A 57,671-nucleotide genomic window follows, 5' to 3' on the forward strand; every position below is an offset into this window, starting at 1 on the left:
CCGGCCTCCCGCCCGCGACCTACTTCTCCGGGGGCAAGATCCAGTGGATCCTGGAGAACGTCGACGGGGTCCGCGAGGCCGCCGAGAACGGTGACGCGATCTTCGGCAACACCGACTCCTGGCTGGTCTGGAACCTCACCGGCGGGCCCCGGGGCGGTGTGCACGTCACCGACGTGACCAACGCCAGCCGCACGATGCTGATGAACCTGGAGACGCTCGACTGGGACGACGAGCTGCTGGAGATCTTCTCCGTGCCCCGCTCGATGCTGCCCGAGATCAAACCCTCCTCCTGCTCGGAGGGCTACGGCAGCACCACCGCCGAGGGGCCGCTGGGCGGGGAGGTGCGGCTCACCGGGATCCTCGGGGACCAGCAGGCCGCCATGGTCGGCCAGGTGTGCTTCGAGGCCGGGGAGGCCAAGAACACCTACGGCACGGGCAACTTCATGCTGCTGAACACCGGGACCGAGCTGGTGCGCTCCGAGGCCGGGCTGCTCACGACGGTCTGCTACCGGTTCGACGACCAGCCGCCCGTGTACGCGTTGGAGGGTTCCATCGCCGTGACCGGTTCGGCGGTGCAGTGGTTGCGCGACCAGCTCGGCATCATCTCCGGTGCCTCGCAGTCGGAGTCGTTGGCCGCCTCGGTGGAGGACTCGGGCGGTTGCTACTTCGTGCCCGCGTTCTCCGGGTTGTTCGCGCCCTACTGGCGTTCCGACGCCCGCGGCGCGATCGTCGGGCTGTCGCGCTACAACACCAACGCGCACATCGCCCGGGCCACGCTGGAGGCGATCTGCTACCAGAGCCGCGACGTGGCCGAGGCCATGTCGAAGGACTCCGGGGTCGCCGTCGACGTGCTGAAGGTGGACGGGGGCATCACGGCGAACAAGCTGTGCATGCAGCTGCAGGCCGACATCCTGGGGGTCCCGGTCTCCAAGCCCGTCGTCGCCGAGACGACGGCGCTCGGTGCCGCCTACGCGGCGGGTCTGGCGGTCGGGTTCTGGTCCGGCACCGACGAGCTGCGCGAGAACTGGAACGAGGGCGACCGGTGGGAGCCGACCTGGAGCCAGGAGCAGCGTGAGGACGGGTACACCGGATGGAAGAAAGCCGTCGAACGGACGTTGAACTGGGTGGACGTCGACTGACCGGCCCGGCGGGATCGACGACAAGGTTTTCGAGGAGAGGGAGCTGACTGGTGGAGACCAAGGCGCTGTCGGCGCAGGCGCGTTCGGACGCCCTGCGGGAGATGGCCGAGAAGGAACTGGACGTCCTGGTGATCGGTGGTGGGGTGGTCGGCACGGGAGCCGCCCTCGACGCGGTGACCCGGGGACTGCGGACGGGGTTGGTGGAGGCCCGTGACTGGGCCAGCGGCACCTCCAGCCGGTCCTCCAAGCTCGTGCACGGTGGGCTGCGCTACCTGGAGATGCTGGACTTCGCGCTCGTCCACGAGGCGCTGCGCGAGCGGGGGTTGCTGCGCAACCGGTTGGCGCCGCACCTGGTGCGTCCGGTGCCGTTCCTCTACCCCCTGACCAAGCGGTTCGCCGAGCGTCCCTACGTCGGGTCGGGCATCGCGCTCTACGACGCGATGGCGATCTCCGGGGGCAACAACACCGGTTTCCCGCTGCACCGCCACCTCACCCGGCGGGGCGTCGCCAAGGAGGCCCCCGGCATCCGCAAGGACGCCATGGTCGGGGCCATCCAGTACTACGACGGCCAGGTCGACGACGCCCGGCACACGATGATGATCGCCCGCACGGCGGCCGCCTACGGGGCGTTGGCGGCCAACCGGACCCGGGTCCAGCGCTTCGTCCGCGAGGGCGAGCGGGTCGTGGGCGCGGTGCTGAAGGACCTGGAGAGCGGGGCGGAGATGACCGTCAAGGCCAAGCAGGTCATCAACGCGACGGGGGTGTGGACCGACGAGACCCAGGAGCTGGTCGCCGCCCGCGGGCAGTTCAAGGTGCGCGCCTCCAAGGGCATCCACCTCGTCGTGCCGCGCGACCGCATCCAGTCCAAGACCGGGATGATCCTGCGGACCGAGAAGTCGGTCCTGTTCATCATCCCGTGGGGTCGGCACTGGATCGTCGGGACGACCGACACCGACTGGACGCTGGACAAGGCCCACCCGGCCGCGACCAGTACCGACATCGACTACGTGCTGGACCACGCCAACACCGTGCTGCGGTCCCCGCTGACCCGCGCCGACGTCGAGGGCGTCTACGCCGGGTTGCGCCCGCTGCTGTCGGGGGAGAGCGAGTCGACCTCCAAGCTGTCGCGCGAGCACGTCGTCGGGCACCCGGTCCCCGGGCTGGTCGTGGTGGCCGGCGGCAAGTACACGACCTACCGCGTCATGGCCAAGGACGCCGTGGACGTGGCGGTCGACGGGCTGGACGGGAAGATCCCGGAGTCGGTCACCGAGAACGTCCCGCTGGTCGGGGCCGAGGGGTACCAGGCCATGTGGAACCAGCGGCACATGATCGCCGCGCGCGCCGGCATCCACGTCGACCACGTGGAGCACCTGCTCAACCGCTACGGCTCGCTCACCACCGAGCTGGTCGCGCTGATCGAGAAGGACCCGGAGCTCGGCAAGGTGCTGCCGAAGGCCGACGACTACCTGGCCGCCGAGGTGGTCTACGCCGCCACCCACGAGGGGGCCCGCCACCTCGACGACGTCCTCGCCCGCCGGACCCGGATCTCGATCGAGACCTACGACCGCGGAACCGAGAGCGCGGAACTGGTGGCGGACCTCATGGGCGACGCCCTCGGCTGGGACGCCGAGCGGCGGGCGTCGGAGGTCGAGCACTACCGCGGTCGGGTGGAGGCCGAGCGGGCCTCGCAGGAGCAGCCCGACGACGAGAGCGCCGACCGGATCCGGCTGGGCGCGCCCGACATCGTCCCGGCCTGACCCGGACGCGGTCCCAGCACCACCGGCACCACCGCACCACCGGGGCCGGGCCCCGACCCCCTCACCGGGGTCGGGGCCCGGCCCTCTCCCGTCACGGCACAGTCGCGACGGGTCGTTGAGCGTGGTAAGACCTGCGCCGTGACGGTCACCGCCGACCCGCGCCCCCACGTGGGCCCCGGCTACCTCGTGCGCACGGGCGTCCGGCGGGTGCGCGAGCGTCGTCTGGCCGGTGTCGAGGCGGGGCACCTGCCGCCGGCCACCACCGTCCGACGACTCACCGAGCACCCGCGGGTGCGGGCCGTGACGCTGCGCCCGTCCGCCCGGCACGAGCTCCCCGTCCCGCCCGGTCTGCGTCGCAGCGACCACCGGGCCTGGTCGTGGGGCGGGGGGGACGTCCCGGCGGAGGTCGCCCTCGACGTCGCGGGGGCCGAGGTCGCGGGGGAGGACGGGTGGGTGCTGGTCGACGGCGAGCTCGTCGACGACCTGTGGGTCGACGCCTGGTACCCGACGCGTCGTCTCGCCGGCCGCGAACCCGGGGTGGGGGCGGGGGCGGCCCGGACCGACCTGCCCGGGGTGGCCCGGCTGCCGGGGACGACGGTCAACCTGCTCACGCCGTGGGCGTGGAACTACTACCACTTCAGCGTCCAGGGGGCCCCGCGGCTGGGGCTGCTGGAGCAGGCCGGCTGGCTCGAGGACGCGCTCGCCGCCGACACCTGGCTGGTGCCCGACCCGCGCCACGCCTGGGTCGGGCAGTGGCTGGACCGCATGGGCGTCCCCGTCGACCGCCGCCGCACGCTGCGGCGCGGTGAGCGGGTCGCCGCCGAACGCCTCCTGGTCACCTCGGTGCCCTCCGCGAACCGGTGGGTCCCGCCCTGGGTGGTCGAGTGGATGCGCCGGACCGTCGACCCGGGCACGGCGCCGGCATCCACCGCAGGCCCGGGTCGGCGGGTGTTCCTGGACCGTGAACCGCAGGACAAGCGCCGCATCGTCAACCGCGACGAGGTGCTCGCCGTCCTGGCCGAGTTCGACGTGGAGGTCCTGCGGACGGGCCGTCTCCCGTTGCGCGACGAGGCCGCCGAGGTCGCGGCGGCCGACGTGGTGGTCGCCGTCATCGGGGCCGCCTCGGCCAACCTGGCGTTCTGCCGACCCGGGACCCGCGTCGTCGAGATCCTGCCCGCCGCCCTCGTCTCGGCGGCCACCGCGAAACTCTGCCGCAGCGCGGGTCTGGACTACGCCCTGGTCCGGGGCCGGGAACCGTCCCTGCCCTGGCCGCTGCGGTTCCCCGACTCCGACGCCGACGTGGTCGTCGACGCGGAACTGCTGCGCCGACGCCTGCGGGAGGCGACCGCGGCTCACCCCCCGCTCTCGCGCAGCCGGGCGTAGAACGGGCGCAACGCGTCGGCCAGACCGTCCCCGCCGGGCCCGAGCAGCGTCTCGTCGAGGTCGTCGGCGACGGTCCGGCCCGGGGCCCGGCGGGCGAAGGTCAGCTCGGGGACCGGCCCGCCGAGGCGGTGGAAGCGTTCGGGGGCCGGGTCCGGGCCGGGTTCGGCGGTGCTCTGCCCCGAGGCCGCGGACTCGATGCGCCGCAACAGGTCCGCGACCGGGATCCCGCGCAGCAGGAACAGCAGGGTCGGGTCCTCGTCCAGACGTTCGGCGAGCACGTACACCGTGGCGGCGGCGTGCTTGCACGGGTCGCCCGCGTCGGGACAGCTGCAGTCGTAGGCCAGGTGCCCGGCCGCGGGCAGCAGCTCGACCCCGGTCTCGGCCAGCAGGTCCGGCATCGCCCGGGGCACGTCCCCGGCGAACAACGGGGCCAGCAGCAGCGGGTTCTCGACCGTCACCGCCACCACCGCCTCGACCTCGGCGGGTGTCCAGCGCCGGACGAGGATCTCCACCAGGTAGGGCCGCGGACGCGACCCCTGCACGCGCGCCGTCACCGCCCCGGCCCGGGGGCGCAGTTCGGCGACCTGACCGCTGCGGGCGTAGGTGCGGCCCCGCGACAACCGGCCCGCGTCGCGACCGCTCTGCAGCTCGTCGATGAAACTGCTCGACCACCAGGTCTGCGCGATCCGCCCGCGCCGCGAGGCGAGGGGCGTCCCCGACCCGGGTCGGCGCCGCCCGAACCGTTCGAAACCCTCCTCCGGGGCCGCCACGGTCAGTCCCCGACCGCGTCGGCGCCGAGGACGACGAGCTCGCGCAGCGCGTCGTCGTCGAGATCGCCGATCCAGCTCTCCCCGGCGCCGACGACCGCGCCGGCGAGGTCCTGCTTGCGGGTGATCATCGCGTCGATCCGTTCCTCCACCGTTCCGGCGCAGACGAACTTGCGCACCTGCACGCGCCGCTTCTGCCCGATCCGGAAGGCCCGGTCGGTCGCCTGGTCCTCGACGGCCGGGTTCCACCACCGGTCCACGTGCACGACGTGGTTGGCCGCGGTGAGGTTCAACCCGGTGCCCCCCGCCTTCAGCGACAGGACCATGACCGGGGGACCGGCCGGGTCGGCGAACTCCTCGACCATCCGGTCGCGCCCGGAGCGGGAGACCCCGCCGTGCAGGAACGCCACCTCCCGCCCGGCCCGCTCGGCCAGGTGCGGGGCCAGCCGGGACCCGAACTCGGCGAACTGGGTGAAGCAGAGCACCTTCTCGCCCTCGTCCAGCGCGGCGCCCACCACGTCGTCGAGCAGTTCGAGCTTGCCCGACCGGTGCCGACCGCGGTGCAGCAGTGCCGAACCGTCGGCCAGGTAGTGCGCCGGGTGGTTGCAGATCTGCTTCAGCCGGGTCAGCGTCGCCAGCACCAGACCCTGCCGGGACACCCCCTCCACCTCGGGTTCGGCCAGGCGCTTCAGCAACTGCTCGACCACCGCCTGGTAGAGCGCCGCCTGCTCCGGGGTCAGGTTCGCCCGCACGGTCATCTCGATCTTCTCGGGCAGGTCCCCGGCGACGGTCGGGTCGGTCTTGACCCGGCGCAGCAGGAACGGCCGGGTGAGCGTGGCCAGGCGTCGGGCCGGTTCGGCCTGGCCGAGCTTCTCGATGGGGACGGCGAAGGTGTCGCGGAACGCGGCCACCGACCCGAGGATGCCCGGGTTGGCCGTGTCCAGCACCGCCCGCAGGTCCTCCAACCGGTTCTCCACCGGCGTCCCCGTGAGGGCCACCCGGTGCCCCGCGCGCAGCGCCCGGACCGAGCGCGCGGCACGGGTCGCGGTGTTCTTGACGTGCTGGGCCTCGTCCAGGGCCACGCGCCGCCACGCGGTCCGGGCCAGGTCCTCGACGTCGCGCACGAGCAGGCCGTAGGTGCACAGCACCAGGTCGTGCCCGGCCGCGGCCCGGTCGAACTCCTCACCGCGCGCCCGCTGCGGGCCGTGGTGCAGCAGCACCCTCAGCTCCGGGGTGAACCGGGCCGCCTCGGCCCGCCAGTTGCCGATCACGCTCATCGGGCAGATCAGCAGGGTGGGACCGCGCCCGGGGGAGGTCTCGGCCTCGTGCTGCAGCAGCGTCAGCAGCTGCAGCGTCTTGCCCAGCCCCATGTCGTCGGCGAGCACCGCCCCCAACCCGGCCGCGGTCATCGCCGCGAGCCAGCTCACCCCCCGGGCCTGGTAGGGCCGCAGCGTCGCCCGCACGCCGCGGGGCGCGGGCAGCGGGGCCAACCGGTGCTCGGCCGTCCCCGAGAGCAGGTCGCCGAGCACACCCGCCGCCCGCAGGTCGACCACGGGGGCGGGCAGGGCGCGCGAGGACAGCGACGCCAGCACGTCGGCCAGGCTGGCCTGACCGGACCCCTTGCGGCGCAGGAACTCGGCGCAGCGTTGCAGCACCTCGGGATCGACCTGCACCCATTCGCCGCGGAACTGCACGAGCTCCGAGCGCGACTCGACCAGCAGGCTCAGTTCCGCCGGGGTGAGTTCCTCGCCGCCGAGCGCGACCTGCCAGCGGAAGGCGGTGAGGTCGTCGCGGCGCAGCTGCGGGTCGGTCACCGCTCCCGGTTGCCCGGCGGAGACCGCGAGCGACAGCGTCAGGGCCCGCTTCGTCCACCGCCGCGGCAGCTGCACCACCACCCCGGCCGCGGTGAGCCGGGGCGCCCCCGTCTCGACCAGGTCCAGCAGCTGCTCCGTCGTCAGGTCCACGTCGGTCCGGTCGTTGCCGGTGAGCAACCCGCGCAGCGGCGGCCACGCGGTCCCGGCCCGGGTGACGGCGGCCAGGAACACCAGCAACGGGTCCTCGCCCCCACCCGGGCCGCCCGCCGACCCGCCCGCCGCCTCGGCCCGGGCCTGCGCGGTGGTGAGCAGGACGCTCGGGTCGTCCACCGGCCGCAACCGGGCCTGCAGCCGCCAGGTCCGGCCCTCCTCGGGTTCGGCGCCGCCGACCGGCTCGACGACGCGCAGGACCAGGTCGAACCCCGTCGTCTCCCCGCTGCGCTGCCAGTCGCGGACCCGTCGGGCCAGGCCCGTCAGACCCCCGGCCTCGACCTCCCCGTCGTGGACGAGCGCGTCCACCCAGGCGGTGACCGCGGTCGCCGTCGGCCCGGGAGCCGGACGCACCCCGGCGCCGACGCGCAGCATCCGCAGGTCGCACAGCGTCGCGACCGCCGCGTCGAGCACGTCCGCGGCCGCGCCCCGGTCTGGGTCCACGACCCGCAGCACCGGCGGGCAGACCTCGGCCATGGCCGTGCGCCAGCGCTGGAAGCGCTTGTCCGGCAGCGGGATCCACCGCGCTCGGAACCGGCCCGAGCCCACCGGGTCCTCGTGCAGGTCCGGGACCACCGACCCCGCGGCCACGGCTCCGGCGACCGTGACGGCCAGGTGGGCCAGCCAGCGCAGCCCGTCGCCCGCGGCCGCCGCCGGCAACCGGCCGACCTCCTCCAGCACGTCCAGGACGACGGGCCCCAGGACCTCGCTCGTCTCCAGCTCGTGCTCACGCAGCCCGGTGTCGGTCCGCGCCCGCGACGTCGAGGCGGTCGCGCGACCCGCCGCGGTCGTCGGCAGCACGAGCCCGATCCGCCGCCGCCGGGCCGCCCCCAGGGCGTGCAGCAGCGTCGGGGTCGGCGGGCCGCCCAGGGCGGCGAGGGCCGCGAGATCCGGCTCGCGAGCCGGCCCCGGTGCCCGGCGGGGGACCTCGACCCAGAGCAGCAGCGAGTCCTGGGGGCTCCAGGCCCCGTGGACCCGTGGTGTCGGCACGGGGCCGACCCTACGATCCGGTCCCGACACGGGGGGCGTACATGATGATCGCGACCCCGACCAGGCAGACCAGCGCGCCCGCGACGTCGTAGCGGTCCGGGCGGAACCCGTCCAGGGCCATGCCCCACAGCAGCGACCCGGCCACGAACACGCCCCCGTAGGCGGCGAGGATCCGCCCGAAGTGCGCGTCCGGCTGCAGGGTGGCGGCGAACCCGTAGGCGCCCAGCGCCAGCACCCCGGCCCCGATCCAGATCCAGCCGCGGTGCTCGCGGACGCCCTGCCAGACGAGCCAGGCCCCGCCGATCTCGAGGAGCGCGGCCAGCACGAACAGGAGGACGGAACGCAGCGGCACCGCCCGACCGTAACGCGGGGGACGGGGCGGGGTGGTCCACCGGTGTCAAGGAACCGTCAGGATCGCGGGCCCGCGCGTCAGGGAACCGTCAGCGTCGGCCACGGTCCCCGTCCGGGGTGCTGACCTGGTCCGGTCCGTCCTCCCTCTCGACCCTGGAGCTCCCCGTGCTGGACGTCGGGCTGATCGCCCTGACCCTCGTCCTCGCGCTCGTCGCGATCCTGCTCGTCGCCGCGTTGGACGCGCGATGAGCGCCCTGTCCGTCCTCGCCCTGGCGCTCGCGGTCGGCCTCGGCATCTACCTCGTGATCGCCCTGCTGCACCCGGAGAAGTTCTGATGGGCGAGACCGCCGCCGGACTGGCGCAGATCGGACTGCTGGTGGCCCTGCTGGCCGCGGCGCACGTCCCGCTGGGGGACCTGCTGGCCCGCACGGCCACCTCCGGGCACCACCTCCGGGTCGAACGGGGCACGTACCGCCTGCTGCGCATCGACCCCGATGCCGATACCCGCTGGAGCCGGTACGCGGCCGCGGTCCTGGCGTTCTCGCTCGTGTCCGTGCTGGGGCTCTACGCGCTGCTGCGCCTGCAGGGGGTGCTCCCCGGTTCGCTCGGCCGACCGGGCATGGACCCGCTGCTGGCCTGGAACACCGCCGTGTCCTTCGTGACCAACACGAACTGGCAGTCCTACTCCGGTGAGGCGGTGCTCGGGAACCTCGCCCAGATGGCCGGTCTCGCGGTGCAGAACTTCCTCTCCGCCGCCGTCGGGCTGGCCGTCGCGTTCGCCCTGGTGCGCGGCTTGGCCGCGCGCGGCACCGGCGGGGTCGGGAACTTCTTCGTCGACCTGGTCCGCATCCTGCTCCGGATCCTGCTCCCGCTGGCGGCCGTGGCCACGGTCGTCCTCATCGGTCTCGGCGTGGTGCAGGACCTGCGCGGCGGCGGGCTCGGCGGACCGGTCGCCACCCAGGAGGCGATCAAGCTGCTGGGCACCAACGGGGGCGGTTTCTTCAACGCCAACTCCGCCCACCCGCTGGAGAACCCCTCGCCGCTGTCCAACCTGGTCGAGATCTTCCTGCTGCTGGTGATCCCGTTCAGCCTGCCGCGCGCCTACGGCGTGATCGTGGGCTCCGTGCGCCAGGGACTCGCGGTCGTCGGGGTCATGGCCGTGCTGTGGGGCGTGTCCGTGGCGCTCACCACCTGGGCGCAGGTCGCCCGCGGCACCCTGGAGGGGCAGGAGGTGCGGTTCGGGACCTGGGGTTCGGCGCTGTTCGCGGCCAGCACCACGGCCACCTCCACGGGTGCGGTGAACTCCATGCACGACAGCTTCTCCGCCGCCGGCGGGGGAGTGGTGCTGCTGAACATGCTGCTCGGTGAGGTCTCCCCGGGCGGTGTCGGGTCGGGTCTGTACGGGATGCTGGTCCTGGCGATCCTCACGGTGTTCCTGGCCGGCCTCATGGTCGGGCGGACCCCGGAGTTCCTGGGGAAGAAGATCGGCCGGCGTGAGATGACCCTGGTCTCGCTCTACCTGCTCGTCACCCCCTTCGTGGTCCTGGTCGGCACCGCCCTCGCGCTCTCCTCCGACGCCACCCGCGCGGCCCTGCTGAACAGCGGCCCGCACGGCCTCACCGAGATGCTCTACGCCTTCGCCTCGGCGGGGAACAACAACGGCAGCGCGTTCGCCGGCCTCGGCGCGAACACCCCGTTCTTCAACCTGGCCCTCGGGCTGGCCATGGCGGTCGGGCGGTTCGTGCCGCTCGTGCTCGTGCTGGCCCTGGCCGGCGCCTTCGCGGGGAGTTCCCCGACCGCGCCGACCCCCGGGACCCTCTCGACCCGGTCGGTCACCTTCTCCGGCCTGCACCTCGTGGTCGTCGTCGTGACGACGGCCCTCACCTTCCTCCCGGCCCTCTCCCTGGGCCCCGTCGCGGAGTCGCTCCTGTGAATTCCTCCACCCTCACCCCGACCGCACCCGACGTGCCCGGACCGGGTCCGGGACCCGCCACCCCCGCGCGCGGGCCGCGGACCCCGGCCGGAGCGTTCAGCCCGCGCCAACTGGTGGCGTCGTTGCCGGACGCGGTGCGCAAGTTCGACCCGCGTCACCTCGTGCGCACACCGGTCCTGCTCGTCGTCGCGGTCGGGGCGCTGCTCTGCACCGGGCTCGCGCTGCGGACCCCGACCGTGTTCGCCTGGACGATCGTCGCCTGGCTCTGGATCACCGTGCTGTTCGGGAACCTGGCCGAGGCCGTCGCCGAGGGGCGGGGTCGGGCCCAGGCGGCCTCGCTGCGTGCGGTGAACCAGGAGACCGTGGCCCGCCGGATCGGGCCGGACGGTCGTGAGGAGCAGGTGCCGTCCTCCGGTCTACGGCCGGGTGACCTCGTCGCGGTCGCCGCCGGTCAGGTCGTCCCCGGCGACGGCGACGTCGTCGAGGGCGCGGCCAGCGTGGACGAGTCGGCCATCACCGGGGAGTCCGCCCCCGTCATCCGCGAGTCCGGCGGGGACCGCAGCGCGGTGACCGGGGGGACGACGGTCCTCTCCGACGAGATCCGGGTGCGCATCACCGCGCGCCCCGGGGAGAGTTTCCTGGACCGGATGATCGCCCTCGTCGAGGGGTCGGCCCGGCAGCGCACGCCGAACGAGATCGCCCTGAACATCCTGCTCGCCTCGCTCACCCTGGTCTTCCTGCTGGCCGTGGTGACGCTGCAGCCGTTGGCGATCTACTCCGGACGCCCCCAGGACGTCCTCGTGCTCGTCGCCCTGCTGGTCTGCCTCATCCCGACCACGATCGGGGCCCTGCTCTCGGCCATCGGCATCGCCGGGATGGACCGGCTGATCCAGCGCAACGTCCTGGCCCGGTCGGGTCGGGCGGTCGAGGCGGCCGGCGACGTCGGGACCCTGCTGCTGGACAAGACCGGGACCATCACGCTGGGGAACCGGCAGGCCCACGAACTGCTCGGCGTCGCCGGGGTCACCGCCGCGGAACTGGCCACGGCCGCCCGGGCCGCCAGCCTGGCCGACGAGACGCCCGAGGGACGTTCCGTGGTGACCCTCGTGGAGTCCCACGGCGGGACCGACCGGGCCCCGGCCGAGGGGGACCGGGCCGAGTACGTCGCGTTCACCGCGCAGACCCGGATGAGCGGTGTCGACCTCGTCGGCCCCGGTGGGCGTCGGGAGATCCGCAAGGGCGCCGCGGCGACCGTCACCGCCTGGATCCGGACGAACGGGGGCGAGGTCCCGGCCGAGCTCACCGCGCTGGTCGACACCGTCTCCACCGCGGGCGGCACCCCGCTGGTCGTGGCCGAACGGGTCGCCCCCGTGGGCGAGGGGGCGGGGACCGTCCGCGCCCTCGGCGTGATCCACCTGAAGGACGTCGTGAAACCCGGGATGCGGGAGCGGTTCGACCGGTTGCGCGCCATGGGGATCCGGACCGTCATGGTCACCGGGGACAACCCGCGCACCGCACGGGCCATCGCCGCCGAGGCCGGGGTCGACGACGTGCTGGCCGAGGCCACCCCCGAGGACAAGCTGGACCTGATCCGCCAGGAGCAGGCCGGCGGACGGCTGGTGGCGATGATGGGCGACGGCACGAACGACGCGCCCGCCCTCGCCCAGGCCGACGTCGGGGTGGCCATGAACACCGGGACCACCGCGGCCAAGGAGGCCGGGAACATGGTCGACCTCGACTCCGACCCGACGAAACTCATCGAGATCGTCGAGATCGGCAAGCAGCTCCTCATCACCCGGGGCGCGCTCACCACGTTCTCGATCGCCAACGACGTCGCCAAGTACTTCGCCATCCTGCCGGCGATGTTCGTCACGACGTTCCCGCAGCTGCAGGCCCTGAACGTCATGCGCCTCTCGACCCCGGAATCGGCCATCGTGTCCGCGGTGGTGTTCAACGCCCTGGTCATCGTGGCGCTCATCCCGCTGGCCCTGCGAGGGGTGCGCTACCGCCCCACGGGCGCGGCCTCGCTGCTCCGGCGCAACCTCGTCGTCTACGGCATCGGGGGCGTCCTGGTCCCCTTCGCCGGGATCAAACTCCTCGACCTCGTCCTCACCCACGTCCCCGGGATCGGCTGACATGTCCCTGCTCCTGCGTTCCACCACCCTGCTGCTGCGACCGGTGCGGGCCGCGGTCCTGCTGCTGCTCGCGGCGACCCTCGTCCTCGGGGTGCTGTTCCCGCTGGCCGGGGTCGCGCTGGCCCGGGTCCTGCCGTCGGCGTCGGTGCCGGTCGCGACCGCCTCGACGCTCGACGCCTCGGGCTTCGTCGGCCGCCCCTCCGCGGGGTCGAACGACCCCCTCGCCTCGGGGGGCAGCAACCTCGGCCCGAACGACGAGGGCCTGCTGGCCGAGCAGGCCACCCGCCGGGCCGAGGTGGCGGCCCGGGAGGGGGTCCCCGCCGCCGACGTGCCCGACGACGCGGTCACCGCCTCCGGCAGCGGACTGGACCCGGACATCTCCCCGGCCTACGCCGAGCTGCAGGTGCCCCGGGTCGCGCGGGAGACCGGCCTCGGCGAGGCCGAGGTCCGGGAGCTGGTGGCCCGCAGCACGAGCGGGCGCACCCTCGGCGTCCTGGGGGCCCCGCGCGTCGACGTGGTCACGCTGAACCGGGCGCTCGCCCGGGCCCTGGGCGACGCCCCCGCGGTCGGCTGAGGGACGATCGCTGTCGTGGTGGAGTCCAGGGCGCAGGGGCGGCTCCGGGTCTTCCTCGGGGCCGCGCCCGGGGTCGGCAAGACGGTGGCGATGCTCGACGAGGCCCGTCGGCGGGCCCGACGCGGCACCGACGTCGTCGTCGCCGTGGTCGAGACCCACGGCCGGGTGCGGACCGCCGAGGCCCTGGAGGGTCTGGAGCTCGTCGCGACCCGGGCGGTGGAGCACCGGGGGATGACGGTCGCCGAGCTCGACCTCGACGCGGTCCTGGCCCGCGCGCCCGAGGTCGCGGTGGTCGACGAGCTCGCCCACACCAACGCACCGGGGTCGAGGAACGCCAAGCGGTGGCAGGACGTCGCCGAACTCCTGGCGGCCGGCATCGACGTCGTCTCGACCGTGAACATCCAGCACCTGGAATCGCTCAACGACGTGGTCGCCGACATCACCGGGGTCGAGCAGCGGGAGACCCTGCCCGACGGGGTCCTCCGCGCGGCCGACCAGGTCCAGCTGGTCGACATGACCCCGGAGGCGTTGCAGCGCCGGCTCTCCCACGGCAACGTCTACGCGGCCGAGAAGATCGACGCGGCCCTGTCGAACTACTTCCGGCTCGGCAACCTCACCGCGTTGCGCGAACTGGCCCTGCTGTGGCTGGCCGACCGGGTCGACGAGGGGTTGGCCCGCTACCGCCGGACCCAGGGGATCGAGAAACCCTGGCCGGCCCGCGAACGGGTCGTCGTCGCGCTGACCGGGGGGCCGGAGTCGGCGACCCTCGTCCGCCGGGCGGCCCGCATCGCCGGTCGCGGGGCCGGGGGAGAGCTGCACGCGGTCCACGTCGTGGCCGGCGACGGGGTGCTCGGGGGTTCGCCGAGCCGGTTGGCCGAGCAGCGCGCGTTGGTCGAGTCCCTGGGCGGGACCTACCACCAGACCACCGACGAGGGCGAGGGGGTGGCCGCCACGGTGCTGGAGGTGGCTGCCGGGTTGAACGCGAGCCAGGTCGTCGTCGGGGCCAGCCGGCACGGCCGGTTGCGCGCCCTGCTGCGGCAGGGGGTGGGCGAGGAGGTCGTGCGGAACTCGGGTTCCCTGGACGTCCTGGTCGTGCCGCACGAGCACACCGCGGGCAACCGCGGGCTGCCCCCGCGGGCCCGGGCCGCGCTGTCGGTGGGACGGCGGTTCTGGGGCTGGGTCCTCGCGCTGGCCGGACCCGCCCTGCTGACCCCCCTGCTGCTCGCCCTCGGTCCCCAGGACCTCTCGACCGACCTGATGGCCTTCCTCGTCCTCGTGGTCGCCGCCGCCCTGGTGGGGGGCTGGTGGCCGGCCGTCGCCGCGGCCCTGGCCGGCAGCCTGGCCGTGAACTTCTTCTTCACCCCGCCGCTCGGGCAGTTCGCCGTGGCCCGGCCCACCAACGCGGTCGCCCTCGCGGTGTTCCTGCTCGTCGCGGTCGCGATCTCGGCGACCGTGGACGCCGCCGCGCGACGGAGTCGGGAGGCCGCCCGTCGCCGGGCCGAGACGGAGGCGCTGGCCGTGCTGACCCGCACCGTCCTCACCGCCGAACGACCGCTGGAGGAGGCCCTGGCCCACACCCGGACCACGTTCGGGGCCGACTCGGCCACCCTGCTCGAACGGGACGCCACCGGCGGGTGGGTCGAGGTGGCGCGCGTCGGGGAACCGCCCTGCCCGGTGCCGGCCGCGGCCGACGCGGGGGCCGCCGAGGTCGACGACACCTGCCTGGCCCTGCGCGGGCGGTTGCTGTCGGGGGCCGACCGCCGGGTGCTGGAGTCGTTCGCGGCGCAGGTCGCGGCGCTGCGGCAGCGGCAGCGGTTGGCCCGCCAGGCCCGGCACGCGCGGCGGCTGGAGGAGGGTGACGCCGTCCGGGGGGCGTTGCTGACCGCGGTGTCGCACGACCTGCGGACCCCGTTGGCGACGTTGCAGACGGCCTGGGAGAGCCTGCAGGCCGAGGAGGATGGGCACCTGGCGCTGCCCCCGGCCGACCGCGCGGAACTGCTCCGGGAGGTCGGGAACTCCTCGCACCGGTTGCAGCGGTTGATCGACGACCTGCTCGACGTCTCGCGGATCCGGTCCGGTGTCGTGCAACCCCGGTTGGTCGACGTCGGTCTGGAGGAGGTCGTGCTGCCGGTGCTCGCCGAGCTCGACGACGTCGGGTCGCAGCGGGTATTGGTGGACGTCGCCGAGGACCTGCCGACCGTCCGGACCGACCCGGGTCTGCTGCGTCGGGTCGTCGCCAACCTGGTGCAGAACGCGCTGCGGCACAGCGGCTCCGGGACGGTGGAGGTGGTGGCGTCGGTGTCGGTGGAGGCGGGCCGCGCCGGGATGCGGCTGCTCGTCGCCGACCACGGGCGCGGGGTGCCGGACGCCGCCAAGGAACTCGTGTTCACCCCGTTCCAGCGGTTGGACGACCGGGGGACGACCGGGCTGGGCCTCGGGCTCGCCGTGGCGCGCGGGCTGACCGAGGCGATCGGCGGGCAGCTCGGCGCGGAGGACACCCCGGGCGGTGGCCTCACCATGGTCCTGGACCTGCCGCTCTCCGCGGCGGGGTCGGCGGATCCGACGGTGGACGGGGGTGACGGGTGAGCCGGGTGCTGGTGGTCGACGACGAACCCGGCCTGCGGCGCGCCCTGGCGATCAACCTCGGGGCCCGCGGGTGGCAGGTCGAGGTGGCCGCCGACGGGGCGAGCGCGCTCGACCTCGCGGCCTCGGCCCATCCCGACGTCGTGCTGCTCGACCTCGGCCTGCCCGACCTGGACGGACTCGACGTCATCGCCGGGATCCGCGGGTGGAGCCCGGTCCCGATCATCGTGCTCAGCGCCCGGACCTCCTCGGCCGACACCGTCGACGCCCTCGACGCCGGCGCCGACGACTACGTGACGAAACCCTTCGCGATGGACGTCCTGCTCGCCCGGCTGCGCGCCGCCCTGCGCCGCGCCCCCGCTGCGGGCTCCGAGGACGTCGTGGTCGCCGGTGAGCTCACCATCGACCTGCCCCGGGCGGTGGTCGAACGGGCCGGGGTCCCCGTCCGGTTGACCCCGACCGAGTGGTCCCTGCTGCACGTGCTGGTCCGCGACCGCGGCCGCCTGGTCGGGCGTCGACAACTGCTGCAGGAGGTCTGGGGCCCGGAATACGAGCGGGAGACGAACTACCTCCGGGTCTACGTGGCCCAGTTGCGCCGCAAGCTCGAGGCCGACCCCGGGCGCCCGCGGCACCTGCTGACCGAACCCGGGATGGGGTACCGGTTCGAGGCCTGACCCGCCGATGCCTGGTACGGTCAGCGTGGTCGGAACCGTTGCGGCAGAGCGAGTATTGAGACAGTAACCCTTGATCGCGACGACGATGTCGAGGAGAATTCGCACATGGGTGCGGAGGTTGTCGAGTCGGTGGACATGGGGGAGCGGCTGGCCCCTCGCGACGCCTTGACCGAGTTGTTGCAGGCCTCTGAACGGCTCCGTTCCACCGGCCACGCGATGGCGATCGACGCCGTGGTCGCCCTGCTGGGTCACGTCCGGCTGGAGCACCCCGACGTGACCCGGGCCCGCAACCTGGGCTGCACCCGCGACGGGGAGAAACTCACCCCCGAACTCCTCGGCCACCTCGTCGCCGAGGTGGCCGCGATGATCCTGGCTGAGGCGCGGCACCTCTCCCACCTGCAGGCGATCGGTCAGGTCGGGGATGCCCTCGACGCCCTGGCCGACCCGGTCCTGCACGACGCGTACCGGGCCGGTGCCGTCACCGCCACCCACCGCGCGGTGATCCGACGGGCGCAGGACCGCCTCGCCGCCCGCGAAGCCACCCTCGTCCCGGTCCAGGGTTCCGACGGGGTGCGGGTCGGGGCGTTCGGGGAACCCGTCCTCGACGGTGGCGCGCTCGCCGCAGCGCGGGCCGAACTCACCCGCAGCGCGCTCGGATTCATCGCGCAGGTCCAGCCGACCCCGCAACAACTGACCCGGCACTGCACGAAGGTCATCCGCCGACTCACCCCCGACCACGTCCCCGCCACCGTCCGGGTCGCCGAGGCGACCCGTCACGTCTCGGTGGACCTCTGCGACACCGGTGAGGACTCCGGCCTGACCGCGCACCTCACCGCCCTGGTCGGCAAGGACATCGCCCTCCGCTTCGACCGGTGGCTCACCAGCGCCGCCGACGCGGCCGCTGACCACGCCAAGATCACCGGGGCGGCCGATCACCGGACCCATCAGCAGCGCCGCGCCGACGTGTTCACCGACGTCCTGACCACCGCGATGCGCGAGGGCGTCCCCGCCCTGTCCGACCCGACCGAGCTTGCTGAGGCGGGTGAGGTGAACCCGGTGAAGCACGTCCGGACCCACCGCCCCGCGTCCAGCACCACCGTGCACGTGACCATCGCCGCGCGGACCCTGCTCGGTTTGGACGACGAACCCGGTGAGGTCGCCGGGATCGGACCGGTCCCCGCCGCCCTCGCCCGAGCGCTCGCCGCCGACGGGGACTGGCGGAGAGTTCTCACCGACCCGGTCACCCATGAGGTTCTGGACGTCTCACCCCGGGTCTACCGCCCCGGTGCCGCTCTCCGCCGTTTCGTGCAGGCCCGGGACAGGACCTGCACCACCCCGGGCTGTCTGGTCCCGGCGATCGACTGCGACCTCGATCACCGGATCCCGTTCGAGGAAGGCGGGCGGACGGTCCGGGCGAACCTGCACGCCTCCTGCCGCCGACACCACCGGCAGAAGACGCTGTACGTGTTCGAGACCCGCGCCGCTCGCCGCCGGCGGGCGGTGACGGTCGCCGCGTCGACCTGGCCGGGAGACGAGCCCCCGTTCTAGGTTTTCGCGGAGTTGCTTGGCGCTCCCTCGCAGAACTCCTGCGGTGCCCCTCGCCGCCGACCCAAACACGCCGTGACCGATCCGAGCGGACCCGCGAGCTCGGGATCAAAAGTGGAGTTCGTCAGATCTTGTGACGACGCTGAGTGGTGGGCCATAGTCTCTCCGTAGTCAAGATCGTGGTGCCGGGGGTCTTGTCCTCGGCCGCGACAGTGCGACACGGCAAGGGGCGTGGCAATGAGCCAGCAGCGGGGTACCGGTTTGGCGGGGCGGAAGCGGTTGCTGCGGCTGACGTCGTGGGGTGTCCTGCTGGGGTTCGTCGTCGGTGGTGTGGAGATCCTCGACCCGACGTCGTTGACGACGTGGTCGGCGCAGGCAGCTGCACTTCGTGCGGCGCAGCCCAGTGAGACCCCGGTGGAGGTCCGCGAGGACGCGATGGATGCGTTGGCTGGTCAAGCCGCCGACGCTGCTGCCGAGGCGGGTCGTGTCGCGGCGGAGGAGGAGCGCCGACGCGCCGCTGCGGGACCGTTGCCCGCTGTCGGTGTGCCCGAAAAGGATCTACCGCCGGCTCCCACGGTCGAGGAAGCGGCTGAGCGGGCGCGTTTCGCGGCGATCGCCGCAGCTCAGGGTGAAGCGGTCCGCTCCGGGGAGCCGGTGGTCGTGGACTCGCTGACCACGGCGACGTCGATCACTCTGGCTCAGCCGGACGGGGAGTTGCAGACCACGACTGCGGGCTCGGCGGTGCGGTACCGCATCGACGGCAAGACCGGTGCCGACCCGAGTGGTGAGGCGACGTGGGCCGACATCGATCTGTCGCTGACCGGTGAGGCTGGTGGGCGGACGACCGCGGAGGCGGCCGGTCCGTGGTCGGCGCGGTTGGCGGGGGAGTCCGGTGCGGCGATGGTGGCCGTCGGTCCTGCGGGGCAGACCATCACCTGGTCTCCGCAGGCCGCTGCCGCTCCGGTCGGGCGAGGTGGTCCCGGGGGGCCGCTTCCGGCGGTGCGCCCGACGGCCCCTTCGGCGGGGGTGACCCCGGTCCAGGTCGGTGTCGACCTCGAGGTCGCCCCCGCCGATGCTGCCCCCGCACCGGGGGAGGGACCGGAGGCGCCGGGGCCGATCGCGGGTGCGGCTCCTGCGGCGGCCCAGCTGCAGTCGCTGCGGGCTGGGCCCACCCTCGCCGCCGCCACCGCCGCGACCTCGGAGGGTGATGGTGGGGTGGGTTCTGAGGCTGCTTTCCCGGGTGTGCTGAAGGGGGAGCGGGACTACTCGGTGGCGGTCACGGCTACCGGGGCTGAGGAGTCGGTGGTCATCGACTCACGTGAGCGGGTGTCGGCTGCTGGTGGTGCGGCCGCGGCGGCGGTGTACCGGAACAGCTTCAGCCTCCCTGCGGGTATCACCGTCCGTCAGGCTGCGGCCCGTGACGGTGTCGCGGCTGAGGTGCTGGGGGTGGAGTTCGTCGACTCCACCGGCACCGTGATCGCCACCTACGGTGGCGGGAAGGCGTACGACTCCTCCAGCAACGAGGTGGGGGAGCCCGCCACGGCACCGGTCGCGACCAGGCTGCTCGCGGTCGCGCCCGCTACCGGGGCCGGCCGGGGAACCGCCACGGTCGAGGTGTCGGTGGACCCGACGTGGGTGGGGGACAACGCCCGCGTCTTCCCGGTCACCATCGACCCCCACATCGCCACCGGCAGCGGCTTCTCCGGGACCACCGCGTCGGGCTCCACCGGCAGCGCCGACGCCTACGTCGACGAGGCCTTCCCCACGACCGCTGAAGGTGTGCAGGACGCCAACCGCCTGCTCATGGGGGTGCGTCCCATCAACGGTGCGAACAAGAACTCCGCGACCCTGCTGTACTTCAACCTCGGTGACCTCGTCGGGTCGGAGAACACGATCACCGCGGCGAGCCTGTCGCTGTGGAACAACTACTCCTACTCGTGCACCGCCTACGGGGTTCGTGTCGATGCGGCGCTCACTCCGTGGAACGCCTCGACCGTCACCTGGAACACCGGTCCGCAGGGTGCCGGGACCCCGGTGATCCGGTCCTTCGCCCGCGGGTACAGCTCCTCCTGCGCTGCGGGCTCGGAGTCCTTCGACGTCCGCAACATCGTCCAGCAGTGGTCGAACGGGACCGCTGGCTACTACTCCGGGCGCGCGAACAACGGCTTCGTCCTCACCGCCGATGGCACGGGCCACCACCGGCTACAAGCGGTTCAACTCCGGTGAGAACTCCAGCGGCAAGCCCGCTCTGACCGTGTCCTGGGAGCAGTGCACGAACTACCCGGCCACCGGTGGCGGTACCAAGAAGGTGTGCGGTCTGATCCGGGACAAGTTCGCCGACAAGGGGACCGTGTCCGGGTACGGCACCCCCTCCACCGACGAGCTCAGCACCTCCGACGGCGGCAAGTACAACCACTTCTCCTTGAGCGGTGACGTCCGTTCCATCTACTTCTCCGGCCCGACCGGGGCGCACTCCATCCAAGGCCTCATCCGGCAGAAGTGGGCCGACTCCGGTTGGGAGGCCGGCCCCATGGGCTACCCCGCCACCGACGAGCTCACCGCCGGTTCCGGAGCCGGGCGCTACAACCACTTCCTCAAGTCCGGGGGAGCCAGCTACACCGTCGCCTGGTCGCCCTCCACCGGGGTGCGTGAGGTCCACGGGCTGATCCGTGACCGCTGGATCGCCAACGGCTCCTTCGCGGTGGCCGGCTTCCCGACCACCGATGAGAGCGACGCCCTCACCGCTGGGGGAGCGGTGGCGGGCAAGAAGAACGACTTCGCCCCCGTGGGCTCCGACGGCGCCGGCTGGGGTAACACCTCGATCTACTGGAAGTCCGGGGCAGCGCAGGCCTACTCCGTCCACGGCAACATCCTGCGCGTCTACAAGGACATGGGTGAGACCGCGTCCTGGCTGGGTTTCCCCACCTCCGATGAGACGGTGGCGACCGTCATGCCCGGCGGGGGAGCAGCCCCGGCCGGCGCGAAGCAGTCCACCTTCGAGAACGGCGTCATCTACGGCGATCGCCGCAACGGTTACACCGCCATGCTCAAGCCCGGCGCCGCGGCCATGCTCGCCCCCCGCATCAACCAGCAGACGGCGCGGTGGCTGCCGCTGCAGGTGTCGGTGACGGCCGGGTCGAATCCCAACTGGGTCCAACGCTTCGACACCGCGCCGGTGGTGCAGTACCGCCGCGGCGCGAAGGCCAAGACCGGCACCAGCGGTGCTCAGCTGGGCTCCCAGTGGCAGAACATCCCCGCCGGTGACCTGCGCTGGCAGAACGCGGCCCCGGGTACCTCGGTCAGCACGTTGACGACCCAGCTGGACCCGACAGGGGCGCGGGTCTTGTCGAACGTCTCGGCCTCGAACACCCCGGTTGGGGGTTCCAGAATCTACTGGGATGCAGCCAAGACGCTGAAGGGTGTCGCCGGGATCATCGAGGTCCGCTTCGTGTTCACCGACTCCCAGACCTCTCAGTCGGTGGGGATCGCCCCCGTCGGGGGCGTGGCCTACGATCCGGACGCCGGTCAGTCGGGCACCACCGCGATGGGCCCCGGTGAGGTCAACCTCCTCACCGGCGCCTACGATCTTTCGTCCACGGATGCATCAGCTTTCGGCATCTCCATCACCCGTTCCACCTCATCTCGGCGCACCCTGGCCGGCAAGGAGAGTCCTGCCGGGCAGGCGTTCGGCCCGCAATGGGTCCTCGGCGGCGTCGACGAGGATCTGGAGGTCGGCTGGCGCAGCGTCCGACAGACCTCGGACTACTCCCTCGATGTCGTGGATGTCTCGGGTGCGGTGACCTCATTCGCCATCGACGAGGAGGGCAGCACCTGGTACCCGGCCAGTGGCGAGGAGGACCTCACCCTGACCCCGAGTGGCGGAACCTGGAGCACCACGACCCCGTTCGGGGCTGCGACCTGGACGCTCACCGATGACGACGGGATCGTCACGACATTCGGAAATCGGACCGAGGCGACCCCGTCAACCGGGGTGGTTACCAGCTCCGGCAAACAGGCTGGATGGGTCGTGACCTCGGTGCTGCCGGCCACAACCGGCGCGAACGAAGCTTTGCAGCGCAACGCCACCCGCTACGCCTACACCCCCTACCCCAGTGCGTCCGCGCCGACCGCGATGCGCCTTTCCAAGATCGGTGCCGCCAACCCCTCGCTCAGCGCCAGCGACCAGGCAGCGTGCCTCACTGCGTCCACTCCTGGTGTCGGTTGTCGTGTCCTGCAGCTGAGCTGGACGGTGCCCGCCGGGATGAGCAGCACGGCCGAGAACACCCGGCTCACCTCGATTGATCTCACCGCGACCGACCCGGCGACCGGGACGGTCTCGACGACCCGCCTCGCCGACTACACCTACAACGCCTCCACCGGGTACCTGACCTCGGTCACCGACCCCCGTTCCAACCTGAGCACCCAGTACTCCTACCGGCCGGACTACACCGCCAACACCGGCGCGCCCGCCGGTTCTGCTGACGCGACCGTCTCGATCGCGGGACCGGTGGCCACCGTGCGTCCGCCAGGGCAGCAGGAATGGAGCTTCACCTACGGCGAGGTCAGCTCGACCTACGACACCGGCCTGCTGTACTCCATGGGGCGTCTGCTGCAGGTCTCCCGCGCCACCTTGGCCGCGGGCACCGTCAGCAACGTCGACGGGAGTTCCACCTGGAACGTCGTGTACAACGTGCCCCTGGATGTCAACGCGTTCGGGCCCTACCCGATGGGCCCGGAGTCGGCCGCCACCTGGGGACAGGACTCCCCGCCCCTGGATGCCACGGCCGTCTTCGGTCCGACCGCCGGTACCGACGCCCGAAAGACCGACGCCGATGCCGGTAATGACGTCGCTGACGGCTCCGCCCGAAACTGGAGTACCGCGGCGGTGTCCTACATGGACGTCAACGGCCGCACCGTGAACACCGCCGCTCCCTCCAGCGCCGCGGGCAGGTGGGTGGCGAGCGGCACCTGGGACGACACGAAGACGACTGCGCAGAACATCGCGGTCATCAGTGCCGGCGGCACCGCGGCCGACGCGAACCGCAACGGTGCCGGAAGTCAAGGCCCCACCGGCAGCAGCGGCAGCAACGTCCCCGCTTCGACGATCGCGGTGCCGGTCAAGGGGGCCCGCATCACCGCCTCCCTGATCGATGACGCCGGCAACCCGACCATGCAGATCACCGCCGCCAACCGTACCCTCGCCCTCGGCCAGGACGACCCCGGCGTCGTCGCTACCCAAGGCCCCAGCGCCGCAGCGCAGCTGGCGGCGTTGTCCACCACCTCGGGTGAGAACACCCCGGCCGGGAACACCACCACCCCCGACCTGACGACCTTGCTGACCTGGCAGCGGGCGCAGTTGCTGTCCACGCAGACGCGCTACGAACCGGCGCAGTCCACCTTCACGACCGGACCGCAGGTCGATGCCCCGCTCGAGCTGGAAGTGGCCGCGACGGAGCCGCTGCGGCTGACCGTCACCAGGGGACGCCCCGACGGTTCGGTCCTGCCCGTCCCAGCCCGATCGGTCACCCTGACCAGCTATGACAAGGACCGGCCCACCGACGGCTCGGCGACGGCCTCCAACCTCGCCACCTACGTCAGGACCGGCTTCGTAGCCGGCACCGGGGAACTGCTGAGTTCCACCACACCCACCCGCTACAAGGACGACGCCGGCGTATGGCAGCTGAGGCAGGACCCAGCCGCCTACTACGGCTCCACCGGCGTCACGGTCGCGTCCCTGACCCCACGGCGGCGATGATCGCCCACGACCTGCGCTACACCGCCACCGAGTACGCGTGGTCCGGTCCCGCGGCCGGAAAACCGACGTACGTCCGGACCTGGGCGGCGGAGGCGGGGGAGACCATCACCCGCACCTGGTACGACGTCCTAGGCCGGACGATCGCGACCTCCATGCCCCGCCAACCCGGCACGACCTCGACGCCCGGCTCCACCCCGGACGGCTCCGCCTCCACCACGATCACCCGCTACTACGGGCCCACCGGCGCCACCTACGGCACCGACAACTGCACGAGCGACCCCACTGGAACCGGAACGAACCTGACCGCGGTCGGCGGCATGGTCTGCTACTCCGGCCCCGCCGTGGCCACCGCCGGCCTCCCGACCGCAGCGACCACCTACAACCGCAGCGGGCTACCCAGGATCGTCACCGAATCAGCGGGTGCCTACGCCACCCCCAAGCTTCGCACCACGACCACGGCATACGACACGGCCGACCGCCCCACCTCGGTCACCGTGCAGACCACCGCCAACGCCGGCGTCAGCGCGGGCACGGAGTCCAAGACCCTCACCTACGGCGACGCCATGGGCAACGCCACGAGCGTCAACGACGGCACCAGATCGGTCACCTCCGAATACGACACCCTGGGGCGCCTCCTCACCTTCACCGACGCCACTGGCTTGAAGACCGCCACCCGCTACGACTCCTCCTCCCGGGTCGCCTCCACCGTCCTCACCGACACCGTCACCTCCACCGGAGCACTCGGCTACAACGCCAAGACCAGCGCCAAGACCTGGACCACCACCAACACCTACGACCCGGCCACCGGTGACCTCACCGCTACGACCGACGCCGCCCCCTCCGGCCAAGCCGCCATCGGCACCGCCACCATGACCCTCGACACCGACGGCCGGACCGTGCAGACGGCCTACCCGGCCAGCTTCGGCACCCTCAAGACCCGAACGGTCTACGACACCACCGGGGCCGCCGTCCGCAGAGTCACCACAGCCGGCACCACCACCGTCCTGGACGACGCCAACGCCCACACCTCCACCGACTTCGGCGGCGGGGAGAACGCCTACGGCCAACAGGTCGAATCCCACCAGGTCCTCACCGCCATCCCCCTCACCGCCGGCGGGGAACCCGCCGGCACCGGCACGGCCGCTGTCACCACTCAGACCCGAGACCGTCGCTACGGCTACGACGGACTCGGCCGCCTCACCAGCGCCGCCGACGTCCGCACCGTCCCCGGGGCGAGCACGGCCTCCTGCGCCGTGCGCGCCTGGACCTACGACAACGACTCCAACCAACTCGGGAAAGCCACCTCCGCCCCCACAACGAGCAGCTGCGCCGGAACCGGCTACACCGTGCCAGCGGTCACCACGACGCACACCTTCAACGCCCTCGACCAGATCACCGACAGCGGCTACACCTACGACGGCCTCGGACGAACCCTCACCGTTCCCGTCGCCGACCTCCCCGCCACCACCGCCGCAGGCGCCACCGGAACCGGACTCACCGTCGGCTACGCCCCTGGAGACATGGTCGCCAACCAGGCCCTCACCGTGACCGGCGGCACCGAGACACAGACCTTCACGTTGGACCCGACCGGCGACCGACTCCTCACCTCCACAACCAACCTCCCCGCCGTCGGTGGACAGGCCCAGGTCAACAACTCCACCATCGTCAACCGCTACAACGACACCGACGACAACCCCGCCCTGCTGAACGAAGCAGACGGAACCGTCACCAGATACATCACCGGTCCCGACGCCAACCTCACCGCAGCCGCCACATTGAAGAACGACGGCACCAGCGGCCTCACCTGGCAGATCGGCAACCTCCACGGCGACGTCACGGCCGTTCTCGCCGACGCCTCAACTGTCACCGCCGTGGCCGGCGCAGCAACCGACGAGTACGGAGTGTTGCTCGATTCGGCTACCGGGAGGAACAACACCGCGGCCAGTCGTTACGACTACCTCGGGGCGAAACAACGCTCCACGAACGCACGAGCCGGCCTCACCTTGATGGGCGCCCGGTTGTACAATCCCGTTCTTGGGCGCTTCATGTCTGTCGATCCTGTCCCTGGTGGGAGCGCCAACTCTTACAGTTACCCCGTCGATCCCGTAAATGTATACGATCTCGACGGCCGAAAATGGTGCTCTTCCAAGATCTGCAAATGGGCGGGAAGTCACAAGCTGGACATCGCACTGTTCGCCGTGGGTTTCATTCCGGGTGTCGGAGCTCTAGCTTGGGGGGTCAGGGCCTACCGACTTATCCGGCTCTTCCAGGCGGGGAGAAAGACGGTCAAGGCCACGAGAGCTACTGCCTGGCTGGCGGGTCGAATGTGGGCTGGTCGCGGTGCAGCCTTTGACCTCAAAGGCACGAAAAGCGGCGTCAAATGGCTGAGAAGCGCCATCCGAGACTCCCCGAAGGAGCGATCGTATCGCTATCCTGCTAGAAAGGGCCGCTACGGCTGGTCCTCGAACCTGGACTCCTCGATAAAGGCACGTCATGATTACCGATCGATGCACATCGAGCACCGGCCGCCCTCGCGATGGATGCCTTGGAGATAAAGATGAACGATGGGGAACATGTCGGAGTCTTGATACACCCGGAAACGAAGGAGGAGGCGGGTGTCTTGAGTGTACAAGTGGGCACTGGCCGGGAACGGCCAATGTTTTCACTGCGACGCGGCCAGCTCGCTCGCGGGGGCGTTTGGAACTTATACGGCCCCGTCGATGACGGTCCCCCTCTGGGAGGTATCCTAGACGAGAAGAGTCTCGATGAGTTGTCTTCGGGTCGGTTCCTGCTGCGAGAAGTTTTTTACTCGGTAACTTGGCTTACCGGGGAGGCGCTCAAGAAGACCATTGAAAGGTACAAGCTGTAGCCGGTTAGATGACTCTTCGATTATGGGAGTGGTCCAGTGAGCCCGGAAGGAACTCAGGACCCGATGCGCGCTACGGCTACCTTGGCGCGAAACAACGGTCCACCGAGGCTCGTGCAGGCCTGACCCTCATGGGTGCTCGACTGTACAACCCCATGACAGCGCGTTTCCTGACCACCGACCCCGCAAAGGGGGGGAACGCCAATGCATACGTCTATCCTAAGACCCAATCAACCAGGTAGACTTGGACGGCAAGTATGCCGTTCTTTTCGCTCCGGCTCTAGCGCTAGGCGGCGCCAACTTCTGGAACCCAGTTGGTTGGGCGGTCCTTGGGCCTGTCGTCATTGGCGGGACAGCCTACCTCGGGTACCAGGTTTACCAACGGCGCAAGAAGAAGGCAACAGATAACCCAAAGCGCGATCCCACCCGAAAAATCGAGACGAAGGTCTATCACGACTCACCGCAGGCGGCCCGCGCCGCTGCTCGGGCCGAAGCTCAGGGCGGCGGTCCAAAGTGTCGTCTTCGGAAGTCGTGCAAGCAGCCGGGTCACGTAGTCCACGTAGACAAGGGTGGTACTCGCAAGTATCCAAGGAAGACAACGGTTGATGACGTCCCCGGGAGTGGTGTAACTCTGCACGCGCGAAGCGCTGCGGATTCGGACTATGCCGTGAGCGCGGTGGTCGTGTCGAGTGCGGCGCTGGGGTCGGTGTCCGCGCGCAGCGCGGGCGCCGGCAGGACGGTCGGCTCCGGCGGGGTCAACAGCGCCATCGAGGACTCCGACAGGTAGCGCCGCTGCCCGGACTGCCACTCATCGTGGGCCTCGATCAAGACGCAACCCGCCAGGCGCAGCAGGGCTTGGGCGTTGGGGAAGATGCCGACGACGTCGGTGCGGCGCTTCACTTCCCGGTTGAGGCGTTCCAGCGGATTCGTCGACCAGATCTTCTTCCAGTGCGACACGGGGAAGACCGCGAACGCGGTGACGTCGGGGCCGGCCTCACCGAGCATCGCCGCGACGGCCGGGAACGTGGCCCGCAAGCTGTCGGCGACGACCCGGACCTGCTCGCCGACAGCATCGGCGCAGGGCTGGACGAAGATGGTGCGGATCATCGCCGCGACCGCGTCGGACTGCCCCTTGGCGACCGTGGACAGCACGTTGCGCATGAAGTGCACCCGGCACCGCTGCCAGGACGCGCCGGCCATCGTCTGCTCGATCGCGGAGACCAGTCCGCGGTGCTGATCGGAGATGACCAGCTGCACCCCGTGCAGACCCCGGTCGCGCAACGAGCCCAGGAAGGTCTTCCAGAAGTCCAGCGTCTCAGCATCCCCCACTCTGACGTCAACATTGCAGCCCAGCACTTCCCGATGACCATCGGCGGTCACGCCAGTGGCGATCACGACGGCCTGGGACACGACCCGGCCGCGGATGCGGGCCTTGCAGTACGTCGCGTCCAAGAACACGTACGGCGTGGCCTGCGCGTCCAGGGGGCGGGTGCGGAACGCTTCGACCTCGCCGTCCAGGTCGGCGCAGATCCGCGAGACCTCGGACTTGGAGATGCCAGAGTCCACGCCCAGGGCCTCGACGAGGTCGTCGACCTTGCGGGTGGAGACGCCGTGGACGTAGGCCTCCATCACCACCGCGTGCAGGGCCCGGTCGATGCGGCGGCGCGGGTGCAGCAAGGTCGGGAAGAAGGACCCGGTGCGGGTCTTGGGGATCTTCACGTTCAGGTCGCCGGCGGTGGTGGCCACCAGCCGGTCGCGGGTGCCGTTGCGGTGGGTCGTGCGGGCGGCAGTGCGCTCGTGCAGGCCGGCGCCGATGTGAGCTTCGGCCTCAGCGTCGATGAGGGCTTGCAGGGCTCCTTGCAGGATCCGGCGCATCAGCTGGCCGTCATCGGCGGTGGTCAGTGCATCGGACAGGTCGGACAGGGCAGACTGGTCCATGAGGGCCATCGCGTTGATCCTTCTTCTACGAGTTCCTTGGCGGGTACTCGCAGAGCTTCACGCGGTGGCCCTCACTCGCGTCCTGGACACGCCGTGTCCGGTCAGCCAGGGCCGGCCGAGTTACACCACTCCAGGGGACTCACCCCAACGGTTCATATCTATCGGGGAGGTCGGTAATTTTGGATGGAGCTGGATGGATCTGGGTAGAATTCATGAAAGTTGCAGCCGCACCCGGGGGGTCAGCCCTTTTTGCGGTTCGCGGAGAACCGTCATCTGCAGATCTGAAGAAGGCATTAAAGGGTACGATCCCTCTCTTGGAGCAAGATCTCGCGGACCGTGACCTTCACGAGACGCTCCGCTTGGACGAGCTTCGCGAGAAGCGATCTCTCTTTCATAAGTCGGGCTCGCCCATTGATCCCTCCAGCGGCGCCGCTGGCAGCATGAATGTTCTGAAAAGTGACACTGGAAGAGCATTGCTTGTCACCTGGATAGACGATCCTATGTGATCTGGAGCAAATCTCGAAAGTCGTAATGGAGGAAGACGAATGATTTTGCTTGGGCCTCTACAGGGGTTCGTGAGCAATTCTCAGTAGCGGCGTGATCGTCACGTTCCGTCACGTCGTCCGGTCGTGCTCGAGGTGGTGCAGGACCAGTACCGCCGCGATGATCGCGCCTATCCGCCAAGGGCAGAGCGTGACCTTCTGCAGACCGGGGGCAGACCCAAGCACCTGGCCGTGGTGGAGGGCGGGTACTTCGGGGAGGTCTTCGGCCGGCCTTTCCCCGAAGCGATGCCGTGGATGGCCGACGAGGCCGAGGACAACGCCGACATGTGGGCCACCGAGGAGGAGTCCCGCGACGAGGTGGTCGACCTGTACCGCCGCGTCTGCTCGCACAGCGACGCCACGATCGAGGCGCTGTCGCTGTCCGACCGGGGAGAGGTGCCGTGGTGGCGCCCGGAGACGCGATCGGTGACCCTGCACCGGATCCTCGTGCACGTGTCGACGGAGACCCACCGGCACGCCGGTCACGCGGATGTGCTCCGGGAACTGCTCGACGGGCAGGCGGGGCTACGACTGACCGCGCCGAACCTCCCCCCGGGGGACGAGGGATGGTGGTCGACCTACCGGGCGAAACTGCAGGGTGTCGCCGACGGGTTCCGTGACGTCGGGCGCGTCACCGGCTGACCGGTCGCGGTCGGGTCTGCACGGCCAGGACGGCGACGTCGTCGTCACCGGTCGGGCCGAGGTCGGCGATGATGCGGTCCAGTGCAGCGTCGACCGGCTGACTGCCGTCGCGTCGCAGCGCCTGCAGCAGCTCCTGCGTCTGCTCGTGCAGGCTTCCGTCGCGGCGTTCGACGAGGCCGTCGGTGTAGAGGAGCAGCATCGAGCCGTCCGGGAAGTCGACCAGCTCGTCGTGCCGGTCGAGCAGGTCCGGGCCCAACCCCAGGCCGAGGGGCAGGTCGCCCGGCGTCTCCAGCACGACGGCGGAACCGTCGGGTCGCAGCAGCGCCGGTGGGGGGTGGCCGGCCCGGGAGACCCACAACTGCCGGGCCCCGTCCACCTCGTGCACGCGGGCCACGACCGCGGTGGCCATGATGTCGAGGTTCAACCGCTGCAAGGCCCACTCGGCCCGGCTCAGCAGGTGGGAGGGGAGCTGACCGCCCTCGACGGCGTAGGCGCGGAGCAACCCACGCAACTGACCCATCGCGGCGGCCGCGCGCAGGTCGTGGCCCACCACGTCGCCGATGATGACGGTGGTGTTCCCGTCCCGGTCGACGATGGCGTCGTACCAGTCCCCGCCGACGCGGTCGCCGACGCCGGCCGGGACGTAGCGGGCGGCGAGGTCGAGGTCCTCGGGTTCGGCGAGTTCGGTGAGGAGGGCGGACTGCAGGATCTCCGCTGCCTCCCGCCGGTCCTCCAGCAGGGCTCGCTGCCGCGTGCGGTGCCGCGCGACCAGCGTGGCGAGGACCCCGGCCGAGGCGACGACCACGATGCGCACCCAGGCGAAGAGGGTCGCCACCTCGTCCACGCGCACCAGGACCGCGGTGGTCAGCAGGGCGATAGTGGCGACGAGCAGGGTCGGTCGCCACCCCGCACCGGCACCGGTCAGTGCCGGGGCCAGGGCCAGAGCTCCCGCGATGTTGGTGGCCGCCGGTGCCCCGTCGTCGACCAGGGTGCCGCCCACGTTGACGGCGGCGAGGACGCCCACCACCCCGAGTCCGAGCCCCGACCACCGGGGGGACCACCACCGATCCTCCCGGGGCGTCGCGACCGCCTGCATGCGCACACCCTGCCCGACGCCGCACGCTTTGTCGCCCGTTTCCCCGGCCCGGCGGTCGCGCTCCGACGCCCAAAAGGTTTGTGCTCCGACCATTGACAGCGCGGACCCGGGCTCAGCAGTATTCGGCGCATGATCGCGGCGGACGCGGGCGGGACGAGCACCGAGGGTGACCTCGGTGAACTCGTCCTGCACCCGGTCCGGGGCCAGCACGCCTTCGAGGCCTGCGTCGAGCAGCTGGGTACGGCGATCCGGCTCGGCGTCTACCCCCGCGGTTCGGTGCTGCCTCCGGAACGCGAACTCGCCACCCGGATGGGCGTGGCCCGCACCACGTTGCGCGAGGCGATCGCCGCGCTGCGCACCGCGGGCATGGTCGAGACGCGTCGGGGGCGGGGCGGGGGCACCGTCGTCACCTCCCGGCCCGCGCTGCCGGCCCGCACCACCGCGCGTCAGCTCGCCGCCCGGCGCCAGGCCTGGGCCGACACCCTGGAGTTCCGTCGCATCGTCGAACCCGGTGCGGCACAGCTCGCGGCGACCCGTTCGCTGGGACCGGTCCAGCGCGAGCGGTTCGCGCAGGCGTGGAGCGCGGTGGAGCAGGCGGGCACCGCGGCGACCCACCGCCAGGCCGACTCCCGCTTCCACCTGACCCTCGCCGCGCTCACCGGTTCCGCCCGGACGATCGAGGCGGTGACCTCGGTGCAGGCCGACCTGCACGAGATGCTCGGAGGCATCCCCGTCCTGGACCGCAACATCCACCACTCCGACGCCCAGCACGCCCGGGTCTACCGGGCCGTCCTCGACGGGGACGGCCCGCGGGCCCGGCGGGCGATGGAGGAGCACTGCGACGACACCGCCGCGCTGCTGCGCGGCCTGCTCGACTGACCACGAACCCCGGACCGAGGGAGACGCAATGCGCAACGACCGCCACCTGGAGGTCACCCGGCTCGTCGAGCTCATCGACTCCGGGGACGTGGACACCGTCGTGGTCGCCTTCACCGACATGCAGGGACGGTTGCAGGGCAAACGTTTCCACGGCGCCTACTTCCGCGACGTCGTCCTCGACCACGGGACTGAGGGGTGCAACTACCTGCTCGGTGTCGACGTCGAGATGAACACCGTGCCCGGCTACGCCATCACCTCCTGGGAGCGGGGGTACGGGGACATGGAGTTCGTCCTCGACCTGGACACGATCCGGTTGCTGACCCACCTGCCGGCCACGGCGATGATCCAGTGCGACCTCGTCTGGCCCGACCACTCGCCGGTCGCCCCCAGCCCGCGAACCGTCCTCAAGGCGCAGCTGGAGCGGGCCGCGGCCGGGGGGTGGGACGCCCTGGCCGGGACCGAGCTGGAGTTCATCGTCTTCGAGGACACCTACGAGGCGGCGAGCCTGGCGAACTACCAGCAGCTCGTCCCGGCCAACCAGTACAACATCGACTACTCGATCCTCGGCACCACCCGGGTCGAACCCCTGCTCCGCGACATCCGCAACACCATGTACGCGGCCGGGCTCGACGTCGAGTGCGCCAAGGGGGAGTGCAACCGCGGCCAGCACGAGATCGGCTTCCTCTTCAACGACGCCCTGGTCACCGCCGACAACCACGCCGTCTACAAGACGGTGGCCAAGGAGATCGCGGCCCAGCACGGGAAGTCGCTGACCTTCATGGCCAAGTTCGACGAGCGGGAGGGCAACTCCTGCCACATCCACCTGAGCCTGCGCGGCCAGGACGGGTCCACGGTGTTCTGGGAGGACGGGGCCCGCACCCCGCTCTACGACTCCTTCGTGGCCGGGGTCCTGGCGACGCTGGCCGACTTCACCCTGCTCTACGCCCCGAACGTCAACTCCTACAAGCGCTTCGCCGACGGGTCGTTCGCCCCGACGGCGATCGCCTGGGGTGAGGACAACCGCACCTGCGCCGTCCGGCTGGTCGGGCGGGGGGCGGGGGCGCGGATGGAGAATCGCGTGCCCGGCGGGGACGCCAACCCCTACCTCGCCCTCGCGGCGATGCTGGCCGGGGGGCTGCACGGGATCGAGCAGAGCCTGCCGCTGCCCGAACCGGTCACCGGCAACGCCTACACCAGCGGTCACGAGCTCGTCCCGACCACGTTGGCGCAGGCCCGGGAGCGGTTCGCCGCCTCGGCCGTGGCCCGCGCCTGCTTCGGCGACGCCGTGGTGGACCACTACGTCAACAACGCCGACGTCGAGCTGAAGGCCTTCGGCGCCGCGGTCACCGACTGGGAACGTCGCCGCGGCTTCGAACGACTCTGAACCGTCCCACCCCACCCCCGGAGGTCATCCTGTACACCGTCCTGGACCCCTCGACCGCGCGACCGGTCACCGAGGTGCACCTCGCCGACGAGGCGGAGACCGACGCCGCGATCGAGGCGGCGGCCCGGGCCTTCACCACCTGGCGCACCGTCGCCCCGGCCGACCGGGCCCGCCTGCTGCGCCGGTTCGCGGCGCTGGTCGAGGAGCACGTCGAGGAGCTCGCCGAGCTGGAGGTCCGCAACGCCGGGCACACCCGGGGCAACGCCCGGTGGGAGGCCGGCAACGTCGCCGACTGCCTCACCTACTACTCCGCCGCACCCGAGCGGTTGTTCGGTCGGCAGATCCCGGTCCCCGGGGGCGTCGACATCACGTTCCGGGAACCGCTCGGGGTCGTCGGGATCATCGTCCCCTGGAACTTCCCCATGCCCATCGCGGCCTGGGGTTTCGCCCCGGCCCTGGCCGCGGGCAACACCGTGGTGCTGAAACCGGCCGAGCTGACCCCGCTCACCGCGCTGCGGCTGGCCGAGCTGGGACGCGCGGCGGGCCTGCCCGAGGGGGTCTTCACCGTCCTGCCCGGCGCCGGTTCCGTGGTCGGTGCGCGGTTCGTGACCCACCCCGCGGTCCGCAAGGTCGTGTTCACCGGGTCGACGCAGGTCGGCAAGCAGGTCATGGCCGGCTGCGCCGAGCAGGTCAAGCGGGTCACCCTGGAGCTCGGGGGCAAGAGCGCGAACATCGTCTTCGCCGACGCCGACGTCGAGCGGGCGGCGGCCACCGCCCCGTACGCCGTGTTCGACAACGCCGGGCAGGACTGCTGCGCCCGGTCGCGCATCCTGGTGCAGCGCAGCGTCTACGACGAGTTCCTGGCCGGTCTGGAGCGAGCCGTGACGGCGTTGCGGGTCACCGACCCGAACACCGACCCGGACTCGGAGATGGGTCCGCTGGTCTCGGCCCGCCAGCGCGACCGGGTCCTCGGTTACCTGGAGGGGGCCGACGTCGCCGCCCGGGGCAGCGTCCCCGACCTCGACGGGTTCTGGGTGCCGCCGACCGTCGTGCTGCCGAAGGGGACGGCCGACCCGCTGTGGCGGGAGGAGGTCTTCGGCCCCGTCGTGGCCGTGCTGCCCTTCACCGACGAGGCCGAGGCGATCGCCCTGGCCAACGACAGCGAGTACGGCCTGTCCGGGTCCATCTTCACCCGCGACGTGGGGCGGGCCCTGCGGGTCGCCCGGGGCGTGGAGTCGGGCAACCTCAGCGTCAACTCGCACTCGGCGGTGCGCTACTGGACCCCGTTCGGCGGGTTCAAGCAGTCCGGCCTCGGCAGGGAGCTCGGGCCCGACGCCCCGAACTCCTTCACCGAGGAGAAGAACGTCTTCATCAGCAACGACTGATCAGCAACGAGCTAGGGAGAACCACCATGGCAGGCAGGCTCGAGAACCGGGTCGCGGTCGTGACCGGAGGCTGTTCCGGGATCGGGTTGGCGACGGTGCGCCGTTTCGTCGAGGAGGGCGCCCGCGTCGTCATCGGCGACATCGACACCGCGGCCGGGGCCCGGGTCGTCGAGGAGCTCGGCGGGGCCGGGGTCGCGACGTTCGTCCGGGTCGATGTGACCGACAAGGACCAGGTCGACCACCTCTTCGCCACGGCCAAGACCGCCTACGGCTCGGTCGACGTCGCGTTCAACAACGCGGGGATCAGTCCGCCCGAGGACGACTCGATCCTGGACACCGACCTCGACGCGTGGCGCCGGGTGCAGGAGGTCAACCTCACCAGCGTCTACCTGTGCTGCAAGGCGGCGCTGCCCTACATGCTGGAGCAGGGGCGGGGGTCGATCATCAACACGGCCTCGTTCGTCGCCGTGATGGGGGCGGCCACCAGCCAGATCTCCTACTCCGCCTCCAAGGGCGGGGTGCTCTCGATGAGCCGTGAGCTCGGCGTGCAGTTCGCCCGGCAGGGGGTGCGGGTCAACGCGCTGTGCCCCGGGCCGGTGAACACCCCGCTGCTGCAGGAGCTGTTCGCCTCCGACCCCGAACGCGCCGCGCGCCGCCTCGTCCACGTGCCGATGGGCCGGTTCGCCGAACCCTCCGAGCTGGCCGCGGCCGTGCTGTTCCTGGCCTCCGACGACGCCAGCTTCATCACCGCCTCGACCTTCCTCGTCGACGGCGGCATCTCCGCCGCCTACGTGACGCCCGTCTGATGCCCCGTCCGGTCATCGGCATCACCAGCTACCAGGAGGACGCCTCCTGGGGGGTCTGGTCCGAACGCGCGGACCTGCTCCCGGCGAACTACGCCGACGCCGTCCGGCTGGCCGGGGCGGTCCCGGTGCTGCTGCCCGCGTCGGCGCCGTTCCTGGAGTCCGCGCGCGAGGTGCTGGCCCGTCTGGACGGGGTCGTCGTCGCCGGCGGTCCCGACATCGACCCGGCCCGCTACGGCGCGACCCGGCACGCCCGGACGGGGACGTCCCGGGCCGACCGCGACGCCTGGGAGCTGGCCGTGCTGGACGCGGCGGCCGAACGCTCGCTGCCCCGGCTCGGCGTCTGCCGCGGGATGCAGATGATGGCCGTCCACGCCGGCGGGGAACTCGTCCAGCACCTGCCCGACGACGTGTCCCACGACGGGCACGACCCGGGTGGGGCCGCGTTCGGGACGGTCTCCGTCCGCGTCGAGCCGGACAGCGTCGTGGGCGCCCTGCTCGCGACGCCCAGCCTGGACGTGAACTGCCACCACCACCAGGCCGTGCGCTCGCACCCGGGTTTCCGTGCGGTGGCCTGGGCCGCCGACGGGACCCTGGAGGCGATGGAACGACCCCGCGACCACGACGGCGCACCGTTCGTGGTCGGCATCCAGTGGCACCCGGAACTGGTCGACGACGTCGGGCTGTTCCGGGGGCTGGTCGAGGCCGCCGCCGGTCGCTGACCGGCGGGCCGACCTCAGCACGATCCACCCCATCATCGAGGAGGCGTCAGGTGTCGAAGGGTTCGAACCCCGGTCGGGGTGTGCAGGAACGGGTGGAGTCCGACGCCTACCTGGAACGGCGGCAGCTCCGGTCCGGGTCGGCCGGCTGGCTGCTGCTGGCCGGGCTCGGGGTCAGCTACGTCATCTCCGGGGACTACTCGGGCTGGAACTTCGGACTGGCCGAGGGCGGCTTCGGCGGCCTGGCCATCGCCAGCGTCGTCGTGGCCGGGATGTACCTGGCGATGGTGCTCGGCATGGCCGAGCTGTCCTCGGCCCTGCCCGCCGCCGGGGGCGGGTACACCTTCGCCCGCCGGGCGCTCGGTCCGTGGGGCGGGTTCGCCACCGGGACGGCGATCCTCATCGAGTACGCGATCGCCCCGGCGGCCATCGCGACGTTCATCGGGGCCTACGTCGAGTCCCTGGGGTTGTTCGGCATCACCGACGGCTGGTGGGTCTACCTCGCGGCCTACGTGCTCTTCATCGGCATCCACCTGATCGGGGTGGGCGAGGCGCTCAAGGTCATGTTCGCGGTGACGACGGTCGCCCTCATCGGGCTGATCGTGTTCGGGCTGGCCGCCCTCGGGCAGTTCGACCCCGCCAACCTCACGAACATCACCCCCACCGACGCGGCCGGGGCCTCGGAACTCCTGCCCTTCGGCTACCTCGGCGTGTGGTCGGCGATCCCGTTCGCGATCTGGTTCTTCCTGGCCGTCGAGGGTGTTCCGCTGGCCGCCGAGGAGACCGCGAACCCCGAGCGGAACGTGCCCCGCGGGATCATCGCGGCGATCCTCGTGCTGCTCGGCACCTGCGCCCTGACCCTGGTGCTCGTCACCGGGGCGGGCGGGGCCGAGGAGATGTCGGACTCGGGCAACCCGCTGGTCGAGGCCCTCGGGACGGGCACGGCGGCGACCGTCGTGAACTACATCGGTCTGGCCGGTCTCGTCGCCAGCTTCTTCTCGATCATCTACGCCTACTCCCGTCAGCTGTTCGCGCTCTCCCGGGCCGGGTACCTGCCCAAGGTGCTCTCGGTCACCAACCGCCGCAAGACCCCGACCCTGGCGCTGCTCGTGCCGGGGGCGATCGGGTTCGTGCTGTCGCTGACCGGGCAGGGGGCCCTGCTGCTGAACATGGCCGTGTTCGGAGCCGCTCTGAGCTACGTCCTGATGATGATCAGCCACATCGTGCTGCGGGTCCGCGAACCGGAGATGCCCCGGCCCTACCGGACCCCGGGCGGCGTCGCCACGACCGGTTTCGCCCTGGTGGTCGGGGTCCTCGCGGTCGTCGCGACGTTCCTGGTCGACAGCACCGCGGCTCTCTGGTGCCTGGTCGTCTTCCTGGGGTTCATGGCCTACTTCGGGCTGTGGAGCCGGCACCGGCTGGTGGCGAACTCTCCCGACGAGGAGTTCGCCGCCCTCGCCGCGGCGGAGCGCGACCTGGGCTGATCGCGGCCGCGCCGGGCGTCGCCCCCTCACGAGGACGCGACGCCCGGCGGGTCGGGGCGGATCCACCCGAACGTGCGCCGCACCGCCTCCTGCCAGTCGGTCCAGCCGCGGTCGCGGGCCGCGGCGTCCATGGCCGGTTCCCACTGCCCGGCCCGGTGCCAGCGGCGCCGCAGGGCGGCGGTGTCGGACCAGAACCCGACCGTGAGCCCGGCCGCGTAGGCCGCCCCGAGGGACACGGTCTCCGAGACCATCGGCCGCACCACGGGGACGTCCAGCACGTCGGCGATCGTCTGCATGAGCAGGTTGTTCGAGGTCATCCCGCCGTCGACGCGCAGCGCGGTCAGCGACAACCCGGCGTCGGCACCGACGGCCTCGACGACCTCCCGGGTCTGCCAGGCGGTCGCCTCCAGGGCGGCCCGGGCGAGATGGCCCTTGGTGACGAACGACGTGAGCCCGACCAGGATCCCGCGGGCCTCGGGCCGCCAGTGCGGGGCGTACAGACCGCTGAACGCGGGCACCAGGTAGCAACCGCCGTTGTCGGGGACCGAGCGGGCCAGCGACTCCACCTCGGGGGCGGTGGCGATCAGCCCCAGGTTGTCGCGCAACCACTGCACGAGCGAACCGGTCACCGCGATGGACCCCTCCAGCGCGTAGGTGGGCTCGGCGTCGCCGATCCGGTGCGCGACCGTCGTGATCAGTCCGTGGGTTGACCGGATGAGTTCCTGCCCGGTGTTCATGAGCAGGAACGCGCCGGTCCCGTAGGTGCACTTGGCCTCGCCGGGGTCGAACCCGGTCTGGCCGAACAGGGCGGCCTGCTGGTCGCCGAGCGCCGCGGCGATCCGGGCGCCCGGGACGACCGACCGGGCGAGGCCGTAGACCTCCGAGGAGGAGCGGATCTCCGGCAGGGTGGCCGGCGGGATCCCGAACACCTCCAGCATCTCCGGGCTCCACCGCAGCGTGCGCAGGTCCATCAGCATGGTCCGGCTGGCGTTGGTGACGTCGGTGACGTGGACCCCGCCGGAGGCGCCCCCGGTGAGGTTCCACACCAGCCAGGAGTCGATCGTGCCGAAGAGGATGTCGCCGCGCTCGGCCCGGGCCCGCAACCCCGGCACGTTCTCCAGCAGCCACCGCATCCGGGGCCCGGCGAAGTAGCTGGAGAGCGGCAACCCGCACACGTCGACGAACCGTTCGGGCCCGCCCTCGGCGGCCGCGATGTCGGCGACGAGGTCCGCGGTCCGGGTGTCCTGCCAGACGATGGCGCGCCCGACGGGTTCTCCGGTCCGGCGGTCCCAGGCGAGGGTGGTCTCGCGCTGGTTGGCGATGCCGAGGGCGACGATGTCGCTGGGGTCGGCGTCGACCTGGGCCATCGCCTCGGGGACCAGTTTCACGACCGACCGCCAGATCTCGCGGGCGTCGTGCTCGACCCAGCCGGGCCGGGGGAAGAACTGCCGGTGCTCGCGCTGGGCCACCGCGACCAGCCGACCCGCGTGGTCGAACAGGATGCAGCGCGTCGACGTCGTGCCCTGGTCGAGGGCGACGACGTACCCGCGGTGCTCTGGGCGCACGCTCACGAGGCCCTCGGGGGACGCAGGCCCAGGCCGAGGGAGACCGACCGGGCGGCCGCCCGGACCGCGCTCACCAGGCCGGGGCGGGGGCGGGTCCGGGCGTCCACGATGTCGACGAGGTCGTCGACCGCGCCCTCGATGCCGAGGGCGCCGACGACCAGCCCCCCGCGGTCGCGCACGGGGGCGGCGATCCCGGCCCGGTCGGGGCGCAGCTCCTCGACGTCGACGGCCCAGCCCTGCTCGCGGACTGCGGCCAGGGTGCGCCGCAGCACCGCGGGGTCGGTGATGGTGCGTCGGGTGAGCCCGGTCAGCCGGCCCCGGGGGCGGGCCAGCACGGCCGCGGCGAGGAGCACCTTGCCGAGCGCGCAGGCGTGCGCGGGCAGCGAGACCCCGACCTGCAGCTCCTGCTCGGAGTCGTCCGGTCGGAAGACGTGGTGCACCACCAGGGCCCGCCCCTCGCTCAGCACGGCGAGGCGCACCTCCTGCCCCGTGCGCACGGCCAGGGAGTCGGCCCAGTTGACCGCGTGGGCGCGCAGGTCGTCGGCCCCGACGCGGGGTCGCCCGAGCTCACGCAACCCCGGGCCGGTCGTGTAGTCGCCGTGCTCGTCCTGCACCACGAAGCCCACGTCGACGAGGGTGCGCAGCAGGCCGTGCGTCGTGGTGGTGGCCAGGCCGAGCGCGTGCCCGATCTCGACCACCCCGAGGGCGCCGGGCGCCGCCGCGAGCAGCCGCAGCATCGCGGCCGCCCGTTCGACGGACTGGATCGGGCCCGGCACGGGGAGCGTCCCGCGGTCAGCCGGCCTCGGGTCGCGCCAGATCGAGCTCGGTGGCCGGCTGGTCGTGGTCGCAGACCAGGTCGATGCGCCCGGTCCGGACGTCGTAGATGCCGCCCGCGACCGGGGTCTCCGGGGGCAGGAACGGCCAGGAGCGGACCTTCTGGACGTCGGCCAGCAGGGTGGCCCGCTGGTCGGCGATCGTGCGGAACTCGATGCTGCGGGCGTCGATCCCGCGGGCGGCCACCTTCTCGTGCACGTCGCGGTCGGAGTTCTTGGTCATGCCGCAGTCGCTGTGCCCCAGCACCAGGACGCGGTCCACCCCCAGCAGGTAGCTGGCCAGGACGAGCGTGCGGAGGACGTCGTCGGTGACGCGGGCGCCGGCGTTGCGGAGGATCTTCGCGTCGCCCTTCTCCAGCCCGAGCAGACCGAGGGGGTCGATGCGGGAGTCCATGCAGGTCAGCACGGCCAGGCCCTTGCCCGCGATCCCGGGGCGACCGGGATCGACGAAGGTCTCGGCGTAGCGCGCATTGGCGGTGAGCACGTCGTCGAAGGGGGTGTCCATGGCGTCATCCCACCACAGGTCCCGATCTCCGTCGGGCGGGAGCGTACGGTCCGCGGATGAGCATCTACGTCGTGCGGCACGGCCAGACGGAATGGAGCGTCGCGGGCCGGCACACCGGCACCACCGACATCCCGCTCACCCCCACCGGGGAGCGCCAGGCGGCCGCGCTGCGACCCGTCTTCGCCGACCTCGCCCCCCGCGCGGTGCTGGTCAGTCCCCGCCATCGCGCGCGACGGACCGCGGAGCTCGCCGGTCTGGCCGCCACCGAGGTCTGCGAGGACCTCGCCGAGTGGGACTACGGCGACGCCGAGGGGCGGACCACGACGGAGCTCTCGGCCGAGCGGGGGCGGGAGTGGTCGGTGTGGGCGGACGGGGTGGGTCCGGGCGCCACCCCGGGCGAGACCGTCGAGGCCGTCGCCGAGAGGGCCGGGCGGGTGCTGCACCGGGCGACGTCGCTGCTGCGGGGGGAGGGGGAGTCCGAGGCGGGCGTCGTGGTGCTGGTCGCCCACGGGCACCTCCTGCGCATCCTCACCGCGACCTGGCTCGGGCTGGAACCCCGTGCGGGGCAGCACTTCGCGCTCGACGCCGGGACCTGGGGCGAGTTGGGGCGCGAGCACGGGCGGCCGGTCCTCTCCCGGTGGAGCGTTCCCCCGGTCCTCTGACCTCTTGTCACCGACACGTCACCGATATATCGTTGACGTGTCGTCGCGATGGTCGCGGCGATCGACAGGAGAGAAGAGGCGCACCGTGCGCGACGACGATCGAGAAGAACAGGGCCCCGGCCGGGGCCGCCGCCGACGCAACCCCGGGTTCCCCGGGTTCGGCGCTTTCCCCGGGTTCGGCGGTCAGGCCGGCCCCGACCGGTTCGGCGGGGGGTACCGCGCGGCCGGGCGCGGCCCCGGTGGCCCCGGTGGTCCGGGCCGCGGAGGCCGGGGGCGGGGTCCCTTCGGCGAGGGCGGCCCGGGTTTCGGCCCCGGTTTCGGCCCCGGTTTCGACCCGGGGTTCGGTCCCTTCGGCGGCCGGGGGCGCGGGCGTCGACCCCGCGGTGACGTGCGGGCCGCCGTGCTGGTCCTGCTGGCCGAGGGGCCGAGCAACGGCTACCGCATCATCAGCGAGGTGGAGGCCCGCAGCAACGGGGCCTGGAAGCCCAGTCCGGGTTCGGTCTACCCGACCCTGCAGCAGTTGCAGGACGAGGGGTTGGTGAGTGCCGACCCGAGCGACGCCAAGCAGTTCACGCTCACCGAGGAGGGGCGCCGGCACGTCGCCGAGCACCACTCCGGTCCGGCCCCGTGGGAGTCCCCGGAGTTCCAGGGCGAGGACGGCGACGCCCACGAGGTGGCGCGTCAGGTCAAGCAGATCATGATGACGATGCAGCAGATCCGGATGGCCGGTCGGCCGGGCGACGTCCGCCGCGTCGGCGACGCCCTGGAGCGCTGCCGGCAGGAGCTGACCGCGATCCTCAGCGAGGACCTGCGGAGCGGACGCGGGGAATGACGACCGCCAGTTCCACCACGGGCGTCAGCGCGAACTGCAACGGCCAGGACGCCGGGTCCGGCCCGGCCTCGCGGTAGAGCGAGGCGCGCACGGCCAGGTTCGACGCGACCGGGTGGGGGTCCGGGTCCGGACCCCGGTCCAGGGACAGCTGACGGGCCACGGAGGGGGCCGTCCGGGGACGCACCGGGGCGGTGCTGGCCAGGGCGCCGCCGCGGTGGTGGCGGACGTGGTCGAGGACCCAGGTGGGGTGCACCCGGACCCCCGAGACCGTGGTCAGCAGCAGCGTGGTGGCCGGGTCGGCGACCAGGGCGTCGGCGGCCGCGAGGGCGGGTCCCGGGTGCAGGCTGCCGACCAGGGCGACGTCGTCGACGAGGGCGACGAGCGGGGCCCAGTGCGCGAGCAGCCGTTCGGTCTCGCCGACCGCACCGGCGGCGGTGGCGGCGACCACCACCAGGGTCGGGACCCCGCCCGCCGCGGCCTCGTCGGCGGCCGCGACGAGGTGCTCGAGGGTGTTCTCCAGCCCGCGCTGGGGCGCGACGGCCGGGGGCACCGGCAGGCCGATGACAGCCCGTTCCACCTGAACACCCTCAGTCACGGCTCCACTGAAGCGCATCGGCGCCCCGGGCGCGGCGCGGGGCGCGCCGTCCGGACCGTGTCGGAGGTGGGGGGCAGGGTGGGCGCATGACCTCGACGGACGACACCCCCGGCTCCTCGGCCCGCCTGGACGGACGGGCCGGCTACGACCCGCGCTTCCTGGCCCCCGGGCCGCTGCTCCCGGTCCCGCTGCCCACCGACGGGGCCGAGGTCGTGGTCCTGCCCTACACCCACTTCTCGGTCGTCCACCGACCTGACCGTCGGCTGGCCGCGGCCACCGTCGTGGCCGTCGACGGGGGCGCGCTGCGCGACGTCGAACGGGGCGGCGACGGGTGGTTCCTCGACCCGCGGCTGCCGACCGACGCCCAGGCGGGCAACGAGCTCTACGCCCGCAACGAGCTCGACCGCGGGCACCTGGTGCGCCGGCGGGACCCGGTGTGGGGTGAGCCCGACGTCGCCCGGGCGGCCAACGCGGACACGTTCAGCTACACCAACGCCGCGCCGCAGCACTCCCGCTTCAACCAGTCCCTGGAGCTGTGGCTGGGGCTGGAGGACCACGTGCTCGACTACGCCCGCCGCTACGACCAGCGGATGGTCGTGGTCACCGGGCCGGTGTTCGCCGAGGACGACCCGGAGTACCGCGGGGTGCGCATCCCGCGCCGGTTCTTCAAGGTCGCCGCCTACCTGACCCGCACCCCGGTGGGCGAGCCCGAGCCCGCCCTGGCCGCCGTGGGGTTCGTCCTCGACCAGACACCCCTGGTCGAGGAGGTCGCCCGCGCCTCGGCCGAGCAGGTGCCGCCCCTGGGGGCCTTCCGGACCTTCCAGGTCCCGGTCGCCGACGTGGCCGCCCTGACCGCGCTCGACCTCGGCCCGTCGGTCGCGGCCGACCGGCTCCCGGTCCTGGCCCCGGTGGCCGCGGCCGAGGGGGGCGTCCCGGCCTGGCGGACGGTGGCGGGCGTCTCGGACCTGCTGCTCTGAGGCAGGTCCGAGAGTCCCGGTCGTAGAGTCCCGGTCGTAGAGTCCCGGTCGTGACCAGCACCCCGGCCCGCGTCGTCGTCGTCCACGGCTACGGCGCGAACCCTCGCAGCCACTGGTTCGACTGGTTGCGGGCCGAGCTCGCGCCCCTCGCCGAGGTGCGGGTGGTCGAGCTGCCCGACTCCGGCTCGCCCGACGCGACGGCGTGGGACGAGGCCGTGGCCGCGACGGTGGGCGAGCCCGACGAGCGGACCGTGCTGGTGGGCCACAGCCTGGGCAGCATCACCGCGGCCCGCTACCTCGCCGCCCGACCCGCGGAGGCGGAGGTCGCGGGACTGGTCCTGCTCGCCGGGTTCGCCGATCCGCTGCCGGAGATCCCCGAGCTCGACGGTTTCGTCGGGGCCGGGCTGACCGGCGCGCTGGGCGGCCTCGCCCGGGCCCGCGCCCGGGGGCGGATCGTCGTGATCCGCTCCGACGACGACCCGGTGGTCCCGCCCGCCGCCAGCGACGTCCTCGCCGAGCGCCTCGCGGCCCCCGTCCGGGTGGTCCCCGGGGGCCGGCACTTCCTCGACCGGGAGGGCTTCACCGAGCTGCCGATCGTGGCCGAGGAGGTGCGGGCCCTCCTGGCCGCGACGCCGTTGCCGGCGACCTCGCGCCGGGTGGCCGACGCCCTGGCCGCGGCCGGGATCTCCACCGCGGTGCGGTGGCTCGACGCCTCGGCCCGGACCGCGGCCGAGGCCGCGGCGAGCCTCGGCGTGCCCGTCGGCGCCATCGCCAACAGCCTCGTCTTCACCACCGACGCCGGCCCCCTCCTGGTCCTCACCAGCGGTCGGCACCGGGTCGACCTCGACCTGCTCGCCGCCGGTGCCGGGGTCACCGGGCTGCGTCGGGCCACGCCCGCCGAGGTGCGCGCCGCCACGGGCCAGGCGATCGGCGGGGTGGCGCCCGTGGGGCACCCCGCCCCCGTCCGCACCCTGCTCGACACCGCCTTGCGTGAGCACCGGATCGTCTGGGCCGCAGCGGGGACCCCACACTCGGTCTTCCCGACCAGCGTCGAGGAACTGCTGAGGCTCACCGACGCCGCCGAGGTCGCCGTGGCCACCCGCTAGGCGTTCCCGCGGCCCCGAGCAGCTCGCCGGTCCGACCCCCCCGGGGGCGACCCATGACGTTCCTCACGGCCGACCCGTGCGGAACCCGACCGGATCGATGACGGTCGGCACGGGGTCGGGAACCGTTGTCGCGGCAGGCTTTCCGTCATGGACTCCACACGTGAGGAACTGGCCGTCGAGGTCGCCGACCTCGAACGTCGCTACCGGCTCGGCCGGGCGCCCAACGGCACCGCGCGATGGACGACCGCCGTCGCCGGGGTCAGTTTCACCGTCCGCCGCGGGGAGGTCTTCGGCCTGCTCGGCACGAACGGGGCCGGGAAGACGTCGACCATCGACGTCGTCGCCGGGCTGGCCCGGGCCGACGCCGGGACCGTCCGGGTGCTGGGGGAGGACCCGGTGCGCGGCCGCCGGACCATTCGCCCGCGCATCGGCACCGTCCTGCAGTCCGGGGGACTTCCGGGCGGGTTGACCGTCGCCGAGGCCGGGGCGATGTGGGCGGGGACGCTGACCGCCCCGCGGCCGCTGACCGACATCCTGCAGGTGGTCGGCCTCACCCACCGCCTCGACGTGGCCGTCGCGAGCCTCTCCGGCGGAGAGCGTCGCCGCCTCGACGTCGGCCTGGCCCTGCTGGGCGAGCCCGACCTGCTGCTCCTCGACGAACCCACCACCGGCCTCGACGCCGAGAGCCGTCGCCGGATCTGGGACCTCATCCGCGGCCTCGTCGCGACCGGCACCGCGGTGCTGCTCACGACGCACCATCTGGAGGAGGCCGAGGAACTCTCCGACCGCCTCGCGATCATGCACGCCGGTCGGATCGCCGCCGAGGGCACGGTGGCCGAGATCGTCGCCGACCACGACGCGGAGATCCGCTGGGGGGTCTCGGCGGGTGCGCCACCACCCGAGCTGCTCGGCCACGACTGCGTCGCGGTCGACGACCGGCACGTCACCGTCCGGACGACCACGTTGCAACGCAGCCTGTCCACGGTCCTGACCTGGGCCGCCGCGCAGGACCTGGTCCTCCCCGAACTCCGGGCGACCCCGGCCTCGCTGGAGACCGCGTTCCTCGACGTCGCCCGGTCCGAGAACGAGAACCCGATGGAGGTGGCGGCATGAGCACCGCCCTGAGCCCGATGATCTCCCTGGTCCGCGCCGAGACCGTGCTGCTGAGACGGAACCGCGCACTGAGCTTCTCCGCCGTCCTGCTCCCCGTCGGCCTCGTCGCGCTGCTGCGCGCGGTCGGCGGGGACCGGCTCGGCGGCCCCGACGGGATCGCGGCCGCGGTCAGCATGCTCTTCGGAGCGCAGCTGCTGTTCGTCGTCTACTACACGGTTCTCTCCACCGCGGTCGCCCGGCGCGAGGAAGGGGTCCTGCTGCGGTTGCGCAGCGGTGAGGCCCGCGACGGCCAGGTCCTGGCCGCCCTGTGCGCACCGGCGGTGCTCGTCACCGGGATCACCACGGTGCTGCTGGTCGGACTGGGGCGCTCGGTGATCGACCTGCCGCTTCCCGCGCAGCCGCTGCTGGTGCTGCTCGGGGTCGTGGCCGGCTGCGTCGTCTTCTCCGCCCTGGGTCTGGCCACCGCCATCTGGACCCGCAGCGTCGAGTCGGCGCAGATCACCAACCTGCCGCTGGTGGCCGTCTGCGTCCTGGGCGCCGGATTGGCCGTCCCGCTCGAGGTCCTGCCGACCGGTCTGGCGGCCGTCCTCGAACTGACCCCGCTGGCCCCGGTGCTGGAACTCCTGCGCGCCGGCTGGAGCGGCGACGTCGTGGCCTACGACCTCGTCGGTGCGGTCGGGACGGTGCTGGCCTGGGCCGTCGTCGCGCTGGCCCTGGTCGCCTCGCGGTTCCGCTGGTCGGCCCGCGGCTGATGCTCGCCCCGGCAGCTGCGAGGCTGAGGCGGATGCGGTGGTTCCAGCTCGACGACCTCGCCCGGGTGGTGCTCATCACCCGGGCGAGCCTGCTGCCCGCGTTCATCGTGCTGCCGCTGCTGGTCCTGGTCGGGCTCGCCGAGAACCGGACCGGCGTCTCGCTCGTCCCGTTCGCGGTGGTGCTGACCGCCCAGGCCGTGGCCGTGGCGATGATCGTGGACCGCAGGGTGCTGTCCCGGCCGCCCGAGCGGTGGTTGGTGCTCACGGTGGCCGCCGCCGCGCTGCTCGCCGTCGTCACCGCCCTGCTCGTGACCGGCCGTTCCGACCCCCAGCTCGCCGGACCGCTGCTGGCCACCACGACCACGCTGGCCGTGGCCCCGTCGAGCACCGGTCGGTGGCGGACGTGGCTGGCGGTCGTCGTGCTCGCCTCGATCGCCGTACCGCTGCTCGCCAGCTCCCGGACCCCGGTGGCGGCCGTCGCCCCGTTGCTCCTCGTGAACGTCGCCGTGGGCCTCTCGGTGCGCTTCAGCATCTGGTACGTCGAGGTGCTGCGCCGGCTGCGCCGCGCCGAGCAGGACCGGGCGGCGCTCGCCGTCGCCGAGGAGCGCCTGCGTTTCGCCCGCGACCTGCACGACGTGGTCGGCCGCGACCTGTCCGCCATCGCCGTGACCGCCGACCTGACGGCCGAGCTGGCCCGGCGCGGTCGCCCCGAGGCGGCCGAGCGGGCCGAGGAGGTGCGGCGGATCGCCCAGGACTCGTTGCGGGAGGTGCGGGCCGTCGTGCGCGGGTACCGCGGGGTCCAGCTCGGCGCCGAGCTCGACGGATCGGTGGCGCTGCTGCGCTCCGCCGGGGTCCGGGCGGTCGTCGAGGGGACCGCCGACGACGTCCCCGAGGAGCTGCGCTCGGCGGTGGCCTGGGTCGTGCGGGAGGGCGTCACCAACATCGTCCGGCACGCCGAGGCGAACCGGGCGAACATCCGCATCACGACCGGTCCGGGGGCCGTCCAGGTGGAACTGGTCAACGACGGGGTGCGCGCCCCGGTGGCCCGGGGTCTGTCCGGGGCCGGGTTGGCGGGGCTGGCCGAGCGGTTGCACCCCCTGGGTGGAACCCTCGACCACCAGGTCGTCGACGGTGAGTTCCGGCTCCGGGCGACCGTCCCGATGCAGGAGGGGCTGCGATGACGACGCCGATCAGGGTGCTGCTGGCCGACGACGAGAACCTCGTCCGGTCGGCCGTCGCCGGGTTGCTGGACCTGGCCGACGACATCGAGGTGGTCGCCCAGGCGGCCTCGGGTCCGGAGGCGATCGCCATGGGGCGCAAGGAGGAGCCGGACGTGGCCGTGCTCGACCTGCAGATGCCCGGCGCCGACGGGCTCACCGTCGCCGCGGCCCTGCACGCCGACGTCCCGACCTGCCGGACGATGATCGTGACCAGCCACGGCCGCCCGGGGTACCTCCGGCGGGCCCTGGAGGTCGGGGTGCGGGGGTTCCTGCCGAAGACGGCCTCGGGCACCACCCTGACCGACGCGGTCCGGACGGTCGCCGCGGGCGGACGCTACGTCGACCCGGAACTGGCCGCCGACGCGATCGCGGTGGGGCAGAGCCCGTTGACCCCCCGGGAGTCCGACGTGCTGGAACTCGCCGCGGGCGGGGCGGGGATCGAGGAGATCGCGGCCAAGGTGTCGTTGTCCCCGGGGACCGTGCGCAACCACCTGTCGGCGGCCGGCGGGAAACTCGGCGTCGCCAACCGGCACGAGGCCGTGGCCAAGGCCCGCCGGCTCGGGTGGATCTGAGGGCCGTAGGGCAGGATCGGGTCGTGCGCGCCGTGCAGATCACCGAGACCGGAGGACCGGAGGTCCTCACCGTCGTCGACGTCGAGCCGCCCCGGCCCGGGCCGGGGGAGGTCCTGGTCGCGGTCGAGGCCGCGGGCGTCAACTTCATCGACACCTACCGACGTGGTGGGGTCTACCCGCTGCAGCTGCCCGCGATCCTCGGTTCCGAGGGGGCCGGGCGTGTCCTGTCGACGGGGGAGGGGGTCGCGGGTTTCGCCGACGGGCAGCTCGTCGCCTGGAAGGAGGCCCCCGGCAGCTACGCCGAGCAGGTCGTCGTGCCCGCCCGCGAACTCGTCGCGGTCCCCGAGGGGGTCGACGCGCGGCAGGCGGCCGCGGTGATGCTGCAGGGGCTCACGGCCCACTACCTGGCGACCTCGACCTACGCGGCGGGCCGGGGCACCGCGGCACTGGTCCACGCCGCCGCCGGCGGGGTCGGGCTGCTGCTCACGCAGATGCTCGTGCTGCGCGGGGCGAGGGTGCTGGCCACCTGCTCCCCGGCCAAGGCCGACCTCGCCCGCGGCGCCGGGGCGGAGCGGGTCGTCGACTACGCCGACGTGCCCGCCGCGGCGCGGGAGTTCACCGACGGTCGCGGCGTGGACGTCGTCTACGACAGCGTCGGCAAGGACACCTTCGACGCCTCGCTCGACGCGCTGCGCACGCGCGGGCTCATGGTCCTCTACGGCGGGTCAAGCGGGCAGGTCCCGCCCTTCGACGTCCAGACGCTCAACGCCAAGGGTGGGCTGTTCCTGACCCGCCCCTCGCTCGTGCAGTACGCCACCGACCCCGCGGAGCTGGCCGCCCGCACCGAGGAGGTCTTCGGCTGGATCTCCGCGGGCCGCCTCGACGTCCGGATCGGGCACACCTACGCGCTCGCCGAGGCCCGTCGCGCCCACGAGGACCTCGAGGGACGGCGGACGACCGGGAAACTCCTGCTGCTCCCCTGAGCCCCGGGACGCGGAGATCAGACCGTCCCGCGGAGCAGGCAGAACTCGTTGTCCTCCGGGTCGGCGAGCACGTCCCAGGTGACCTCGGCGTTCCCGACCTGGCCGACGTCGACCGTCCGTGCGCCCGCGGCGAGCAGTCCGGCCAGGGCGGCGGCGCGTCCCGGGCCGTCGCTCGTCGCGCGCAGGTCGAGGTGCCAGCGGTTCTTGCCCGGCGTGGGGGCGGGGGAGGCGACGAACTCCAGGAACGGACCGGTGCCGGCCTGCCGCAACGCGACGACGCCTTCGTGCACGGATCCGCCGGCCCACCCGGAGGCGTCGACCCAGAACGCGCCCAGGCGCCGGGGATCGCGGGCCTGGACGACGACGGCCGCGACCGCCCCGGTCCCCGCGTAGCCGGGCCGGGGATCGAGCACGCAGAACTCGTTGCCCTCCGGGTCGGCGAGGACGTCCCAGGGCGTCGGCTCCCGTCCGGGGACCCGGGCCGCCCCCGCCGTCAGCAGGTCCTCGACCCGGCGCCGCTGCGCCGCGACGTCGGGCGAGGGTAGGTCCAGGTGCACCCGGTTCGGACCGGCCTTCGGGTCGGCGACGGGGACGAAGACGAGTTCGATCCCCGGCCCGGCGTCCGGGCCGGGGGCGACGTCGGACTCGTGCTCGTCCTCGTAGGAGACCTGCCACCCGAGCGTGCGCGCCCACCAGCGCGCGAGCGCGGGCGGGTCGGCCGCGTCGACCACCACGCTGACCAGCCGGGTCGCGGAGGTCACGGGCACCTCAGGACGCGCCGCGACCGGTCTTCTGCTGCAGCTCGTCGATCAGCTCGGACGCCTGCGCCTTGGTGATCTCCTCGGGCAGGTCCTGGCCCGCCTCGCGGGCCAGGGTCTCCAGGTAGCTCTTCTGCGGCCCGGTCATCGGTTCGTCACCGGTCACCCAGGTCTCGGGGTCCTTCTCCGCGTTCTGGGTGGGGTTCGGGGGCGTCTGCTCGCTCATGCGGTCGAACATAGGTCCGAAGCGCCCGGTCCGCCCGCTGATCCGAGGCCCCGTGCGGTAGGGCAGGATCGCGGCGTGAGCGAACCCTTGAGGATCGGCCTGCTGGGCGCCGCCCGGATCACCCCCGACGCCGTCGTCGGCCCGGCCCACGAGCTGGGGCACCGGCTCGTCGCGGTGGCGGCCCGGGACGAGGAGCGGGCGCGGGACTTCGCCGCCGAGCACGGCGTGGAACGGGTCGTGGCCGACTACGACGCCCTCCTGGCCGATCCCGAGGTCGACCTCGTCTACAACCCGCTGGCCAACGGTCTGCACGGGCGGTGGAACGTCGCCGCGCTGCGGGCGGGCAAGGACGTCCTGACCGAGAAGCCCTCGGCGGCCGACGCGGCCGAGGCCCGCGCGGTGCACGACGTGGCCCGCGAGACCGGTCGGGCCCTGCTCGAGGGTTTCCACCACGCCCACCACCCGCTCTGGCTGCGCGTCCACGAGATCCTCGCCGCCGGGGAGCTGGGCGGGCTCGTCTCGGTCGAGGCGGTCATGCACATGCCGGCCCCCGACGACGACGACCCCCGCTGGAGCGCCGAGCTCGCCGGCGGGTCGGTGATGGACGTGGGCTGCTACGCGCTGCACGCCGTCCGTGACCTCGCCGCGCACGTCGAGGGCGGTCACGCCATTCCCGTGGTGCTCTCGGCCCGCGGGGAGGAGCGGTTCCCGGGGGTCGACGGGTGGTTGGACGCCGACCTCGACCTCGGCGGCGGGGTGAGCGGGCGGATCCGCTCCTCGATGGTCGCCCCCGACGTCGACTTCCGCCTCGAGGTGGTCGGCGAGCGCGGCTCGTTGAGCGCCCCCTGCTTCATCAAACCCCAGCTCGACGACCGCCTCCTGGTCCGCGTCGACGGGGCCGAACGGGTGGAGCACCTGGGGGCGAGGACCTCGTACACCTACCAGCTGGCCGCCGTGGCGGCGCACCTGAACGACGGTGTCCCGTTCCGCACCGACGCCGCCGACGCCGTGGTGGCCATGGAGCTGGTCGACGCCTGCTACACCGCCGCCGGGATGGCCCCCCGCCGCCCCACGACCTGACCCACCGCCCCGACCACCCCGCCCCGACCACCCCGTCGGGCCGGGGCGCCCGGGTCCCTACGATGACCGGCATGACCCACGTCCTCTCCGCGGTGGCCTGGCCCTACGCCAACGGACCCCGCCACATCGGCCACGTCGCCGGCTTCGGCGTCCCCTCCGACGTGTTCAGCCGGTACATGCGGATGGCCGGTCACGACGTGCTCATGGTGTCCGGGACCGACGAGCACGGGACGCCGATCCTGGTGCAGGCCGAGCAGGAGGGGGTCACCCCGCAGGCGCTCGCCGATCGGTACAACCGGGTCATCGCCGAGGACCTGCACGGGCTGGGTCTGTCCTACGACCTGTTCACCCGGACCACGACCGCGAACCACTACTCGGTCGTGCAGGAGATGTTCCGCACCGTGCACCGCAACGGGTACATGGTCGCGCGCAAGGGGATGGGGGCCATCTCGCCCTCGACCGGGCGCACCCTGCCCGACCGCTACGTCGAGGGCACCTGCCCGATCTGCTCCTTCGACGGGGCCCGCGGCGACCAGTGCGACAACTGCGGCAACCAGCTCGACGCGATCGAGCTGAAGAACCCGCGCAGCCGCATCAACGGCGAGACGCCCGCGTTCGTCGAGACCGAGCACTTCTACCTCGACCTGCCCGCGCTGTCGGAGGCCCTGGGGTCGTGGCTGCAGACACGGGCGGAGAACGGGCGCTGGCGGCCCAACGTCCTGAAGTTCTCGACGAACCTGCTCGAGGACCTCAAACCCCGGGCCATGACGCGCGACATCGACTGGGGGATCCCGGTCCCGCTGGCGGGCTGGGAGGACAACCCCGCCAAGCGGCTCTACGTGTGGTTCGACGCGGTGATCGGGTACCTGTCGGCCTCGGTCGAGTGGGCCCGCCGTTCCGGTGACGCCGACGCCTGGCGCGCCTGGTGGACCGACCCGTCGGCGGAGTCCTACTACTTCATGGGCAAGGACAACATCACCTTCCACTCCCAGATCTGGCCGGCCGAGCTGCTGGCCTACGACGGGCGGGGGGCGCACGGGGGGAGCCCGGGACCGTTCGGGTCCCTGCAGCTGCCGACCGAGGTCGTCGCCAGCGAGTTCCTCACCATGGAGGGCAAGCAGTTCTCCTCCAGCCGCGGGGTCGTCATCTACGTGCGCGACGTCCTGGCCCGGTACCAGCCGGACGCGTTGCGCTACTTCATCTCCGCGGCCGGACCGGAGAACAACGACTCCGACTTCACCTGGCAGGAGTTCGCGACCCGGACCAACTCCGAGCTGGTGGCCGGCTGGGGGAACCTGGTCAACCGCACCGCCTCGCTCATCGCCAAGAACGTCGGCGAGATCCCGGCCGCCGGGGAGTTCACCGACGCCGACCTTGCGGTGCTGGCGACCACCCGGGCCGGGTTCGACAGCGTGGGTTCGGCGATCGGGGCCCACCGGCAGCGGGCCGGCATCGCCGAGGCGATGCGGGTGGTCGGGGAGGTCAACAAGTACCTGACCGAGCAGGAGCCCTGGAAGATCAAGAACTCCGACCCGGAGCGGATGCGGCACGTCCTGCACGTGACCGCCCAGGCGGTCGCCGACTGCCGGACGCTGCTCTCGCCCTACCTGCCCACCTCGGCGCAGCAGGTCCACGAGGCGTTCGGCGGCACGGGCACGGTCTCGCCCCTGCCGGAGCTGCGCGAGGTCACCGACCTCGACGACGGTCGCCCCTACCCGATCCTCACCGGGGACTACCGGCGCGGCGAGACGCTGCCGGCGTGGGGGTCGCACCCGATCGTGCCCGGCACCCCGGTCGGTCCGCCCACGCCCGTCTTCACCAAGCTCGACGTCGCCGCGGTCGTCGAGGAGGAGCTCGGCCGGCTGCGCGGGGACGACCCGTCGGCATGAGCACCCCCCGCGCCCGCTCGGGCACCGACGAGCAGGGGCGGGGGCGGGAGCTGCGCCGCCCGCCGGCCCCGGAGCCGTTGCCGCTGGAGGTCATCGACAACCACACCCACCTCGACGTCGCCGACTCCGACGACTCCGCCGACGTGGAGGACCTGCTGGCCGCGGCGGCGCGGGCCGGGGTCGGGCGCGCGGTCCAGATCGGCTGCGACCTGCCGGCCGCGCGGTGGACGGTCGGCGTGCTGGACGAGCACCCCCAGCTCCTCGGGGGGATCGCCCTGCACCCCAACGAGGCGCCGTCGCTGGCCGAGGCGGGGGAGCTGGACCAGGCGATCGAGGAGATCCGGAGCCTGGCCGCCCACCCCCGGGTCCGGGTGATCGGTGAGACCGGGCTGGACTACTTCCGGACCCCGCCGGCCGGGGTGGCGGCCCAGCAGGAGTCCTTCCGCCGGCACATCCGGCTGGCCCACGAGACCGGACTCGCGCTGCAGATCCACGACCGCGACGCCCACGCCGACGTGCTGCGGATCCTGCGCGAGGAGGGGGCGCCGGAGCGCACGGTCTTCCACTGCTTCTCCGGGGACGCGGCCATGGCCCGGGAGTGCTCCGAGGCCGGCTACTACCTCTCCTTCTCCGGCACGGTGACGTTCAAGAACGCCGGTCCGCTGCGCGAGGCGCTGCGGGCCGCCGCCCCCGACCGGCTGCTGGTCGAGACCGACGCGCCGTTCCTCACCCCGACCCCGTACCGGGGTCGGCCCAACGCCAGCTACCTCATCCCGCTGACCGTCCGGAGCATGGCCGAGACGCTCGGGGCCGACCTCGAGGAGCTCTGCGCCCGCCTCACCTCCGCCACCGAGGACGTCTACGGACCCTGGTGAGCTTCGTCACCCCCGTCCACCCCCGCCCCACCCCCCGTGATCAAGGAATGAGTCGACCCCTGTCCCACGCGCCACCTGCGACAACAGGGGCCTGTGACGGGTGGGGCGAGGGTCGACTCATTCCTTGATCACGGGGGAGGGGCGGGGTGACGCGGGGGTGAGGGGGGCGTTCAAAGAGTCACGGAGTCTTGTCGAAAAGGTCTCGGGCGGGTTACGTTCCCCGCCGGTCAGCCGGAGGCGAAGGCATCCAGCGAGGACACGTGGTCAGTGGGCGTCGGGGTCCGCCGGACGCCCACGTCGACTCCTGCCCTCGTGTACGGGAAGAACGACGTCAGGATCTTCGTGGCTCAGCTGCCTTCCTTCCTCACCCGGGCGCCGCGCGCCCTCCGCTACGCCGCCGCCGGCACCACGCTGGCCGTGGTCGTCGGCGGGACCGTGGCCTTCACGACGCTCGACAAGGACATCACCCTCGACGCGGACGGTTCGACCAGCGAGGTCAGCACGTTCGCCGGGACCGTCGGCGACGTCCTGGCCGACGAGGGCATCACCCTCGGCCGGCACGACGTGGTCGCCCCCGCGCTCGACACCGAGCTCGCCGACGGCGACGACATCGTCGTCCGCTACGGCCGCAAGCTCACGGTGACCGTCGACGGCGAGCAGCAGGTCTACTGGACCACCGCGACCACCGTCGACGAGGCGCTGGCCGACATCGGCGTGCGCGCCGACGGGGCCAAGCTCTCGGCCTCCCGCTCCGAGCCCCTGGGCCGGCAGGGCCTCGACCTCGCGGTCACCACCCCCAAGGACGTCCTCGTCGTCGCCGACGGCGCCGACCACCCGCTGACCTCCACGGCCGCGACCGTGGGTGACCTGATCCGCGAGGCGGGCGTCGTCGTCCGCGACGGTGACGAGGTCTCCCTCGACCAGGCCCAGCGCGTCACCGAGGGCCTGCGCGTGCAGGTCGTCCGGATCGACCGCGGTCAGAGCACCGAGGTCCAGGGCATCGGGCACGGCACCCGCACCGTCTCCACCGACGCGCTGTTCAAGGGCGAGAAGAAGGTCCTGACCCCCGGCGTCGACGGCTCCAAGACGGTCACCTTCGCCGACCTGTCCCGCGACGGCGTCCGCGTCGAGCACACCGTCGTCGGCGAGGTCGTGGACCGCCAGCCGGTCGAGGAGGTCGTGCAGGTCGGGACCAAGGCCCGCCCGGTCGCCGCGTCCTCCGCCGGTGGCGGTGGCGGTGGCGGTGGCGGCTCCGTCGGCGGCGGCGCCGACTCCCGCAACTGGGGGGCCCTGGCGGCCTGCGAGTCCGGCGGCAACCCGTCCATCGTGAGCAGCAACGGCAAGTACCACGGCCTGTACCAGTTCAGCGTCTCGACCTGGCGTTCGGTCGGCGGCAGCGGTCTGCCCAGCCAGGCCTCCGCCGGCGAGCAGACCTACCGGGCCAAGCTGCTCTACCAGCGCTCGGGTGCCGGACAATGGCCCGTGTGCGGGAAGCGTCTCTGAACCAGCTGCTCACCGGCTCCGACGTGCGGGAGCTCAGCTCCCGGCTCGGGGTCCGACCGACCAAGACCCTCGGGCAGAACTTCGTCGTCGACGCCAACACGGTCCGGCGCATCGTCCGGGTCGCCGACCTCGACCCCACCGACGTGGTGGTCGAGGTCGGCCCCGGGCTCGGGTCGTTGACCCTGGCCCTGCTCGAGGTCGTCGACCGCGTGGTCGCCGTCGAGATCGACCCGGTCCTGGCCGCCGAGCTGCCCGCCACGGTCGCCGACCGCACCCGCCCGGGGGCCGACCTCGAGGTGGTTCGGGCCGACGCCCTGGACGTCCGTGACCTGCCCGGGCCCGCGCCGACCGCCCTGGTGGCGAACCTGCCCTACAACGTCGCGGTCCCCGTGCTGCTCACCGCCCTGCAGAACTTCCCGACCCTGCGTCGCGCCCTGGTCATGGTCCAGTCCGAGGTGGCCGACCGCCTGGTCGCCCCACCGGGGTCGCGGACCTACGGCGTGCCCTCGGTCAAGGCCGCCTGGTACGGCGCCGCCCGTCGCGTGGGGGCCGTGCCCCCCTCGGTGTTCTGGCCCGTCCCGCGCGTGGACTCCGGGCTCGTCCTGCTCGAACGCCGCGACCCCCCGCCCACCCCGGCCTCGCAGGAGGCGGTCTTCGCCGTCGTCGACGCCGCCTTCGCCCAGCGCCGCAAGACGCTGCGCGCCGCGCTGGCCGGGTGGGCTGGCTCGCCCGCCGCCGCCGAGGCCGCCCTGCGCGCGGCCGGCGTCGACCCGGGGGCCCGCGGGGAGCAGCTCGACGTCGCCGCCTTCGCGGCCGTCGCCGCCCACCGACCCGAGGTGCCCTAGGGTCGGGAGGTGCTCGGACGACTCGCGGCCCGCGCCCCGGCCAAGATCAACCTCCTGCTCGAGGTCGGCCCGGCGCGCCCCGACGGGTTCCACGACCTGCTCAGCGTCTTCCAGGCGGTCTCCCTCGAGGAGGTCGTCACCGTGACCCCGGCCGCGACCTTCGGCGTCGAGGTCCGCGACCCGCAGGGGCGTCCCGTCCCCGGGATCCCGGACGACCCCCAGCACAACCTGGCCCTGCGCGCGGCCCTCGCCGTGCGCGCCGGGCGACCCGAGCTGCCGCCCCTGCACCTCGACGTGGTCAAGGAGGTGCCGGTCGCCGGCGGGATGGCCGGCGGTTCGGCCGACGCCGCCGCCGCGCTCGTCGCCTGCGACGCGTTCTGGCGCACCGGGATGGGTCTGCCCGGCCTGCACCCCTTCGCCGCCGTGCTCGGCTCCGACGTCCCCTTCGCGCTGCACGGGCGGACCGCGGTCGGGACCGGACGCGGGGAGCACCTCGTCCCGGTGATGACGACCGCACGCTTCGACTGGGTCCTGGTGCTGGGCGAGGAGGGGCTCTCGACCCCCGCCGTCTTCCGCGAGTTCGACCGGCTCGCCCTGGAGCACCCGCCCACCCCGCCCCGCCGGGACAGCGAACGGCTGCGGGCCGTGGAGACCGCGCTGCGGGCCGGGGACCCCGTCTCGCTCGGGGCCGCGCTGGCCAACGACCTGCAGCCCGCGGCCGTGTCGCTGCAGCCGGGGCTGGCCCGCACGCTGGAGGCGGGTCGGGAGGCGGGCGCCTGCGGGGTGCTGGTGTCCGGCTCCGGCCCCACCGTGGCCTGGTTGGCCGACTCCCACCGCCACGCCCTGGACCTGGCCGTCCTGGCCGCCGAGCGCTTCGGCCCCGACCGGGTGCGGACCGTGCACGGCCCGGTCCCCGGGGCGCAGGTCCTGGAAGCCGTCCGCCGCTGACCGTCGTCGGCCCTCGCCGCTCGAACCACCCACCCGGAAGGACCCCCGTGGCGAACGCCGCCCCGACCAACCTGATCAGTGCCGAGTCCCTCACCGTCGTGCACGGCTCGCGCGTCCTGCTCGACGCCGTCTCCCTGGGGCTGTCGCACGGCGACCGGGTCGGCGTCGTCGGGCGCAACGGCGACGGCAAGTCGACCCTGCTCCGGCTGCTGGCCCGACGGCAGGAGGGCGACGGCGGTCGGGTCACCCACACCGGCGGGCTGCGCCTGGGGATGCTCGACCAGGGCGACGTCCTGCCGCCGGGGGCGACCGTGCGGGAGGCGGTCCTCGGTGACCTGCCCGACCACGTCTGGGCGTCCCAGCCGAAGGTGCGCGACGTGCTCACCGGACTGCTCGGCGGGATCGACGCGGCCGAGGTCGGCGGGCTCGACGTCGCCGTGGGCACGCTGTCGGGTGGCCAGCGCCGCCGGGTCGCCCTGGCCGC

49 protein-coding genes (2 of these 49 only partly in view) are annotated in these 57,671 nt (G+C 72.8%); 38 read left to right on the forward strand and 11 right to left on the reverse strand.

Features of this window, described 5'->3' with window-relative positions:
* The 3 genes from glpK (ACFFKU_RS17290) to ACFFKU_RS17300 form a co-directional block, all read left to right on the forward strand.
* A protein-coding gene (glpK, locus tag ACFFKU_RS17290) for a glycerol kinase GlpK (RefSeq protein ID WP_380139920.1) crosses the window boundary here: on the forward strand, nt 1-1,139 show its 3' portion. It extends 394 nt beyond the left edge of the window; only the last 1,139 of its 1,533 coding nucleotides appear in the window; its start codon lies beyond the left edge, outside the window; it ends in the stop codon at nt 1,137-1,139.
* A 50-nt stretch (nt 1,140-1,189) separates the two neighbouring features.
* Nucleotides 1,190-2,896, forward strand: coding sequence for a glycerol-3-phosphate dehydrogenase/oxidase (locus tag ACFFKU_RS17295; protein ID WP_380139922.1), 1,707 nt, complete (start codon nt 1,190-1,192; stop codon nt 2,894-2,896).
* A 138-nt stretch (nt 2,897-3,034) separates the two neighbouring features.
* Nucleotides 3,035-4,279, forward strand: coding sequence for a glycosyltransferase family 61 protein (locus tag ACFFKU_RS17300; protein ID WP_380139924.1), 1,245 nt, complete (start codon nt 3,035-3,037; stop codon nt 4,277-4,279).
* On the opposite strand, the gene ACFFKU_RS17305 is transcribed toward ACFFKU_RS17300, so the two are convergent.
* The 3 genes from ACFFKU_RS17305 to ACFFKU_RS17315 are packed head-to-tail and all read right to left on the reverse strand — an operon-like array spanning nt 4,249 to nt 8,412.
* A complete protein-coding gene (locus ACFFKU_RS17305; protein WP_380139926.1) occupies nt 4,249-5,049 on the reverse strand; it encodes an SWIM zinc finger family protein in 801 nt (266 codons plus the stop codon). The genes ACFFKU_RS17300 and ACFFKU_RS17305 overlap by 31 nt on opposite strands.
* 2 nt (nt 5,050-5,051) lie before the next feature.
* Nucleotides 5,052-8,060, reverse strand: coding sequence for a DEAD/DEAH box helicase (locus ACFFKU_RS17310; RefSeq protein ID WP_380139927.1), 3,009 nt, complete (start codon nt 8,058-8,060; stop codon nt 5,052-5,054).
* Between the two features lie 10 nt (nt 8,061-8,070).
* Nucleotides 8,071-8,412, reverse strand: a complete 342-nt coding sequence (locus ACFFKU_RS17315) for a YnfA family protein (RefSeq protein WP_380139929.1) — start codon at nt 8,410-8,412, stop codon at nt 8,071-8,073.
* 116 nt (nt 8,413-8,528) lie between these two features.
* On the opposite strand from ACFFKU_RS17315, the gene ACFFKU_RS17320 reads away from it, so the two are divergent.
* The 12 genes from ACFFKU_RS17320 to ACFFKU_RS17375 all read left to right on the forward strand — a co-directional run bounded on the left by ACFFKU_RS17320 (nt 8,529) and on the right by ACFFKU_RS17375 (nt 26,718).
* Nucleotides 8,529-8,660: a hypothetical protein gene (locus ACFFKU_RS17320; protein ID WP_380139931.1), complete on the forward strand. Its 132-nt coding sequence runs from the start codon at nt 8,529-8,531 to the stop codon at nt 8,658-8,660.
* Nucleotides 8,657-8,746 (forward strand): K(+)-transporting ATPase subunit F, encoded by a 90-nt coding sequence (gene kdpF, locus ACFFKU_RS17325; RefSeq protein WP_380139933.1) that lies wholly within the window; start codon nt 8,657-8,659, stop codon nt 8,744-8,746. Before ACFFKU_RS17320 ends, kdpF begins: the two co-directional genes overlap by 4 nt.
* Complete coding sequence (gene kdpA, locus ACFFKU_RS17330; RefSeq protein ID WP_380139934.1) at nt 8,746-10,344, forward strand: potassium-transporting ATPase subunit KdpA; 1,599 nt, start codon at nt 8,746-8,748, stop codon at nt 10,342-10,344. Before kdpF ends, kdpA begins: the two co-directional genes overlap by 1 nt.
* Nucleotides 10,341-12,479: a potassium-transporting ATPase subunit KdpB gene (kdpB, locus tag ACFFKU_RS17335; protein ID WP_380139936.1), complete on the forward strand. Its 2,139-nt coding sequence runs from the start codon at nt 10,341-10,343 to the stop codon at nt 12,477-12,479. The genes kdpA and kdpB overlap by 4 nt, the downstream gene beginning before the upstream one ends.
* A gap of 1 nt (nt 12,480) precedes the next feature.
* Nucleotides 12,481-13,053 carry a potassium-transporting ATPase subunit C gene (locus tag ACFFKU_RS17340; RefSeq protein WP_380139937.1) on the forward strand — a complete coding sequence of 191 codons (573 nt, stop codon included), beginning with the start codon at nt 12,481-12,483 and terminating at the stop codon, nt 13,051-13,053.
* Between the two features lie 15 nt (nt 13,054-13,068).
* Nucleotides 13,069-15,639, forward strand: coding sequence for a DUF4118 domain-containing protein (locus tag ACFFKU_RS17345; RefSeq protein WP_380139939.1), 2,571 nt, complete (start codon nt 13,069-13,071; stop codon nt 15,637-15,639).
* On the forward strand, nt 15,636-16,310 hold the full coding sequence (locus tag ACFFKU_RS17350; protein ID WP_380139941.1) for a response regulator: 675 nt from the start codon (nt 15,636-15,638) through the stop codon (nt 16,308-16,310). The genes ACFFKU_RS17345 and ACFFKU_RS17350 overlap by 4 nt, the downstream gene beginning before the upstream one ends.
* 105 nt (nt 16,311-16,415) lie before the next feature.
* Complete coding sequence (locus ACFFKU_RS17355) at nt 16,416-17,858, forward strand: HNH endonuclease signature motif containing protein (RefSeq protein WP_380139943.1); 1,443 nt, start codon at nt 16,416-16,418, stop codon at nt 17,856-17,858.
* A gap of 1,443 nt (nt 17,859-19,301) precedes the next feature.
* Nucleotides 19,302-20,081 (forward strand): DNRLRE domain-containing protein, encoded by a 780-nt coding sequence (locus ACFFKU_RS17360; protein ID WP_380139945.1) that lies wholly within the window; start codon nt 19,302-19,304, stop codon nt 20,079-20,081.
* Nucleotides 20,038-23,610, forward strand: a complete 3,573-nt coding sequence (locus ACFFKU_RS17365) for an LGFP repeat-containing protein (RefSeq protein ID WP_380139946.1) — start codon at nt 20,038-20,040, stop codon at nt 23,608-23,610. The genes ACFFKU_RS17360 and ACFFKU_RS17365 overlap by 44 nt, the downstream gene beginning before the upstream one ends.
* The gene (locus ACFFKU_RS17370) at nt 23,607-26,165 is read left to right on the forward strand and encodes an RHS repeat-associated core domain-containing protein (RefSeq protein WP_380139948.1); all 2,559 of its coding nucleotides are present in this window, start codon (nt 23,607-23,609) and stop codon (nt 26,163-26,165) included. The genes ACFFKU_RS17365 and ACFFKU_RS17370 overlap by 4 nt, the downstream gene beginning before the upstream one ends.
* A 322-nt stretch (nt 26,166-26,487) precedes the next feature.
* On the forward strand, nt 26,488-26,718 hold the full coding sequence (locus ACFFKU_RS17375) for an RHS repeat-associated core domain-containing protein (RefSeq protein ID WP_380139950.1): 231 nt from the start codon (nt 26,488-26,490) through the stop codon (nt 26,716-26,718).
* 418 nt (nt 26,719-27,136) lie between these two features.
* Here the strand turns inward: ACFFKU_RS17375 and ACFFKU_RS17380 are convergent, their stop codons facing one another.
* Nucleotides 27,137-28,423: an IS256 family transposase gene (locus tag ACFFKU_RS17380; RefSeq protein WP_380139952.1), complete on the reverse strand. Its 1,287-nt coding sequence runs from the start codon at nt 28,421-28,423 to the stop codon at nt 27,137-27,139.
* A gap of 725 nt (nt 28,424-29,148) precedes the next feature.
* Here ACFFKU_RS17380 and ACFFKU_RS17385 point away from each other — a divergent pair.
* Nucleotides 29,149-29,598, forward strand: coding sequence for a mycothiol transferase (locus tag ACFFKU_RS17385; RefSeq protein WP_380139954.1), 450 nt, complete (start codon nt 29,149-29,151; stop codon nt 29,596-29,598).
* Here the strand turns inward: ACFFKU_RS17385 and ACFFKU_RS17390 are convergent.
* Complete coding sequence (locus ACFFKU_RS17390) at nt 29,588-30,694, reverse strand: PP2C family protein-serine/threonine phosphatase (RefSeq protein WP_380139955.1); 1,107 nt, start codon at nt 30,692-30,694, stop codon at nt 29,588-29,590. The genes ACFFKU_RS17385 and ACFFKU_RS17390 overlap by 11 nt on opposite strands.
* A gap of 129 nt (nt 30,695-30,823) precedes the next feature.
* On the opposite strand from ACFFKU_RS17390, the gene ACFFKU_RS17395 reads away from it, so the two are divergent.
* The 6 genes from ACFFKU_RS17395 to eat are packed head-to-tail and all read left to right on the forward strand — an operon-like array spanning nt 30,824 to nt 37,348.
* Nucleotides 30,824-31,573, forward strand: a complete 750-nt coding sequence (locus tag ACFFKU_RS17395) for a FadR/GntR family transcriptional regulator (RefSeq protein ID WP_380139957.1) — start codon at nt 30,824-30,826, stop codon at nt 31,571-31,573.
* Between the two features lie 28 nt (nt 31,574-31,601).
* Complete coding sequence (locus ACFFKU_RS17400; RefSeq protein WP_380139958.1) at nt 31,602-32,957, forward strand: glutamine synthetase family protein; 1,356 nt, start codon at nt 31,602-31,604, stop codon at nt 32,955-32,957.
* Between the two features lie 41 nt (nt 32,958-32,998).
* Complete coding sequence (locus ACFFKU_RS17405) at nt 32,999-34,342, forward strand: aldehyde dehydrogenase family protein (protein WP_380140282.1); 1,344 nt, start codon at nt 32,999-33,001, stop codon at nt 34,340-34,342.
* A gap of 26 nt (nt 34,343-34,368) precedes the next feature.
* Complete coding sequence (locus tag ACFFKU_RS17410) at nt 34,369-35,148, forward strand: 3-oxoacyl-ACP reductase (RefSeq protein ID WP_380139960.1); 780 nt, start codon at nt 34,369-34,371, stop codon at nt 35,146-35,148.
* Nucleotides 35,148-35,867 (forward strand): gamma-glutamyl-gamma-aminobutyrate hydrolase family protein, encoded by a 720-nt coding sequence (locus tag ACFFKU_RS17415; RefSeq protein ID WP_380139962.1) that lies wholly within the window; start codon nt 35,148-35,150, stop codon nt 35,865-35,867. Before ACFFKU_RS17410 ends, ACFFKU_RS17415 begins: the two co-directional genes overlap by 1 nt.
* Before the next feature lie 50 nt (nt 35,868-35,917).
* Nucleotides 35,918-37,348 (forward strand): ethanolamine permease, encoded by a 1,431-nt coding sequence (gene eat, locus ACFFKU_RS17420; protein WP_380139964.1) that lies wholly within the window; start codon nt 35,918-35,920, stop codon nt 37,346-37,348.
* 26 nt (nt 37,349-37,374) lie between these two features.
* Here the strand turns inward: eat and glpK (ACFFKU_RS17425) are convergent, their stop codons facing one another.
* The 3 genes from glpK (ACFFKU_RS17425) to ACFFKU_RS17435 are packed head-to-tail and all read right to left on the reverse strand — an operon-like array spanning nt 37,375 to nt 40,251.
* The gene (glpK, locus tag ACFFKU_RS17425; protein ID WP_380140283.1) at nt 37,375-38,913 is read right to left on the reverse strand and encodes a glycerol kinase GlpK; all 1,539 of its coding nucleotides are present in this window, start codon (nt 38,911-38,913) and stop codon (nt 37,375-37,377) included.
* Nucleotides 38,914-38,915: 2 nt separating this feature from the next.
* Nucleotides 38,916-39,689, reverse strand: a complete 774-nt coding sequence (locus tag ACFFKU_RS17430; RefSeq protein ID WP_380139966.1) for an IclR family transcriptional regulator — start codon at nt 39,687-39,689, stop codon at nt 38,916-38,918.
* Between the two features lie 16 nt (nt 39,690-39,705).
* Nucleotides 39,706-40,251, reverse strand: a complete 546-nt coding sequence (locus ACFFKU_RS17435; RefSeq protein WP_380139968.1) for a beta-class carbonic anhydrase — start codon at nt 40,249-40,251, stop codon at nt 39,706-39,708.
* A gap of 56 nt (nt 40,252-40,307) precedes the next feature.
* Between ACFFKU_RS17435 and ACFFKU_RS17440 the strand changes: the two genes are divergently transcribed.
* Nucleotides 40,308-40,913 carry a histidine phosphatase family protein gene (locus ACFFKU_RS17440; RefSeq protein ID WP_380139969.1) on the forward strand — a complete coding sequence of 202 codons (606 nt, stop codon included), beginning with the start codon at nt 40,308-40,310 and terminating at the stop codon, nt 40,911-40,913.
* A gap of 85 nt (nt 40,914-40,998) precedes the next feature.
* Nucleotides 40,999-41,745, forward strand: coding sequence for a PadR family transcriptional regulator (locus tag ACFFKU_RS17445; protein WP_380139971.1), 747 nt, complete (start codon nt 40,999-41,001; stop codon nt 41,743-41,745).
* Here the strand turns inward: ACFFKU_RS17445 and ACFFKU_RS17450 are convergent.
* Complete coding sequence (locus ACFFKU_RS17450; protein WP_380139973.1) at nt 41,711-42,322, reverse strand: hypothetical protein; 612 nt, start codon at nt 42,320-42,322, stop codon at nt 41,711-41,713. The genes ACFFKU_RS17445 and ACFFKU_RS17450 overlap by 35 nt on opposite strands.
* 104 nt (nt 42,323-42,426) lie before the next feature.
* On the opposite strand from ACFFKU_RS17450, the gene ACFFKU_RS17455 reads away from it, so the two are divergent.
* The 7 genes from ACFFKU_RS17455 to ACFFKU_RS17485 all read left to right on the forward strand — a co-directional run bounded on the left by ACFFKU_RS17455 (nt 42,427) and on the right by ACFFKU_RS17485 (nt 49,063).
* Nucleotides 42,427-43,317, forward strand: a complete 891-nt coding sequence (locus tag ACFFKU_RS17455; RefSeq protein ID WP_380139975.1) for a DNA/RNA non-specific endonuclease — start codon at nt 42,427-42,429, stop codon at nt 43,315-43,317.
* A gap of 50 nt (nt 43,318-43,367) precedes the next feature.
* A complete protein-coding gene (locus ACFFKU_RS17460; protein ID WP_380139977.1) occupies nt 43,368-44,423 on the forward strand; it encodes a YbaK/EbsC family protein in 1,056 nt (351 codons plus the stop codon).
* A gap of 147 nt (nt 44,424-44,570) precedes the next feature.
* A complete protein-coding gene (locus ACFFKU_RS17465) occupies nt 44,571-45,536 on the forward strand; it encodes an ABC transporter ATP-binding protein (RefSeq protein ID WP_380139979.1) in 966 nt (321 codons plus the stop codon).
* The gene (locus tag ACFFKU_RS17470; protein WP_380139981.1) at nt 45,533-46,288 is read left to right on the forward strand and encodes an ABC transporter permease; all 756 of its coding nucleotides are present in this window, start codon (nt 45,533-45,535) and stop codon (nt 46,286-46,288) included. The genes ACFFKU_RS17465 and ACFFKU_RS17470 overlap by 4 nt, the downstream gene beginning before the upstream one ends.
* A gap of 32 nt (nt 46,289-46,320) precedes the next feature.
* Entirely contained in the window at nt 46,321-47,469 is a 1,149-nt protein-coding gene (locus ACFFKU_RS17475; protein WP_380139983.1) for a sensor histidine kinase, read from the forward strand.
* A complete protein-coding gene (locus tag ACFFKU_RS17480) occupies nt 47,466-48,080 on the forward strand; it encodes a response regulator (RefSeq protein WP_380139985.1) in 615 nt (204 codons plus the stop codon). Before ACFFKU_RS17475 ends, ACFFKU_RS17480 begins: the two co-directional genes overlap by 4 nt.
* A 23-nt stretch (nt 48,081-48,103) precedes the next feature.
* Nucleotides 48,104-49,063, forward strand: coding sequence for a quinone oxidoreductase family protein (locus tag ACFFKU_RS17485; RefSeq protein WP_380139987.1), 960 nt, complete (start codon nt 48,104-48,106; stop codon nt 49,061-49,063).
* Nucleotides 49,064-49,080: 17 nt separating this feature from the next.
* Here ACFFKU_RS17485 and ACFFKU_RS17490 read toward each other — a convergent pair whose 3' ends face one another.
* Both ACFFKU_RS17490 and ACFFKU_RS17495 read right to left on the reverse strand, forming a co-directional pair.
* Nucleotides 49,081-49,824 carry a VOC family protein gene (locus ACFFKU_RS17490; RefSeq protein WP_380139989.1) on the reverse strand — a complete coding sequence of 248 codons (744 nt, stop codon included), beginning with the start codon at nt 49,822-49,824 and terminating at the stop codon, nt 49,081-49,083.
* A gap of 7 nt (nt 49,825-49,831) precedes the next feature.
* On the reverse strand, nt 49,832-50,047 hold the full coding sequence (locus tag ACFFKU_RS17495; protein WP_380139991.1) for a DUF3072 domain-containing protein: 216 nt from the start codon (nt 50,045-50,047) through the stop codon (nt 49,832-49,834).
* A gap of 75 nt (nt 50,048-50,122) precedes the next feature.
* Between ACFFKU_RS17495 and ACFFKU_RS17500 the strand changes: the two genes are divergently transcribed.
* The 7 genes from ACFFKU_RS17500 to ACFFKU_RS17530 form a co-directional block, all read left to right on the forward strand.
* Nucleotides 50,123-51,127 carry a Gfo/Idh/MocA family protein gene (locus tag ACFFKU_RS17500; protein ID WP_380139993.1) on the forward strand — a complete coding sequence of 335 codons (1,005 nt, stop codon included), beginning with the start codon at nt 50,123-50,125 and terminating at the stop codon, nt 51,125-51,127.
* A 71-nt stretch (nt 51,128-51,198) separates the two neighbouring features.
* Nucleotides 51,199-53,016, forward strand: a complete 1,818-nt coding sequence (gene metG / locus ACFFKU_RS17505) for a methionine--tRNA ligase (protein WP_380139996.1) — start codon at nt 51,199-51,201, stop codon at nt 53,014-53,016.
* Nucleotides 53,013-53,891 (forward strand): TatD family hydrolase, encoded by an 879-nt coding sequence (locus tag ACFFKU_RS17510; RefSeq protein ID WP_380139998.1) that lies wholly within the window; start codon nt 53,013-53,015, stop codon nt 53,889-53,891. The genes metG and ACFFKU_RS17510 overlap by 4 nt, the downstream gene beginning before the upstream one ends.
* Nucleotides 53,892-54,233: 342 nt before the next feature.
* Nucleotides 54,234-55,394 carry a resuscitation-promoting factor gene (locus tag ACFFKU_RS17515; protein WP_380140000.1) on the forward strand — a complete coding sequence of 387 codons (1,161 nt, stop codon included), beginning with the start codon at nt 54,234-54,236 and terminating at the stop codon, nt 55,392-55,394.
* Nucleotides 55,367-56,239: a 16S rRNA (adenine(1518)-N(6)/adenine(1519)-N(6))-dimethyltransferase RsmA gene (rsmA, locus tag ACFFKU_RS17520; RefSeq protein ID WP_380140002.1), complete on the forward strand. Its 873-nt coding sequence runs from the start codon at nt 55,367-55,369 to the stop codon at nt 56,237-56,239. Before ACFFKU_RS17515 ends, rsmA begins: the two co-directional genes overlap by 28 nt.
* 9 nt (nt 56,240-56,248) lie before the next feature.
* Entirely contained in the window at nt 56,249-57,187 is a 939-nt protein-coding gene (locus tag ACFFKU_RS17525) for a 4-(cytidine 5'-diphospho)-2-C-methyl-D-erythritol kinase (RefSeq protein WP_380140004.1), read from the forward strand.
* A gap of 47 nt (nt 57,188-57,234) precedes the next feature.
* Nucleotides 57,235-57,671 carry the 5' portion of an ABC-F family ATP-binding cassette domain-containing protein gene (locus ACFFKU_RS17530; RefSeq protein ID WP_380140006.1) on the forward strand. The gene runs 1,378 nt beyond the window's last position, so the window shows 437 of its 1,815 coding nt (coding positions 1-437); its start codon is at nt 57,235-57,237; its stop codon lies off the right edge, out of view.

This window comes from Kineococcus gynurae (assembly GCF_042433995.1).
Lineage (GTDB): Bacteria > Actinomycetota > Actinomycetes > Actinomycetales > Kineococcaceae > Kineococcus > Kineococcus gynurae.

Excerpts from the sequence above, each read along its gene's own strand:
- kdpF (WP_380139933.1), top strand. The coding sequence starts at position 8,657 with ATGAGCGCCCTGTCCGTCCTCGCCCTGGCGCTCGCGGTCGGCCTCGGC.
- kdpA (WP_380139934.1), top strand. The coding sequence starts at position 8,746 with ATGGGCGAGACCGCCGCCGGACTGGCGCAGATCGGACTGCTGGTGGCC.
- ACFFKU_RS17340 (WP_380139937.1), top strand. The coding sequence starts at position 12,481 with ATGTCCCTGCTCCTGCGTTCCACCACCCTGCTGCTGCGACCGGTGCGG.
- ACFFKU_RS17355 (WP_380139943.1), top strand. The coding sequence starts at position 16,416 with ATGGGTGCGGAGGTTGTCGAGTCGGTGGACATGGGGGAGCGGCTGGCC.
- ACFFKU_RS17365 (WP_380139946.1), top strand. The coding sequence starts at position 20,038 with ATGGCACGGGCCACCACCGGCTACAAGCGGTTCAACTCCGGTGAGAAC.
- ACFFKU_RS17370 (WP_380139948.1), top strand. The coding sequence starts at position 23,607 with ATGATCGCCCACGACCTGCGCTACACCGCCACCGAGTACGCGTGGTCC.
- ACFFKU_RS17375 (WP_380139950.1), top strand. The coding sequence starts at position 26,488 with ATGACTCTTCGATTATGGGAGTGGTCCAGTGAGCCCGGAAGGAACTCA.
- ACFFKU_RS17380 (WP_380139952.1), bottom strand. The coding sequence starts at position 28,423 with ATGGCCCTCATGGACCAGTCTGCCCTGTCCGACCTGTCCGATGCACTG.
- ACFFKU_RS17390 (WP_380139955.1), bottom strand. The coding sequence starts at position 30,694 with ATGCAGGCGGTCGCGACGCCCCGGGAGGATCGGTGGTGGTCCCCCCGG.
- ACFFKU_RS17395 (WP_380139957.1), top strand. The coding sequence starts at position 30,824 with ATGATCGCGGCGGACGCGGGCGGGACGAGCACCGAGGGTGACCTCGGT.
- ACFFKU_RS17400 (WP_380139958.1), top strand. The coding sequence starts at position 31,602 with ATGCGCAACGACCGCCACCTGGAGGTCACCCGGCTCGTCGAGCTCATC.
- ACFFKU_RS17410 (WP_380139960.1), top strand. The coding sequence starts at position 34,369 with ATGGCAGGCAGGCTCGAGAACCGGGTCGCGGTCGTGACCGGAGGCTGT.
- ACFFKU_RS17415 (WP_380139962.1), top strand. The coding sequence starts at position 35,148 with ATGCCCCGTCCGGTCATCGGCATCACCAGCTACCAGGAGGACGCCTCC.
- ACFFKU_RS17435 (WP_380139968.1), bottom strand. The coding sequence starts at position 40,251 with ATGGACACCCCCTTCGACGACGTGCTCACCGCCAATGCGCGCTACGCC.
- ACFFKU_RS17440 (WP_380139969.1), top strand. The coding sequence starts at position 40,308 with ATGAGCATCTACGTCGTGCGGCACGGCCAGACGGAATGGAGCGTCGCG.
- ACFFKU_RS17455 (WP_380139975.1), top strand. The coding sequence starts at position 42,427 with ATGACCTCGACGGACGACACCCCCGGCTCCTCGGCCCGCCTGGACGGA.
- ACFFKU_RS17465 (WP_380139979.1), top strand. The coding sequence starts at position 44,571 with ATGGACTCCACACGTGAGGAACTGGCCGTCGAGGTCGCCGACCTCGAA.
- ACFFKU_RS17470 (WP_380139981.1), top strand. The coding sequence starts at position 45,533 with ATGAGCACCGCCCTGAGCCCGATGATCTCCCTGGTCCGCGCCGAGACC.
- ACFFKU_RS17475 (WP_380139983.1), top strand. The coding sequence starts at position 46,321 with ATGCGGTGGTTCCAGCTCGACGACCTCGCCCGGGTGGTGCTCATCACC.
- ACFFKU_RS17480 (WP_380139985.1), top strand. The coding sequence starts at position 47,466 with ATGACGACGCCGATCAGGGTGCTGCTGGCCGACGACGAGAACCTCGTC.
- ACFFKU_RS17495 (WP_380139991.1), bottom strand. The coding sequence starts at position 50,047 with ATGAGCGAGCAGACGCCCCCGAACCCCACCCAGAACGCGGAGAAGGAC.
- metG (WP_380139996.1), top strand. The coding sequence starts at position 51,199 with ATGACCCACGTCCTCTCCGCGGTGGCCTGGCCCTACGCCAACGGACCC.
- ACFFKU_RS17510 (WP_380139998.1), top strand. The coding sequence starts at position 53,013 with ATGAGCACCCCCCGCGCCCGCTCGGGCACCGACGAGCAGGGGCGGGGG.
- rsmA (WP_380140002.1), top strand. The coding sequence starts at position 55,367 with ATGGCCCGTGTGCGGGAAGCGTCTCTGAACCAGCTGCTCACCGGCTCC.